This window comes from Arthrobacter sp. MYb224, assembly GCF_002975455.1.
Lineage (GTDB): Bacteria > Actinomycetota > Actinomycetes > Actinomycetales > Micrococcaceae > Glutamicibacter.
Map to the genome: position 1 here is coordinate 286912 of NZ_PCPU01000005.1, position 57671 is coordinate 344582.

Annotated in this window: 50 protein-coding genes and 1 tRNA gene (2 of these 51 only partly in view); 16 read left to right on the forward strand and 35 right to left on the reverse strand. The window is 61.9% G+C overall.

The features are described 5' to 3' along the window. Window positions 1–1329 carry the 3' portion of a dolichyl-phosphate-mannose--protein mannosyltransferase gene (locus CQ017_RS11915; RefSeq protein ID WP_105553890.1) on the forward strand. Its footprint begins 282 nt before the window's first position, so the window shows 1329 of its 1611 coding nt (coding positions 283–1611); its start codon lies beyond the left edge, outside the window; it ends in the stop codon at window positions 1327–1329. A gap of 71 nt (window positions 1330–1400) precedes the next feature. After that, window positions 1401–3242: a long-chain fatty acid--CoA ligase gene (locus CQ017_RS11920; RefSeq protein WP_105553891.1), complete on the forward strand. Its 1842-nt coding sequence runs from the start codon at window positions 1401–1403 to the stop codon at window positions 3240–3242. An 88-nt stretch (window positions 3243–3330) separates the two neighbouring features. Here CQ017_RS11920 and CQ017_RS11925 read toward each other — a convergent pair whose 3' ends face one another. After that, the gene (locus CQ017_RS11925) at window positions 3331–4878 is read right to left on the reverse strand and encodes a TIGR01906 family membrane protein (protein ID WP_105553892.1); all 1548 of its coding nucleotides are present in this window, start codon (window positions 4876–4878) and stop codon (window positions 3331–3333) included. A gap of 264 nt (window positions 4879–5142) precedes the next feature. Continuing rightward, window positions 5143–5511, reverse strand: coding sequence for a DUF3499 domain-containing protein (locus CQ017_RS11930; protein ID WP_096287677.1), 369 nt, complete (start codon window positions 5509–5511; stop codon window positions 5143–5145). 89 nt (window positions 5512–5600) lie between these two features. On the opposite strand from CQ017_RS11930, the gene CQ017_RS11935 reads away from it, so the two are divergent. Next, complete coding sequence (locus CQ017_RS11935) at window positions 5601–6059, forward strand: metallopeptidase family protein (protein WP_105553893.1); 459 nt, start codon at window positions 5601–5603, stop codon at window positions 6057–6059. A 5-nt stretch (window positions 6060–6064) separates the two neighbouring features. Here CQ017_RS11935 and CQ017_RS11940 read toward each other — a convergent pair whose 3' ends face one another. From CQ017_RS11940 to CQ017_RS18500, 3 genes are read right to left on the reverse strand one after another with little or no spacing between them, the layout of a single operon-like run. After that, entirely contained in the window at window positions 6065–8392 is a 2328-nt protein-coding gene (locus CQ017_RS11940) for a DUF5719 family protein (protein WP_105553894.1), read from the reverse strand. Then, window positions 8392–11961 (reverse strand): glycosyltransferase, encoded by a 3570-nt coding sequence (locus CQ017_RS11945; protein ID WP_105553895.1) that lies wholly within the window; start codon window positions 11959–11961, stop codon window positions 8392–8394. The genes CQ017_RS11940 and CQ017_RS11945 overlap by 1 nt, the downstream gene beginning before the upstream one ends. Further along, complete coding sequence (locus CQ017_RS18500; RefSeq protein ID WP_105553936.1) at window positions 11865–12386, reverse strand: WhiB family transcriptional regulator; 522 nt, start codon at window positions 12384–12386, stop codon at window positions 11865–11867. Before CQ017_RS18500 ends, CQ017_RS11945 begins: the two co-directional genes overlap by 97 nt. A 282-nt stretch (window positions 12387–12668) precedes the next feature. On the opposite strand from CQ017_RS18500, the gene CQ017_RS11955 reads away from it, so the two are divergent. Next, window positions 12669–13397, forward strand: a complete 729-nt coding sequence (locus CQ017_RS11955; RefSeq protein ID WP_105553896.1) for a TIGR03089 family protein — start codon at window positions 12669–12671, stop codon at window positions 13395–13397. Here CQ017_RS11955 and CQ017_RS11960 read toward each other — a convergent pair. Beyond that, window positions 13394–13951: a GtrA family protein gene (locus CQ017_RS11960; protein WP_105553897.1), complete on the reverse strand. Its 558-nt coding sequence runs from the start codon at window positions 13949–13951 to the stop codon at window positions 13394–13396. The genes CQ017_RS11955 and CQ017_RS11960 overlap by 4 nt on opposite strands. Window positions 13952–14191: 240 nt before the next feature. On the opposite strand from CQ017_RS11960, the gene CQ017_RS11965 reads away from it, so the two are divergent. The 4 genes from CQ017_RS11965 (at window position 14192) to manA (ending at window position 18875) form a co-directional block, all read left to right on the forward strand. Continuing rightward, the gene (locus CQ017_RS11965) at window positions 14192–15352 is read left to right on the forward strand and encodes a 5-(carboxyamino)imidazole ribonucleotide synthase (RefSeq protein ID WP_105553898.1); all 1161 of its coding nucleotides are present in this window, start codon (window positions 14192–14194) and stop codon (window positions 15350–15352) included. A gap of 55 nt (window positions 15353–15407) precedes the next feature. Further along, entirely contained in the window at window positions 15408–15941 is a 534-nt protein-coding gene (gene purE / locus CQ017_RS11970) for a 5-(carboxyamino)imidazole ribonucleotide mutase (RefSeq protein WP_105553899.1), read from the forward strand. A gap of 113 nt (window positions 15942–16054) precedes the next feature. After that, on the forward strand, window positions 16055–17581 hold the full coding sequence (locus tag CQ017_RS11975; RefSeq protein ID WP_258133611.1) for an LCP family protein: 1527 nt from the start codon (window positions 16055–16057) through the stop codon (window positions 17579–17581). Between the two features lie 85 nt (window positions 17582–17666). Then, window positions 17667–18875, forward strand: a complete 1209-nt coding sequence (manA, locus tag CQ017_RS11980; protein WP_181150547.1) for a mannose-6-phosphate isomerase, class I — start codon at window positions 17667–17669, stop codon at window positions 18873–18875. A gap of 77 nt (window positions 18876–18952) precedes the next feature. Here the strand turns inward: manA and glpX are convergent, their stop codons facing one another. Then, a complete protein-coding gene (glpX, locus tag CQ017_RS11985; protein WP_096287697.1) occupies window positions 18953–19987 on the reverse strand; it encodes a class II fructose-bisphosphatase in 1035 nt (344 codons plus the stop codon). A gap of 154 nt (window positions 19988–20141) precedes the next feature. On the opposite strand from glpX, the gene CQ017_RS11990 reads away from it, so the two are divergent. From CQ017_RS11990 to CQ017_RS12000, 3 genes are all read left to right on the forward strand, one after another. Next, window positions 20142–20789: a DUF4245 domain-containing protein gene (locus CQ017_RS11990; protein ID WP_096287699.1), complete on the forward strand. Its 648-nt coding sequence runs from the start codon at window positions 20142–20144 to the stop codon at window positions 20787–20789. A gap of 63 nt (window positions 20790–20852) precedes the next feature. Further along, window positions 20853–21482: a carbonic anhydrase gene (locus CQ017_RS11995; RefSeq protein ID WP_096287701.1), complete on the forward strand. Its 630-nt coding sequence runs from the start codon at window positions 20853–20855 to the stop codon at window positions 21480–21482. Between the two features lie 140 nt (window positions 21483–21622). Continuing rightward, window positions 21623–23035 (forward strand): class II fumarate hydratase, encoded by a 1413-nt coding sequence (locus CQ017_RS12000; RefSeq protein WP_105553937.1) that lies wholly within the window; start codon window positions 21623–21625, stop codon window positions 23033–23035. A gap of 99 nt (window positions 23036–23134) precedes the next feature. On the opposite strand, the gene CQ017_RS12005 is transcribed toward CQ017_RS12000, so the two are convergent. Beyond that, window positions 23135–23701, reverse strand: coding sequence for a GNAT family N-acetyltransferase (locus tag CQ017_RS12005; RefSeq protein ID WP_096287705.1), 567 nt, complete (start codon window positions 23699–23701; stop codon window positions 23135–23137). A 113-nt stretch (window positions 23702–23814) separates the two neighbouring features. On the opposite strand from CQ017_RS12005, the gene CQ017_RS12010 reads away from it, so the two are divergent. Then, window positions 23815–24474 carry a TetR/AcrR family transcriptional regulator gene (locus CQ017_RS12010; RefSeq protein ID WP_255248489.1) on the forward strand — a complete coding sequence of 220 codons (660 nt, stop codon included), beginning with the start codon at window positions 23815–23817 and terminating at the stop codon, window positions 24472–24474. 49 nt (window positions 24475–24523) lie between these two features. Continuing rightward, entirely contained in the window at window positions 24524–26221 is a 1698-nt protein-coding gene (locus CQ017_RS12015; RefSeq protein WP_105553902.1) for an MDR family MFS transporter, read from the forward strand. 172 nt (window positions 26222–26393) lie between these two features. Here CQ017_RS12015 and CQ017_RS12020 read toward each other — a convergent pair whose 3' ends face one another. Both CQ017_RS12020 and CQ017_RS12025 read right to left on the reverse strand, forming a co-directional pair. Beyond that, the gene (locus CQ017_RS12020) at window positions 26394–26861 is read right to left on the reverse strand and encodes an NUDIX domain-containing protein (protein ID WP_105553903.1); all 468 of its coding nucleotides are present in this window, start codon (window positions 26859–26861) and stop codon (window positions 26394–26396) included. 4 nt (window positions 26862–26865) lie between these two features. Further along, window positions 26866–27360, reverse strand: a complete 495-nt coding sequence (locus CQ017_RS12025) for a prepilin peptidase (protein ID WP_176484236.1) — start codon at window positions 27358–27360, stop codon at window positions 26866–26868. Between the two features lie 84 nt (window positions 27361–27444). Between CQ017_RS12025 and CQ017_RS12030 the strand changes: the two genes are divergently transcribed. Continuing rightward, complete coding sequence (locus CQ017_RS12030) at window positions 27445–28239, forward strand: hypothetical protein (RefSeq protein WP_096287715.1); 795 nt, start codon at window positions 27445–27447, stop codon at window positions 28237–28239. Here the strand turns inward: CQ017_RS12030 and CQ017_RS12035 are convergent. From CQ017_RS12035 to mca, 5 genes are all read right to left on the reverse strand, one after another. Beyond that, window positions 28236–29549, reverse strand: coding sequence for a PhoH family protein (locus CQ017_RS12035; protein ID WP_105553906.1), 1314 nt, complete (start codon window positions 29547–29549; stop codon window positions 28236–28238). The two genes, CQ017_RS12030 and CQ017_RS12035, sit on opposite strands and share 4 nt — an antisense overlap. A gap of 257 nt (window positions 29550–29806) precedes the next feature. Further along, window positions 29807–30568, reverse strand: coding sequence for an isoprenyl transferase (locus CQ017_RS12040; protein WP_096287719.1), 762 nt, complete (start codon window positions 30566–30568; stop codon window positions 29807–29809). Between the two features lie 98 nt (window positions 30569–30666). Further along, entirely contained in the window at window positions 30667–32775 is a 2109-nt protein-coding gene (locus tag CQ017_RS12045; protein ID WP_181148605.1) for a thioredoxin domain-containing protein, read from the reverse strand. A 182-nt stretch (window positions 32776–32957) separates the two neighbouring features. Beyond that, complete coding sequence (locus CQ017_RS12050; RefSeq protein WP_096287723.1) at window positions 32958–33239, reverse strand: hypothetical protein; 282 nt, start codon at window positions 33237–33239, stop codon at window positions 32958–32960. 43 nt (window positions 33240–33282) lie between these two features. After that, window positions 33283–34149, reverse strand: a complete 867-nt coding sequence (gene mca / locus CQ017_RS12055; RefSeq protein WP_096287807.1) for a mycothiol conjugate amidase Mca — start codon at window positions 34147–34149, stop codon at window positions 33283–33285. A 208-nt stretch (window positions 34150–34357) separates the two neighbouring features. On the opposite strand from mca, the gene CQ017_RS12060 reads away from it, so the two are divergent. Beyond that, entirely contained in the window at window positions 34358–34777 is a 420-nt protein-coding gene (locus CQ017_RS12060; RefSeq protein ID WP_096287725.1) for a DUF4307 domain-containing protein, read from the forward strand. 291 nt (window positions 34778–35068) lie between these two features. After that, window positions 35069–35563 carry a transcription elongation factor GreA gene (greA, locus tag CQ017_RS12065; RefSeq protein WP_096287727.1) on the forward strand — a complete coding sequence of 165 codons (495 nt, stop codon included), beginning with the start codon at window positions 35069–35071 and terminating at the stop codon, window positions 35561–35563. Window positions 35564–35641: 78 nt separating this feature from the next. Here greA and ilvA read toward each other — a convergent pair whose 3' ends face one another. From ilvA to CQ017_RS12165, 20 genes are all read right to left on the reverse strand, one after another. Further along, window positions 35642–36913 carry a threonine ammonia-lyase gene (gene ilvA / locus CQ017_RS12070; protein ID WP_096287729.1) on the reverse strand — a complete coding sequence of 424 codons (1272 nt, stop codon included), beginning with the start codon at window positions 36911–36913 and terminating at the stop codon, window positions 35642–35644. Continuing rightward, window positions 36914–38104 carry an AI-2E family transporter gene (locus tag CQ017_RS12075; protein ID WP_258133612.1) on the reverse strand — a complete coding sequence of 397 codons (1191 nt, stop codon included), beginning with the start codon at window positions 38102–38104 and terminating at the stop codon, window positions 36914–36916. It lies immediately after the preceding gene. A gap of 209 nt (window positions 38105–38313) precedes the next feature. Beyond that, window positions 38314–39135: a Bax inhibitor-1/YccA family protein gene (locus tag CQ017_RS12080; protein ID WP_096287733.1), complete on the reverse strand. Its 822-nt coding sequence runs from the start codon at window positions 39133–39135 to the stop codon at window positions 38314–38316. A 789-nt stretch (window positions 39136–39924) separates the two neighbouring features. Continuing rightward, a tRNA-Leu gene (locus CQ017_RS12085) sits at window positions 39925–40006 on the reverse strand. A 119-nt stretch (window positions 40007–40125) separates the two neighbouring features. After that, complete coding sequence (locus CQ017_RS12090; RefSeq protein ID WP_105553909.1) at window positions 40126–41508, reverse strand: NAD(P)/FAD-dependent oxidoreductase; 1383 nt, start codon at window positions 41506–41508, stop codon at window positions 40126–40128. A 252-nt stretch (window positions 41509–41760) separates the two neighbouring features. After that, window positions 41761–43290, reverse strand: a complete 1530-nt coding sequence (locus CQ017_RS12095) for a S8 family serine peptidase (protein ID WP_258133613.1) — start codon at window positions 43288–43290, stop codon at window positions 41761–41763. Between the two features lie 60 nt (window positions 43291–43350). Next, on the reverse strand, window positions 43351–44277 hold the full coding sequence (locus CQ017_RS12100) for a Ppx/GppA phosphatase family protein (RefSeq protein ID WP_105553911.1): 927 nt from the start codon (window positions 44275–44277) through the stop codon (window positions 43351–43353). Then, window positions 44274–44966 carry a DUF501 domain-containing protein gene (locus CQ017_RS12105; protein ID WP_105553912.1) on the reverse strand — a complete coding sequence of 231 codons (693 nt, stop codon included), beginning with the start codon at window positions 44964–44966 and terminating at the stop codon, window positions 44274–44276. The genes CQ017_RS12100 and CQ017_RS12105 overlap by 4 nt, the downstream gene beginning before the upstream one ends. 56 nt (window positions 44967–45022) lie before the next feature. Continuing rightward, entirely contained in the window at window positions 45023–45856 is an 834-nt protein-coding gene (locus CQ017_RS12110) for a septum formation initiator family protein (protein ID WP_105553913.1), read from the reverse strand. A 101-nt stretch (window positions 45857–45957) separates the two neighbouring features. Continuing rightward, window positions 45958–47238 (reverse strand): phosphopyruvate hydratase, encoded by a 1281-nt coding sequence (gene eno, locus CQ017_RS12115; RefSeq protein ID WP_105553914.1) that lies wholly within the window; start codon window positions 47236–47238, stop codon window positions 45958–45960. A 108-nt stretch (window positions 47239–47346) separates the two neighbouring features. Continuing rightward, window positions 47347–48015 (reverse strand): MazG nucleotide pyrophosphohydrolase domain-containing protein, encoded by a 669-nt coding sequence (locus CQ017_RS12120; protein WP_105553915.1) that lies wholly within the window; start codon window positions 48013–48015, stop codon window positions 47347–47349. Window positions 48016–48028: 13 nt separating this feature from the next. After that, window positions 48029–48580, reverse strand: a complete 552-nt coding sequence (locus CQ017_RS12125) for a pyridoxamine 5'-phosphate oxidase family protein (RefSeq protein ID WP_096287809.1) — start codon at window positions 48578–48580, stop codon at window positions 48029–48031. A 112-nt stretch (window positions 48581–48692) separates the two neighbouring features. Next, window positions 48693–49874, reverse strand: a complete 1182-nt coding sequence (locus tag CQ017_RS12130) for an adenosine deaminase (RefSeq protein WP_374954812.1) — start codon at window positions 49872–49874, stop codon at window positions 48693–48695. A gap of 102 nt (window positions 49875–49976) precedes the next feature. After that, window positions 49977–50651, reverse strand: a complete 675-nt coding sequence (locus CQ017_RS12135) for a DedA family protein (protein WP_105553917.1) — start codon at window positions 50649–50651, stop codon at window positions 49977–49979. Window positions 50652–50956: 305 nt separating this feature from the next. Next, entirely contained in the window at window positions 50957–52270 is a 1314-nt protein-coding gene (locus CQ017_RS12140) for a thymidine phosphorylase (RefSeq protein WP_096287753.1), read from the reverse strand. A 60-nt stretch (window positions 52271–52330) separates the two neighbouring features. Further along, window positions 52331–52741 carry a cytidine deaminase gene (locus tag CQ017_RS12145; protein WP_096287755.1) on the reverse strand — a complete coding sequence of 137 codons (411 nt, stop codon included), beginning with the start codon at window positions 52739–52741 and terminating at the stop codon, window positions 52331–52333. A gap of 8 nt (window positions 52742–52749) precedes the next feature. Next, a complete protein-coding gene (locus tag CQ017_RS12150) occupies window positions 52750–54021 on the reverse strand; it encodes an ABC transporter permease (RefSeq protein ID WP_096287811.1) in 1272 nt (423 codons plus the stop codon). A gap of 5 nt (window positions 54022–54026) precedes the next feature. After that, complete coding sequence (locus CQ017_RS12155; RefSeq protein ID WP_374954995.1) at window positions 54027–55259, reverse strand: ABC transporter permease; 1233 nt, start codon at window positions 55257–55259, stop codon at window positions 54027–54029. Further along, window positions 55256–56890, reverse strand: coding sequence for an ABC transporter ATP-binding protein (locus tag CQ017_RS12160; RefSeq protein ID WP_105553918.1), 1635 nt, complete (start codon window positions 56888–56890; stop codon window positions 55256–55258). Before CQ017_RS12160 ends, CQ017_RS12155 begins: the two co-directional genes overlap by 4 nt. 123 nt (window positions 56891–57013) lie before the next feature. Continuing rightward, on the reverse strand, window positions 57014–57671 hold the 3' portion of the coding sequence (locus CQ017_RS12165) for a BMP family protein (protein WP_105553919.1). 431 nt of this gene lie beyond the right edge of the window; 658 of the gene's 1089 nt are visible here — the last part of the coding sequence; its start codon lies off the right edge, out of view; its stop codon occupies window positions 57014–57016.

Below are 57671 nucleotides of genomic sequence, written 5' to 3' on the forward strand. Positions count from 1 at the left end.
GACCAATTCGTTGCCGGCGATCCGCAGCTGAAGGATACCGCCTCCTTCGTGGTGCACCCGCCACTGGGCAAATGGCTCATCGCCTTCGGCATGATGCTCTTTGGCGAATTCGACGGTTTTGGCTGGCGTTTTGCTACAGCTCTGTTCGGTACGCTCGCGGTTCTGCTGACAACACTGTGCGCCCGCCTGCTCTTCGGCTCGCATCTGCTGGCGGGTATCGCCGGCCTTTTGATCGCCATCGACGGACATTCAATCGTCATGTCGCGCACCGCGTTGCTGGATATCTTCTTGATGTTCTTCGTCTTGGCCGCCTTCTATGCGCTGCTCAAGGATCGGATCCACGGACGAACTCAGCTCGCCAGAAAACTTTCGGTGCCCGCCGGAAACAGACCCAACGAGTTCCTGCTCATCTTCGGCCCCGTGCTCTGGTGGCGCCCCTGGCGGCTCATCGCAGCGGTCATGCTCGGCTGCGCGGTTGGCATCAAATGGTCCGCGTTGACCTTCGTTGCGGTGTTCTGCCTGATGGCGGTGCTCTGGGACTTCGGCGCACGGCGCACCGTTGGAATTCAGCGGTGGCAGTCGGCCGCGTTCGTACGCGACGGCATCTACTCGTTTTTCACCATGATTCCGGTGGTGTTCCTGACCTACCTTGCCACGTGGACCGGCTGGCTCAGCACCGCCGGCGGACGCTATCGGCAATGGGCCCTAGAGAATCCCGGCGAGGGGGTCTCCTGGCTGCCCGAGACCTTGCGCAGCCTGTGGCACTATCACCAGGCCAGCTACAACTTCCATACCGGGCTGGATTCGGAACACGGCTGGGCTTCGTCCCCGTGGACCTGGCTCTTCTCCGGGCGCCCGGTACTGATGTACTTCGAAGGCTACGACAACGGGCAGAACGGTTGCACGATAGATCGCTGCACCGAAGTGATCATGGATATGCCTAACCCGGTGATGTGGTGGGCCTGCACGTTGAGCATGATCTTGCTGGTGTTCTGGTGGCTTGGCGCGCGCGATTGGCGTGCCGGAGCGCTGCTTTCAAGCGTTGCCGCGGGGTTCCTTCCTTGGCTGATGTACCCCGAGCGCACCATGTTCTTCTTCTACACGCTGCCCTTGGTCCCGTTCATGGTTCTCGCATTGACCTATATGATTGGCAGGTTCATCCCCCGCGAACCACGCTCCGATGTGGCCTACCGGTCAAGGGTTGTTGTCGTGGCCCTCTTCATAGCGCTGCTCCTTGTGGTCTCGGCATTTTTCTGGTCCGTATGGTCCGGAGAACTGACCTCGGATGCGTACTATCGCATGCACGTGTGGATCCCTAGCTGGGGATAAGCTCCCGTGCGCAGGGTCCCGCTGCACCGTGAGTTGCGCCACCTGACCTCGAACGATTTCAAAGGATTTCCATGCACGAACTGCACGTCGAGCTCCTGCACGACCTCGACCCCCAGGTAAACGCAACCACCCTGCTGCTGGACCGGGTGGCTTCCTCGCCAAACGACACCTTGTTCATGGTCCAACGCCCCTCCGGGTGGCGAGACGTCAGCGCCCAGGGTTTCCTACGTGATGTGAAGCGACTAGCCTCCCGGCTGATCCACGACGGATCGCAACCCGGCGACCGGGTCGCCATCGTCTCGCGTACCCGCTATGAGTGGGCGCTGGCCGAAGAGGCCATCTGGTTCGCCGGCGGAATTTCAATACCTATCTATGAGACGTCAAGTCCCTTCCAAATCGAATGGATCTTGCGCGATTCCGGCGCACGGGTCGTCTTCGCCGAGGACCACGAGTTACGCGCCAACGTTCGCCGGGCCGCGGCCCAGCTCGGAGAATCCGTCACCATCCACCTTTTTGAAGGATCGCATACCTCGGATCCGGAAGCGATTCCCGCTGCAGGCCTGCAGCAGATTCTGGTCGACGATGCACAGATCGCCGAACGAGAAATCCACGACGCCTGCGCGAGCCTGAGCTTGGAAACCACGGCCACCCTGGTCTACACCTCGGGAACTACCGGGCGGCCTAAGGGTTGCAATATCACCCATGCGAATTTCGCCTTGGTCGCCTACAACCTCGCCGAGCACATGGCCGAGGTGCTGGGTGAACGCCGCCGCACGTTGATGTTCCTGCCATTGGCACACGTCCTAGCCCGTGCGGTCCAGCAAGTCTGCATTCACGGTGGCGCAATCATTGCTCATAGCAATTCGACGGCAACATTGATGGAGGACCTGAACGCCGTCAAGCCGGGGTTTCTGCTAGCCGTCCCCCGCGTTTTTGAAAAGATCCGCGCCACGGCACTGAATAGGGCCGAGCAGTCCGGCAAGGCCGGCCTGTTCCACAGCGCCGAGCTGACCGCCATTGAGATCTCCAAGATCCGGGATGCGAAATCCCGTGGTGAAAAAGTGCGGATGCCGCTGTCATTACGAGCCCGCCACCTATTTTTCGATAAGCTGCTTTATCCCAAACTCCGCGCGGTCTTCGGTGGACAGTGCGGTTACGCGATCTCCGGGGCCAGCGCCCTTAACCAGGATCTGGCGCATTTCTTCCGCGGCGCCGGAATCCAGCTGGTCGAAGGATACGGACTTACCGAAACCACTGCACCTGCGACGGTGAATCAGGCTCATAGCAACCGAGTGGGGACCGTGGGCCGCCCGCTTCCGGGCACCAGCGTCAGGATCGCTGATGACGGCGAAATCCTGATCAAAGGCATCGGTGTATTCGCCGGGTACCACCACAACAACGAAGCCAGTGCCGGGGCATTCACCGAAGACGGATACTTCAAATCCGGAGATACCGGGCGCCTTGATGAGGCCGGTTATCTATGGGTCACCGGGCGCAAGAAGGAACTGATCGTCACCGCCGGGGGCAAGAACGTCTCCCCCGGTCCATTGGAGGAGATGGTCCGGGCCGGCCGGATAGTGGATCAATGCGTAGTGGTCGGTGAGAACAAACCGTTTGTCGCGGCTCTGGTCACGCTAGACGCCGAAGAACTAACGTTGTGGTCCAAGGCCCACGATTTGGGCCAGCTGTCACTCGGCGAGGCGGCCCTGCACGACAAGGTACGCTCCGAGGTGCAAAGTTATATTGACGCCGCAAACCACACTGTTTCTCAGGCAGAATCGATTCGCAAATTTGTGGTTCTTCCCGCCGAGTTCACCGAGGCTTCCGGACATTTGACCAGCTCGCTAAAGCTTAAACGCCAGCAAGTCCTAGATGATTTTGTCTCCGAAACCCAAGAGCTATACCGTCGCTGACTGGCCATGGAACAGTAAAACCTCGGGATCCGTACTGCCCGGTTCCCGAGGTTTATCTGTTCCAGGGCGTTTTGCCCCGCGTAGTTACTTAGCTATTCAAGCCGTAAACTCGCGCTTCTTGGCGTAGGCGTGAGCTTTCGCGGCGGCGCCCGGTTGGCCAGCAGGCAATGAGCGCAACAAGCACGGTGACGACCACCAACACCCCGATGGCAAGCGCAGAATCGACCCAGAACTGCTCGGGGTATAGACGGATCAGGGTGTCGCTGAGGTTGAAAGTCCAGGTGCCTTCGGCGAAGAACAACTGGTGGAAACCGGAGAAGAACGTGTTCCACCCGGTAATGGCGATGACCGCGATTCCGGCAATGAGCACCAGGGTCAAGATTGCCCCGGAGAAGAGCGCTCGGCGCACTCCGCCGGAGTAACGGTTGGCCAGGTAGGCGATGAAAATTATGGCCAATACCGCTAGCACTGCCCCGATGACATAGCCCAAACCAATCAGGTTTTTCACGTCAAGCATGTGCTGCACCTCTTGGGCGGTGAACATACTGGAGCCAGTTGGAAGTTTCAATCCAGATAAAAATTCCGGGCCAGCGAAGTTATTCAGGTAGTCCACCCCGTAGCTGCCATAGGTCAGGCGCTCCGGATCGGTGAAGCCGAACTGGTCGCTGGGGAACCCTGGCCGGGCGTAGGCCAGTGCCAAGAACGCTGGGGTGGCGACCAGACGAATCGCGGCGATCAGCGTCAGTACCGGGAAGATAAGTGCAAGCAGCACCTGTGCGGTGCGGGCCAGCGGCGGCTTGGAATTTAGTGCACGTTCGCGGGCCACACGGCGTTTAACCGCTGCCTCGGATGGCTCCGATTCCGGGGCGTAGCTTCCAAAGACACGCGAACGCGCCTGGGCCACTGCGGCGGATGTAGTCTCCGGGTTGTCTTTATTTGGCGCAGCGCTGACCGGCGGCACCGTCTGTTTGGTTTCGTTGAGCGGCGCATCGGTATTGGCGGGTGCCTCGGCTTTCGTGGAGGCCTTCGGCTGCTGCTGTTCCGCGTCGAGTTCATGCGGAAGTTTAATCGCTCGAATGATGTCCTCTACCGGCTCGTCCGCTTTCGGCTTGGCTGCACTCGTAGCTGGCTTGCTCACTGCTGGCTTTGCTGCTGCTGACTTGGCTGCGGCCGGCTTGGCTGCAGTCGGCTTAGCTGCGGCCGCCGGCTTAGTCGCCACCGGTTTGGCCGGCGCAGGATTCGCAACGGGTTTGGTAGCTGCAGGTTTGGTAGCTGCAGGTTTGGCCGTCGCAGACTTCGTGGCCGGCTGCGCCGTGGTTGGATTCGCAGCAGGCTTGGCATCTGAAGTTCCAGGAGCCGCCGGCTTCGCCTCGGCAGGCTTGGACGCTGCTGCTTTGGCCCCTGAGGGGTTCAGGAACGCTGCCTTCGCAGCGGCCGCCGCCTTTGCAGCACGAGCGTCCTGCTGCGCTTTGGCTTGTTTCTTATGCTCTTCAAGGCGTGCCGATAATTCTTCGGCTCGCTGGCTGAGCGTGGCCTTGGTGACCGACTCGTTCGATTCAGCATTGGTGGCCGCGATGGGCATGTCCGGGCCTTCTGGGCCCTTACCACCGGGGGTGTTCTTCGCCGCCTCAGCCATGAGGAGTCCTCCTGCAAATCGCGCGATCTCTGACCATCATAAATAGACGAAACCTGCACAACAGGCCCCGCGGTTTCAGCTTATCCAGCCGATCGCGCCAATCCGCGCATTACCACACCTAAATTAGGACCGTGGTGCGGGAAACGGCAAGGCCAGTCATTCCCATCCGATTAGTAGAAATGCGAAACTGACGGCGGCGGCGCGGCCTACGGTGTAGCGGGAGGTCAGACCCCACGCGAAGCTAAATAAACTCGGTGGTAATTCTTAGATTTCTTCGGCCTCCGGCGGAAGCACTGCCAGCCGTGGACGAGAATCGAAACGGGTGCCGCGCACCTCGCGGGGTGCAGGTGTTTCGACCGAGTGCTTGGGTTTGCGTTCTTCGCGCACGGCATTCATCAGCGCATGCAATTCATCTTCGTTTTCAATGACCTCGGGCAGGGCGCCGCGCAGCAGGTTCCACCCACTGGGCACCGTGAGCCGGTTGGCGTGCCGGGCGCACAGGTCATAGCAATGCGGCTCGGGGTACTGCGCCAATGGGCCGAGCACGGCGGTCGAATCGGCGTAGTTGTAGGTGAGGGTTGCGCGGGCCGATTCACGGCACGCGGGGCGAGAGCAAAGACGAAGACTTTCCACGGCTTCAAGTCTACTCTTGCTAGCCGTCCTAGCCCGGTAATCTGGCCCGAACGGCCACGTTCGCTCGCGCAAACGTTTACTGTGGAGCCATGGAGCATAATCCCCAGACACCACAGCAGCGCTCGCGCCGCAACCGTCATGGACGCGGACGGCGTGGCCCGTTGATGCCAATGCACCTGCCCGCCTTCCGCACACGACCGGAACGCTTTGACGACGCGGTGATGGCCAGCGCCCAGCGACTAGGCGAACGCTGGGGCCAAAAACTCGCGATCATCGATTTTCGCATCGTCCCGGTACCTGGAGACAAGGTCATGACGCAGGCCGCAGCCGCCGGAGACCGCATGCCGCTGTCCTCTGCGCGACCGGCAACGGCTAAGCGCCGTGCCCGGATTTCCATTTACCGGCTGCCATTGGAACAAGCTAGTCATAGCCACACGGAATTAGTCGACCTCGTACACCAGTGTGTGGTGCACGAGGTCGCTAACTTGTGGATGCTTTCGCCCCACGAAGTTGATCCCGAATATTTTCCGGAGAACCCGGATTATTAGTCCTGCTAGCCGCCGACGTTGACGACGATACCGTCACGTCCAACATTGGCTTGAGGCATTGCAGCCCAGGCCAGTGAACGATCCGACCCGAAGATCAACTGGCCAATGTAGGCGTTTGCATCTGCGGAGAAGATCACGGCTTGGGCGTCTTCGGTGATTTCCTTCGGTTTAAACACCACGTTCTGCCCGGTCTTCACCTCAAGTTTGGTCGGCTTTGAAAGCTTCCCATCTTTGTCGACCACAACAGCTTCGACTGAGGCATCGGCGGATGGCGCGGCAATGCTGAATTCACCGGTGCCGTTCGCTGAAATAGGTGCAACCTGCTTTCCCGCCAACGGCATGGAGCTGGCGGCCCAGGCGTTGTCCGAGGAATCCTTGGGATCCGCGCCGCGCACCATCCGCACGCTGCTGGTCACCGGAGCATCAGCTTCCACGACCACGGAGTACGCGCCCGCCTCTAGACCGTTGAGGTCGATGACGCTAGTTGCGTCGGAGGCTACCGCGAGGTTCGAGCCAAGATCCGCCTTGACTTCGCCCTCTGCACCCAAGATCTTCACCTTGAAACCTGCACCCTGCGCACCTGTGGCCGAAACGTGAAGCTGCGGCACCAGTTTCTTGTCATCTTTGCTTAGTTCGTTTCGGTCATTCTTGTTGCCGAGCCAAACGCCCGGAATCACCTGCGTATTGGCTGCCGAAGCATTTGCAGCCACCAGGTCTACCCCGGAAGGCGTCAGGCCGCGCAACGCGGCCTGTTGGACCGAAGCGGTGATCTTTCCGCCGAGGCTGGTGATTTCGGCGGACACCGAATCCAAATTCTGGGCGTACCCGCCAAGCACCAAGGCCCGCGAGGTTCCCGGCGCAAGCACGATGTTCTGCAGCGTGGAGGTGTCGATCAGACCCTCCGGGCCGCGCAGATCGATGGAGACCTGGGCGGTGGTGTGGGTCGGGTTCGACAGGTGAAGCACGCTGGTCGCACCGGTATTCGTCAGCAGCCCGGTGAAGCGCCAGTTGGAGGCTGGCGCCTGGCAGGTCGCCGCGGCCAGTCCCGCGAGGTCGCCATCCTTGGCCAAGAAACTGCGCATGGCGCTTCCCCAGGACGGTAGTTCACCCAAGGGTTGCAGGGAGAAGACTTGCGTCTTGTCTCGGCCGTTGGTGGTGTTTACCTTTCCAACCCGACCGGTCAGCCCCTCGTCATCGGCACCCAGAGACTGCGCCGCTTCAGCATCCGGAATGCGTTCGCTGAGCTGGGCCGGATCTGAGCTGCCCAGGTCCCGGAGCGTGGCACCGGGAATTCGCTTGCCCAAGTCTGAGACCAGGGCTGTGCGAATATTGCTTGAGATTTGTTTTGCACCGGCGGCGAACTGTGGATCGGTACCGTCCACGCCCTTGAGAAGTTGCGGAGTTCCGGCACAGACCGACTGGGCGTCGCCGGCCGGAAGACTGGTCACCGCCGCGGGGAGCGCCGTATTGGACGGTTGTGGTGCAAGCACCGAAGCCGCGGCGACCACGCCACCGGCGGCAATGATGGCCACTAGGCTGAGCAGCACGGCGCCCGCACGACGACGCACCGGAGCAGTTTCCTGGTCCTTACGTGCTGCCTTATTCGCGTCGTCTAGTTTGCGGCGGCGTCGGCTCGCAGTCGGATCTGCGGGCACCGAAGCCTCGCTAGTTTCCGCGGCGCTTAGGATTGCCGGCTGCGCCAGGGCTGCAGCCATTTTCTCTTCCTTGGCTTCAGGATCAGCCTTGGCTTCCGGCTCAGTCTGACGCTTCGGTTCTGGCTTGGCTTGCGGCTGGGCCTTGGCCCGGTCCTTGGCTTCCGCCTTTGCGGTGGCTTTGGCCTCGGCAGCTGCTTTCGCGTCGGCTTTTGCAGTAGCCTTCGCCGCTGCCTTGGCCTCAGCCTTGGCTTCCTTCTCGGCTTTAGCCTCGGCGCGCAATTCAGACTTGCTCTTTGTTTGCCGCGCGTTTACGGCAGGTTCGGCAGCCGGAGTGGATTCCGGCTTCGCCGCAGCCACCGGTTGCGGTGCGGGCTTGGCCGGTTCGTCTGAGGGGCCGATTTCCGCTGTGGCCGGTTTAGCGGCGGGCTTATCGCTGCCGCCCGGGGAGGGGCTTTCGGCTACCGCTGATCCTTGATCCTTAGGTGGTTCCGCAGCATGCGCGGGGTGCCCGGCCTGCTCATTTTTTGCGTCATCCGCGGCGAGCTTGTCGCTGCCGTCTGGGGAGGCGTTATCGGCTACCGCTGATCTTTGATCCTTACGTGGTTCCGCAGCGTGCGCGGGGTGTCCGGCATGCTCGTTTTTTGCGTCATCCGAAGCGGGATTCTTCTCATCACTCACTACTTTTTCTCCTGCTCGGTGTCGGTGTCCGAAATACGGTCACCGAGCTTCGGGGCCAGGGTGTCACGGATCTCGTGCGTCCGTTCGCGAGCCTCCCGACGGCTCAACGGTGTTGAGCTCGTCGCGGGTTCCGCTTCGAAGGCTGGTTCTGCCTGCTCGCTGGCTACGTCGACTTCCCCGTCGGCCGATTCCTCGGCGGCGCGGAAACGATATTCGCTATTTCGGTAGCTTGCGAGGCGACGGGTACTGGGTACCGGGATCGCCAGCAATACCGCGATGAGCAACACGACGCCACCGAGGATCAGCGTAGGCAATGCCAAGGGTTCGAAGTGGGTCAGCGTCAGCTTGCCGCCTTCGGCCGGCACCTCATAGGCCTGCGCCCAGCGGGCATCCGAATCCCGGGGGTACGCTACCGCGCGCAACGGCGCGCCATCGATACTGGCACGCAGCTTTGGATCCTGCGCGGTCGCCAATACAAGCGTGCGCGATGCATCGGCTGCGGGTATTTCAAGATCCTGGATACGCCCGCGATTGGTGGGCAGTACCTGAACCCGGTCCGACTTGTCGATCAAGCGTGCAAATCCTGCGCCCGCATTCGGCGTGGAGCTTTCATAGTTGACGCGCCACAGCCATCCGTTGTCGGTTTGCCCCACGGCGGCCAAGCCGGTCGCGGCATCCAGCACACGCACGGTGGCCGAGACGGATTCGCCGGTCTCGTTGAGCACTACAAACCCAACACCCAGATCCCGCAAGGCTTCGCGGGAGTCGAGAGCGGATTCAGATAAAAGCATTGCCACGGCTTCGCGCTGCACGTTGCCCGTGGCCGAAGCCTCGTTTCGTGCGGGGTTCAGCAGCGATCCGCTCAGTTGCGCCACCTGCGAGGGACGGCTGATGGCGTCGAGTGTTTCGCCGGACCCGGTGAGCAGCTGGCTGTCGATCTCGCCCGAAGCCCGCGGGGTGAGCACCAAGGTGCGCTCTGCGGATTCCGAGCGGCCGGCGTCCGCCGCGGTGGCCGGAATCGTCCGTTCCTGCGAGGGAGACACCCGCTGAGCGGCGTTCAGCGCGGTCAAGGTGCCATCTGGATTCTGCGAATTCAGCTGCGCACCGAGTGCCACCGAACCGGCGGCCAATACGCTAACCACGCTCAGCGCTGCCATCAGGCTCAAGACTGCCCGATTCGCCGGATGGCGAAGTGGGCGTGGCTGCTCCTCATGGCGCAAGGCTGCCAGCGCGTTGGCGGCTGCGGCAAGCATGGCGAAGACCGCGAAGGAAACAAACGGCGCGGTGTACGCGCTGACCGTCGTGGACGAGTCCAGGGAGACCGAAATGAAACCGATCCCCCAGCCGGCCACCAAGGACAAGGCTGCGGCCCAGACGAGTTTGCGCGAATTCCGCCGCATGGTGGGGTCCAGGCTAAAGGATGACCCGAGTGCGCCCAATACCGCCAAGATCGCCACAGGCGCGCCCACCAGAGCCGCAGCGACCAAAGCCCACGGTCCGGCAGGCAGGATTCCCCAACCAAGCGGGGCGAGCATTGCGTCAAAGGCCTCGGGGAAGCCCAAAAGCATCTGCCACAGCGGGGCCGGGTTGAATGCCAGCGGTGCACCAGGTTCGGTAAACAACAGTCGTGGGTTGCCCAGTGCCTCGAAAAGCAAGGGCAGGTTCCACACCACGGCCGGCAGCGGAACCCACCACAGCGTGCGCGCCCGGCGCGGAGCCGAAAGCGCCAACACGTAGATCAGCACCACAAGTGCCAAGAAGAAAGGCATTGAACCGGTAGAAATTACCCACAGGATCAGTGCCGCGCAGGCCGAAGCAGTCCAGGCGGAAGTCTTTTTGGTTTGCTCGCTTGTTGCCGGCTTGCCCTCCGGGCGCACATGCGCGTTAAGCGCACGAAGCATGGCCAGGAAGAACAACGGCAGCAGGACGTGAATCAGTACCGAGCCCACCCGGCCGCTGGCCAGGGCCGAAATCAGGGCAGGCTGCAAGGCCCAGATCACGGCGGCGAAGAAACGTACCGCGCGCGAACGGCTCACTACGCCCACGCCCCACCAGGCGGTGAGCGCCGCCAACGGCATGGCCGCCAGGAACAAGACAACCGAAGCCTGGTTCGCGTGGTTGAAGCTCAGCACCGAAAGCAGCCAGTACATGATGTCCGTGTTATCTGGAGCGGCGCTGAAGCCGGTGCCCGCGTTCTGCCACCACGAGGTGGCATTGGCACCGATCTCATTGAGCGTGCGCGACAGCGGACGCATGGAACCGCCGCTCAGGGCGTTGGCACCGATCAGCGAACGCCAGGCGATCAGCGAGGCCGCGGTCGTGATGAGCAATGCGAGAATCAGTGACAGCACCGCGGTGGTCCGCGGCGGCCGAGCAATTCGGACAAAGTCCGAGAAGTTCTCTCCGCTTGGCTCCACCATGCCCTCGGCGCCGGAGCCATCTCCGTAAACCTGCGAGTCGTCCGCACCGCTTGACAGGTTTCGCCGGTACTCGCGCACGGCGCTATTCGAAGTCATCAGCTTGCGCACCTGGCCACGTGGCACCTTGCGGATTTGCTTGGTCCCGCGGCGCGAGGAAGCCAGCTTCACCGGCGAGAACAAGCCCCGCAAGGTCGAGCCCAAATGGCTGAACCCATGGCCCGGATCCTTGGCTAGAAGAGCCAAAAGGAAGTGCCCGATGCCGCCCAAAAGCAGGCCTAGCCAAAGAAATGGGAGCCCCAAGGTCGGTGCGAACTTCAGCCGCTGAAAGACCTCAGCGCGGCGTGCTTCGCCCGGTCCAGCCAGCGAGTCGACCACATCGACCTGATGGTAGACCTTCGCGGAGGGAACGACCACCACACGGTGCCCAGCCAGGCGGTTGCGCCAGCATAGATCCACGTCGTCGCCGCGGCCTGGCAGCGCCGGGTCGAAACCACCTAATTCTTCAAAGACGTCGCGGCGGATAAACATTCCGGCCGAGGATACGGCAAAGTAGTCGCTTCGCCCGTCGTACTGTCCCTGGTCGACTTCGTCGATATCGATCATCGTCAGGCGCTGCGCCTTGCGGTCCACGCTGAGCCCGACTTCGGCCAAGCGGCGAGGATTGTCGATGTCCAGGATCTTGCAGCCTGCAATGGTCACGGATTCGGAGGCTTCGACCGTACGCGTCAGTTGTTCTAGCGCGTCGGGAGCCGGCATCGAATCGTCGTGGATGATCCACAGCCACTCGTCGCGATCTGCACGAGCTTCGGGCAGGGAATCAACCGCTTCTTGAACCGAAAGTCCCAACGACCCCGCAGGGGCCGAGAGCAGGGTCGCATTGGAAGGAAGATTTGCTTTTAATACCTGGCGTGAAGCGTCTTGGGATGACGCATCGACCCCGAGGTACCGTTCAATCGGCCGGGACTGGTTTCGCAGTGCGGCTAAAGTTCGGGGTAAAAAGTCAGCGCCATCGTGCGCGGCAACGATGGCGGTGACATGAATTGGCGGTCGAATTAGATTGCTCGTTTCCGTAGTCGGCGGCGTTCGCGCTCGGAGAGCCCTCCCCAGATGCCGAAGCGCTCGTCGTTGCTCAGCGCGTATTCCAAACATTCTGAACGTACAACACAGGCACCGCAGACACGCTTAGCGTCGCGGGTCGAACCGCCCTTTTCTGGGAAAAATGCTTCGGGGTCGGTCTGCGCGCACAAAGCGCGGGCCTGCCAACCGAGCTCGCCTTCGTCGACTTCGCCACCGACGCCGAGCCAAACGGCCTTGATGCTTTCGCGAACCTGTTCGTCTTCATCCAGCTCCGGAGCCCACGACCCTGCGGTCGATCCGCCTTCGGTTTCCGCTGGCGCATGCTCCCGTAGGAAGTCTTCTGCGGCGTTCTCCAGATCTGCGGCAACCGCAACACGTGCGGATTCACCAGCCTGTGGATCGACAAACCAGTCCGATGGTGCACCCTCAACCCCGTATTGGGCGGACGCTACAGCCGATGTCGAAAAATCGGAGTACCCCTGCTCCAGCTTCGTCATGTTGATGTTGACCTTTCGATTGGTTTGAGAAGATCGAGCCATCCGTGCTCCCGATCCATACGTCTCTATTTATTCCATCGAAATAGTGAAACGATGGACGAGCCGAACTCACCATCTAATTACAGCCGTGTAACTCGGTCATAGTCAAGCGGGGAGGATATTCTATGGAGAGTTCTCAGGAAACTCTCGGCACAACACGCCGCGAAAGACACCAATGAATCCGGCGAGTCGCAACTTCCGCGAATTGTCGGTAAATTCTCAGTAAATTATTTAAGGTGGAAAATGCCGTTCAACTCCGCTAAGGGAGCCTTTGCCGAAGGTCTGCTAGCACCGCGCCGGGCCTCGGCCACACCATGGCTCACCTGGTACTCGACTTCCGGCGAAAGAATCGAGCTGTCGGGCAAGGTCTTTGACAATTGGGTCGCTAAGAGCGCAAACCTTCTGGGCGAGATTTTCGACCTCGACGAAGAATCGATAGTGGTCTTGGACCTCAGCGCGCACTGGAAATCCCTGGTCCTGGCGCTTGCTTCCCTGCATCACGGAGCCACCTTGGTTTCCGCCGAACATGGCCAGGCGGCCGAGGCGCAACTTTGGATCACCAGCAACCCAACAGATGAGCGCATTCCCGGCGCTGCGGAAATCTTGGCGGTCAACCCCGCAGCCATGGCGCTGTCTTTCGGCGCCGATCTAGGCCCGGTGGCCGAAGACTACAACGCCAATGTGCGCACCTATGGGGACCAGTTCTACCCCTCGGCGGTATCCGGCTCACGAATCAGCCTCATCACCGCCGGCGGCCAAGAGCTGTCTAGCGCAGAATTATTTGCCGCCGAAGCACCGGCCCGCGGCACCATCTTGGTGCGCGCAGATATCCCGGTTCTTGACCTGCTGCCTTACGCGGTGGCGCAGTGGAAGGCCGGCGATACGATCGTATTGGTCGATGAAACCATGGAGGTGAGCGACCGGCTTCGCGAGGGAGAGAAAATCAGCCACGATTACCTACTCGCTGATTAGCTCTTCCCAGTGGGGATGGTGCCGGTGTCCGGGGAAACGGCCTGGGTGCCGGCAGCCTTCTCGTGATGGGCCAAAAGCTCATGGTCGTGGGCAAACTTTTCTTCCTGATCCATCTCGGCGCCGAAGACCCAGAAACGGTATGCGAAGAAACGGAAGATGGTGCCCAGCACCAAGCCAACAACGGAGCCGGCAATAAATACGCTGGTCGGGTCGGTCAGGTTCAAAACGTACTTGGTGAACCAAACACAGGCGGCGGCGATGCCCAGCCCGATGGCGTTCATAATCAGGAACATCACCAGTTCGCGAGCGACATTTGCCTGGCGGCGGTGGCGGAAGGTCCAGAAGCGATTGGCCACCCACGAAAACAAGGTCGCGACGATGCCGGCGATGATCTTGGCTTTAACCTGCGAATCGCTCATCGGTCCATGCAACAACCACACATAGATTCCGGAGTCGATGATGAACGCAATTCCACCGACAACGCCGAACTTCGCCACTTCGCGCCAGAGCAGCGAAATGAGTCCAGCTAGTTTTCGTGAGATGCGCTCGAACATTTTCCTCCAGACGTATCGTCGCTCTTGCTGACCCAATTTCGAATCAGCAAGACCTAGAGATCGTCAGAATCCCGGGAAGTGCAGTTCCCTCGGTTATCGGTTTAGTGTTGCCCCGAATACGCAATGGCATGAGGGCACATCTGCCTATTTTATCCGCATTTCCTGACAATTCCCCGGATTTGGTGAGTAATCAGTCACCGCGAGGACGGGAAGCCGGAACTATTTCGATAACCTAGAGGGGTGAGCTTCCCTAAAATTGGTGTGATTGGCGGCGGGCAACTAGCCCGAATGATGGCCCCAGAGGCCCTGAACCTCGGATTTGAACTGCATGTTCTCGCCGAAGGTCCGGACGTATCGGCGGCACGTTGCGTGCCCGATGCGCCCATTGGCGACTACAAGGACTTGGCGACCCTGCGCGCCTTCGCCCAGGGTAAAGACGTGGTGACCTTCGACCACGAGCATGTTCCCAATGAGTTCCTCACCACACTCATTAATGAGGGGATCAATGTCCAGCCGCGACCAGAGGCCCTGATCCACGCGCAAGACAAGCTGGTGATGCGTGCTGCGATTGAGAAGCTCGGACTTCCAAACCCGGCGTGGGCCAAAGTGGAAAACGTAGCCGAGCTGATTGCCTTCGGTGAGCGGACCGGGTGGCCGATCGTGCTCAAAACCCCTCGCGGCGGCTACGACGGCAAGGGCGTACGCATGTTGGAGAACGCCGAACAGGCGCGTGAAGCCGAAGCCTGGTTCGCCAACGGCGCCCTGCTGGCCGAAGACAAGGTGGATTTCACCCGTGAGCTCTCGGCCATGGTCGCGCGCACTCCTTCCGGCGAGACGAAAGCCTGGCCGGTAGTCCACACCATCCAGGTTGACGGCGTCTGCGACGAAGTGATTGCACCGGCCCAAGACATCTCGGCGGAAACCGCGGCTACCGCCTCAAACGCTGCCATGCGGATCGCCGAAGAGTTTGGCGTCACCGGCGTCATGGCAGCTGAGCTTTTCGAAACTCCGGGACAGGGTGCCGGTTTCGTCATCAACGAACTTGCCATGCGCCCGCATAACACCGGGCACTGGACCATGAACGGTTCGGTCACCAGTCAGTTCGAGCAGCACCTTCGTGCAGTCTTGGACTTGCCGCTGGGTGAAACCCGCGAACTTGGGTTGACCGTGATGAAAAATTTCCTCGGCGGAGCCAACCAGGATCTGTTCTCCGCATTCCAGGCCGCCTTGGCCGCCGCGCCGGATGTCAAGGTACACGCCTACGGAAAATCGGTGCGTCCCGGACGCAAGATCGGACACGTTAATGTGGTGGCCGAGGATGGCCAACGCGTAGAAGAACTACGTGAACGCGCCGACCGGGTCGCGAGCTTAATCCGTGATGGCATCACCCCGACCGCCTAGGCTTTCAGCAAGGCTCGCTCATTTTGGGCCACGATCTTCAAGGACATAGATTCTAATGACTGAAACAGCACCACTTGTCGGACTCGTCATGGGTTCGGACTCCGACTGGCCGGTTATGCGGCTGGCCGCCGAGGCGCTTACCGAATTCGGTATCCCCTTCGAAGCTGACGTCGTTTCGGCGCACCGTATGCCCACCGAAATGATCGAGTACGGCCAGCGCGCCCACACCCGTGGCCTGCGCGTTATCATCGCCGGCGCCGGTGGCGCCGCGCATCTGCCGGGCATGCTCGCCTCGGTGACGCCGCTGCCGGTGGTGGGTGTTCCGGTACCATTAGCCAAGCTCGATGGAATGGATTCCCTCTTGTCGATCGTGCAGATGCCTGCCGGCGTGCCAGTGGCTACCGTCTCCATTGGCGGTGCCCGCAATGCCGGCCTGTTAGCTGTGCGTATGCTGGCATCGGGAACCGATGAGCTTGCCAAGTCGTTACAGGTTAAGTTGCTAGCCTTCGCAGATTCGTTGCGCGAATCTGCGTATGCCAAGGGCGCTGCGTTGCGTGCCGAGGTAGCAAACGAGAACTTCTCTTCCTAAGGAAAGTCACAAAGTACATGGGTTCTGCCAGCCACCGCGCTCCAAGTCCGCTCAGGAACCCGGAGACGATTTCGTCTCCGGCCCGGAGCAAACGCGCCCTAATACTGGTCGTCTTGACCATTATTTTCCCGGGTAGCGCTCAGCTGATTGCGGGTAACCGCAAGCTGGGACGCATCGCGGTCACGATCACCATGCTCTGCTGGGCCGCGCTCATTGGGCTCGCAGCCATCTACTTCATTGACCGTTCGATCATCCTGGGTTGGGTTGCGCACCCGAACTTCCAGTTGTTCTTGATCATCGTGCTCTCGGTGCTGGCCGTCGGCTGGCTGATCATGTTCCTGAATACACTGTTCATCATCCGGCCCCGAATGCTGGCACCGGGAATGCGCGCAATCGTCTCCATTTTCACGTTGGCTGCGGTCATCGCGACCAGCGGCATCTTCGTCTATGGTGCCTCGATCCTGAACACCGGACGCGAGACCATCGTCAAGGTCTTCGATGCGGGTCCTGCTTTTGACCCGGTGGATGGCCGCTACAACATCGCGGTTTTCGGCGCCGATTCCGGCTCGAACCGAGATGGCGTGCGTACCGACTCCATCGCGCTGCTTTCGGTGGATGCCAAAACCGGCAAGTCACTGATGATCTCGGTGCCGCGTAACTTCCAGAATGCCCGCTTCGCCGAGGGTTCGCCCATGGCTGAGGTCTACCCCGACGGGTACAGCTGCGGGGACGAGTGCCTGTTCAATGCGATCTACCGCGACGCGGTAGATAACCACGCGGATCGATTCCCGGATTCGGTGAAGAACGTCGGTGCGCAGGCCGCCATGGATGCCTTGACCGGGACCACCGGGCTCGAGGTCCAGGGCTATGTCATGGTCGACATGGCCGGCTTCGAAAACTTCGTTGACGCTCTCGGTGGCGTCACCATCGACTCTGGCGGCTGGGTCCCCTACAACGGCAAGAAGTGGGAAGGCTCGCTGGTCAATACCCATTGGTTCGCCCCGGGCGAACAAACCTTCAACGGCAAGGACGCGCTCTGGTTCGCTCGTTCGCGTGACTTCACCGATGACTACCACCGCATCAAGCGGCAGCAGTGCCTGCAGCAGGCAATCATCAAGCAGTTCACCCCGCAGACCATTCTGAGCAACTTCAGCAGCATCATGCAGGCAGGCGAGCAGCTGGTCGAGACGAACATTCCCGCCAGCCAGCTCAGCTCCTTCGTGTCGGTGGCGGACAAGGTATCGGGCACGCCGTTCAGCCGCTTGACCCTGGGCGCGCCGGACTTCGAGCGTTCGTTCTCCACCTATCCTGACTTCGGCAAGATCGATGATCGCATCACCAAGATCATCGAAAAGCAGAACGCTCCGGAGAAGCCCAAGGAATCGAAGAAATCCAAGGAGCCTGCCAAGTCCAAGGACACCACCGAGGCCGGAGGTTCAGCCGAACCATCCGAAAGCGCCGAGGAAGAATCCACCAGCATCAACGACGCTCCGAAGCTGTCCAACGGTGAACAAGAAACCTTCACGCAGCGCGACGGCAGCCCGATCGACGAGCAGTATCTGGTGGAACTTGAGATGATCGGCCAAACGACCCGCCTGGCGCAGATCGCTGCAAACAACGACGAATGCTCGGTGCCTTAACCAGCATTCAAGGTTTCGCCCACGGTTTAGACCCCCCGACCGTTTTGAAACCACTATCGTTTGTGAAAATTGAAGGGTGCAAAACGTGTTTGAGTTGAAAAATTCCATTCGGGACTATCACTGGGGTTCGAAGCAGGATATTACCGAGTTGCTGGGTCAGCCGGCACGGCTCAGCCCACAGGCCGAGCTGTGGCTCGGCGCCCACCCCGGATGCCCGAGCGTGCTCGTCGACTCCGGCCGGCCACTGCACGAGGCAATTGCGGCCGATCCGGTGAATATGCTCGGCGAGCAGGTCAATGAACGCTATGGCCGTCTGCCCTTCTTGTTTAAGGTGCTCTCCGCCGCTCAGCCCCTATCGATCCAGGTGCACCCGACCCTGGAGCAGGCGCGGGAACGTTTCGCCAAGGAAGATGCCGCCGGTGTCCCCCGTGATGCGGCAGAACGCAACTACAAGGACGACAACCACAAGCCCGAGATGCTCTATGCGCTCACCGATTTCGTGGCGCTCTCCGGATTTCGCGTGCCCGAGGAGATCATCGCGGATTTGCGCCTCTTCCTGCCCCGGCTATCCACCACGGAGACGGCCCTGGCCGCAGACCTGATTGCGGCTTTGCAGTCCGCCGACCCGCTGGCACGGGCGCTGAATCTCGTGCTCACCTCGGGCACCGGTATCAGCGATCTGGTGCTCACGCTCTGCGGGACCATTACCGCGGACCCGGTCCTGCAGGAAAATGTGCAGTTCGCCGAGCTGGTGCGGATCAACGAGATCTATCCTGCGGACCCCGGGGTCCTCGTCGCCTTGCTGCTGAATCTGGTGTTCTTGAAGCCCGGCGAAGCGATTAGCCTGGGTGCCGGAAACGTCCACGCCTACCTGCGCGGGCTTGGCATCGAGGTGATGGCCAACTCGGACAACGTGCTGCGCGGCGGGCTGACCAGCAAGCATATCGATGTTCCGGAACTGCTCGAGGTGACCATCGCCGAGTCCTCCGCGGCACCGCTCTTGCAGGGCACTGCGGTTTCGGAGCACTCCCAGCTCTTCCAGCCGGCCTTCGACGAATTCCAGCTCCAGGTGGTGGACACCGCGGCGCCGCAGATTCGCACCGAGCTGCAATTGCACGGCGCCGCGCTGGTGCTGTGCACGGCAGGTGAGTTCAGCCTGGAAACCTCATCCCAGACCCTCCAGGTCTCCCGTGGCGGGTCGGTGTTCATTGCCGCCCATGAGTTGCCGGTGACCGCGGTATCCGCGTCCCCGGGCGCGGCCACGCTCTTTGCCGCCAGCGCACAGGGCAAATAGCGCCAACTAGCCCATAAACGAGTCGAGCCGCAGATCGCCCTTTCGGGAAATCTGCGGCTCGACTCGTTTAATGATTTTTAGCGGGTGTAGGCTTCCCACTTGTCCTGCTGGTGCTCACCATCGACGAAACGGATGGTGCCGGATTTGGCACGCGTCACGATCGACTGGGTGTGGATGCGCCCGTTCTTGTAGCGGACGCCGCGCAGCAGGTCGCCATCGGTGATGCCGGTGGCTGCGAAGTAGCAGTTATCGCTAGTAACCAGGTCGTTGGTGGTCAGCACGCGGCCCAGCTCGTGGCCCGCGTCGATGGCCTTCTGCTTCTCATCGTCATCGGTTGGCCACAAGCGGCCCTGGATCACGCCGCCCATGGCCTTGATGGCGCATGCGGTGACGATGCCCTCTGGAGTGCCGCCGATACCCATCAGCGCGTCCACGCCGGTGCCCTCGCGAGTGGCCGCGATGGCGCCGGCGACGTCGCCGTCCATCAGCAGCTTGGTGCGGGCGCCAGCGGCACGGATCTCCTCGATCAGCCCGGCATGACGTGGGCGGTCGAGCAGGGTCACGGTGATCTGGCTGATCTTCTTGCCCTTGGCCTTGGCGATCAGGTGCAGATTCTGCTTCACCGGCAAACGCAGGTCAACGAGGTCCGCGGCTTCCGGGCCGGTCACCAGCTTCTCCATGTAGAACACTGCCGAAGGGTCGAACATCGAGCCTCGGTCGGCCACGGCCAGCACGGACAGGGCGTTGTTCAGGCCCAGGGCGGTCAGGCGAGTGCCGTCGATCGGGTCTACCGCGACGTCGCATTCGGCTCCCGAGCCGTTGCCGACCTGTTCACCGTTGAAAAGCATCGGGGCTTCATCTTTTTCGCCTTCGCCGATGACTACCACGCCGTTGAAGTTCACGGAGGAGAGCAGGCCGCGCATGGCGTCCACTGCGGCGCCGTCGGCTGCGTTCTTGTCACCGAAGCCAACCCAAGGGGATGAAGCAATGGCTGCCGCTTCCGTGGCACGCACCAGCTCCAAGGCAAGGTTGCGGTCCGGCTCCGAGTCGGTTACCGACAGTCGGGGAGAAAGGTGGGCATAATTGTTGTTTTCGGTCACGAAAGATCCCATCACTGAGTCGTAGTCATTGCGCCTATGCAAACAACTCCATCATATCCCCATCGATTTTCAGCATGTAATTCATGTCGTGCACGCCGGAGCGCAGACAACGTGTGTTTGGGCACCTCGGTTCGATTTGCACAGGAACATCGGGGAGAATGGACTCGTGCAGCCAGAGAACACTCCCCAGAATGACGCCCAGACCGGCGCGCAGCCGGTCCGCCGCGACCTGAACGACCCCAAAGCAACCTTTGAGGATCTTCCGTTCACCCCGGTACTCACCGAGAAGCAGTCGAAGCGCGCCAACCAGACATTCAAGGGCATGGTCCTGTCCATTGGCTTCACCGTCGCGGTGCTCATTCCGTTGCTGCTGCTGAACCCTGGCACCAAGGAAGAAAATTTCCAGCACGCGGTTGACCTGCAAAAGGTGGCTAGCGACGCTTCCGGCATTGCAGAATTCGAGGTATTCGCCCCGCAGGTTTCCGGCGAGGATTACGCGAATTTCGCCCGCTGGAAGAGCAACCAGGTGCAAGACATCTCTTACTGGGAGTTCGGACTGGTGATGAGCGAAACGAACTTTGTCTACGTTCGCCAGACTGCCGACGCGAATCCCACATGGATTGCGCTGGTCACCGATAATGCTGCCCCCACCGACGAACGCATAGTCGACGGCTCGAAGTGGGAGGTCCGAGTTAAGGACGAGACCACCTACATGATTTCGGAACGCGAAGCGTCCACGCTGATCGTCTCCAGCGACACCGGCGAAGAAGAAATTATGGCAATTGTGCAGGCGGCCGAGGCGCAGATCTCGTAATTTTCGCTTCACCGTGGACATCAGTGCGACCTAACTCTGGACCTCAAGCGTAGAATTTCAGTTATGGATTCTGAACACAGCCAGACACCGTTGACCCCTCAAGAAGCTTGGAAAAAGCTCACCGAAGGCAACAGTCGATTCATCCAAGGCGCCACAGAGCACCCCAATCAGGACGGTGCTCGACGTCAGTCCCTCGTGACGGGACAAGAACCTTTCGCCGTCATTTTCGGTTGCTCCGACTCCCGCCTTGCTGCGGAGATCATTTTTGATGTGGGACTGGGCGACGTCTTCGTGGTGCGCACCGCCGGCCACGTGCTGGACCCGGCAAGCCTCGGCTCGCTGGAATTCGCCGTGGACATCCTCAACATCCCGCTGATCGTGATTCTCGGACATGACAGCTGCGGTGCCGTGACCAGCGCGATCAAGGCCAAGGAATCGGGCATTATGCCCAAGGGCTTCGTGCGCGACCTGGTCGAACACATCATCCCATCGGTCTTCGCCGCCGAAAGCGCCAACATTACCGATGTCAACGGCACCGTCGTCGAGCACGTCAAGCAGACCACCGCCAGGTTGGTTGATCTGTCGAGCATCATCGAAACCGCGATCGCCGAAGGACGTACCGCAGTGGCCGGCGTTGCCTACAAGCTAGCCGAAGGCGAAGCGCAGCTGGTCTCCAATATGGGCCTGAAATAATCGAAGTGACCCGCGGATTTTCCGCGGGTCGCTGCATTTAATCCCGAGCTTATTCCCGGTTTTCGTTAACCTCACTGATGACTGTGATCTTTGAGGCAGATCCCTGTTCCGGCACTCGTTCCAGGCGTATGGTGAGCCTCATGAGCAACAGCGAAGAATTCCGAATTGAACATGACACCATGGGCGAGGTCCGAGTCCCGGCCCAGGCCCTGTACCGTGCCCAGACCCAGCGTGCTGTAGAGAACTTCCCGATCTCGGGCAAGACGCTGGAGTCTGCCCACATCAAGGCGCTCGCGCAGGTCAAGAAGGCCGCCGCACGCGCCAATGAAGCCTTGCACGTGCTGGACTCCGAACGCGCAAACGCCATCGTAGCGGCCGCTGACCAGGTGGCCACCGGAAAATTTGATGCCCACTTCCCGATCGACGTCTTCCAGACCGGTTCCGGCACCAGCTCGAATATGAATACCAACGAGGTCCTGGCCGAATTGGCGACACGTGCGCTGAAGGAGTCGGGAAGCGAAACGGAAGTCCACCCGAACGACCACGTCAACGCCTCGCAGTCTTCCAATGACGTCTTCCCCACTTCGGTGCACGTAGCGGCCACCAACGCGCTGCTCAACGACCTGCTCCCGGCCCTGGCAACGCTTGCCACTTCGCTGGAGGCAAAGAAGTCCGAGTTCAAGGACGTGGTGAAGTCCGGACGCACCCACCTGATGGACGCCACCCCGGTCACCCTGGGCCAGGAATTCGGCGGATACGCGGCACAGATCCGCTACGGCATCGAACGCGTCGAGGCTGCCCTGCCGCGCGTGGCCGAGGTCCCGCTAGGCGGCACCGCGGTGGGTACCGGCATCAACACCCCGGACGGCTTCCCGCAGCGCGTCCTGGAATTCCTGCGTGAAGATACCGGCCTGCCGATCACCGAGGCGCGCAACCACTTCGAGGCCCAAGCGAACCGCGATGGCCTGGTCGAGGGTTCCGCCGCATTGCGCACCATCGCGATCTCGATCATCAAGATCGCCAACGACCTGCGTTGGATGGGTTCGGGCCCGAACACCGGCTTGGGCGAGATCGCTATTCCTGATCTGCAGCCCGGCTCCTCGATCATGCCCGGGAAGGTCAACCCGGTGATCTCCGAGGCAGCCATTCAGGTTGCAGCCCAGGTCATCGGCAATGACACCGCGATCGCTTGGGCCGGCACCAACGGCGCCTTCGAGCTCAACGTCGGCATCCCGGTGATGGCTTCGAACCTGCTTGAATCCATTCGCTTGCTGGCCAACGTCTCGACGGTGATGGCCGAGAAGATGATCGATGGGATTACCGCGAATGTGGAACGTGCGCGTTTCCTCGCCGAGGCTTCCCCCTCGATCGTGACTCCGCTGAACAAGCTCATCGGCTACGAAAATGCTGCGAAGATCGCCAAGAAAGCGGTCGCCGAGGGCCTGACGGTCCGCGAAGCAACCGTTGCGCTGGGTTTTGTGGAGCGTGGCGAAGTCACCGAAGCACAGCTTGATGAGTTGCTGGATGTTTCCACGATGACGGGCAAATACTAGGAGCGAAGGCCAGCCCCTTCGTGGCGATCCAGGTCCTGACGCGGGCGGCCACCGGAGATTCCCGGTGGCCGCCCGCGTGCATTCGCCGGGGCAGTGAGCTTAGAGCTTGATCCAATAACGGCGTTGCGGCTCCTGAAGCCCGAACGGTTCGGCGATCTCGGCTACCGGGCAGACACGTTCCAGCACCCCGCCGCAGGCCTCGATGGTTCGCGCCGAAGCGATATTCGAGTCGGCACAGGTAAGCAGCACCTCTTCGAGGCCACGTTGGCGAGAAATCTCGAGCATTTCGGCGAGCGCCCGCTTGGCCAGGCCGGCTCCGCGTGCACTGGGGCGCAGCCCGTAGCCGATATGCCCTCCGACCTGTTTGAGGGATTCGTTGATCAATGCGTGGCGCAGGCTGACCGCACCGAGGTATTCGCCCTCGCGTTCCAGCCAGAGAGTGCTCTGGTTGACGAAGCCTTGCGGCGGGAGGATTGAGTCGTCGCTGAGGTCCTTGAGCAGCCGTACCCAGCTGGCAAAATCCTCGGGCTTCTCCAAATCCCACCCGAACCTTTCGGCAAAGAATACCGAGGCTCCCTGCTGGTCCTCGCCGTTCCATTCCCGGTTGCTCGCGAGCCATGATTCGTGAAGATGCGTGCTCGGTTCGAGCAGCTGTAGCAAAGTCATAGGGCCGATCCTAGTGGTTTCTGGCCGTCCCCCGCCATTGCCGGCAGATGCCGTCCTGTGTTCCCGATTACTTAAGTTGCACTGCCTGCACCTTGAGTGCAAAACTGCATCTTGTGAATAAAAGTGCAACGAACGATTCCGAACCGGCTGCAGCACCTGCCGGGCTCAGCGCACGCATGCAAAAAACGCGCCTTTCGATCACCCAGCACGCACGTGAGCTCACCGCCGAATACGGCTTTGCCGGTTTCACCGTGGATCAGCTCTGCGCGGCGGTGGGCATTTCGCGCCGCACTTTTTTCAACTACTTCGCCACAAAGATCGACGCGGTCTTCGGGCACGTTGATGACGGGGTGCCGCACGGCGCAATGGATCGGTTTATGGCCGCCCGGCCGGCAGGAATCACCGGGATCTCCCCCACCCTGCAGGCGGATCTCGTCGCACTGATCATCGAACAGCTGAACCGCGACGAGCAGGCTATCCGCAGCACCCAGGGATTCTTCGCAGCCGTGCATCGCGAACCCGAATTGCTAGAACGCATGATGCAGGTGGGCCCCGAGCGGCAAGCCGAATTCATGAAGCTCATCGCCCAGCGCGAAGGTGTCGAGGCGGACCATCCGGGTCTCGCGCTGCTTGTTCATTCATTGCAGTTCGCCACGTTCAAAGCCATCGACCGTTTCCTCGAATCCGAGCGCGAACGAAGCCTGGCCGAAGAATTCCTCATAGTCATCGAGCTGGCTCGGGAATTGTATTGCCAGCCCTTAACGCGTTCCTAGACGGACGCCAGAACCACCAGCCACCCATAAATCTCGCAAGGACCCACGCATGTCAACGACCACCGAGTCCCGGAAAACCCCGGAACCGGCGCCGCTGCTCCTGACGCAACGGCGTATCTGGATCATCTTCTCCGCGCTGATCGCCGGAATGATGCTCTCCTCCCTCGACCAGACCATTGTTTCCACCGCCATGCCAACCATCGTGGGGCAGCTCGGCGGCGTCGAGCACCAGGCCTGGATCACCACCGCCTACCTGCTGGCCACCACCATCGTGATGCCGATCTACGGCAAATTCGGTGACGTGCTCGGCCGGCGCAACCTGTTTTTGATCGCCATCGCGCTGTTCACCCTGGCCTCGGTGGGTGCCGCGTTTGCCGGCACCTTCTGGATGTTCGTCTTCTTCCGCGCCATGCAGGGCCTGGGCGGCGGCGGGCTGATGATCCTCTCGCAGGCCATCATCGCGGATATCGTCCCGGCCTCCGAGCGCGGCAAGTACATGGGCCCGCTGGGCGCCATCTTCGGCATCTCGGCCGTCGCCGGTCCCCTGCTTGGTGGATTCTTCGTAGATCATCTGACCTGGCAGTGGGCCTTCTACATCAACATCCCGATCGGGATCGCCGCGTTCCTGATCGCCTGGTTCGCGCTGACCATCCCGAACAAGAAATCCACCAAGAAGATCGACGTCTTGGGCGTGCTGCTGCTCTCGGCCGCCACCACCTGCCTGATCTTCTTCACCGACTTCGGCGGCTCGAAGAACCATGGCTGGGCAGCCCTGGAAACCTGGGGTTGGGGCCTTGGCATGCTGGCAGCCGCCGTGCTGTTCGTGGTCGTCGAAGCCCGTGCGGAAGACCCGATCATTCCGCTCTCGCTGTTCAAGAACCGGATCTTCATCAACGCCACCGCCATCGGATTCACCCTGGGCCTGGGCATGTTCGCGGCGATTGCCTTCGTTCCGACCTTCCTGCAGATGTCCTCTGGCACCTCCGCCGCGGTCTCGGGGCTGCTCATGGTCCCGATGATGATCGGCATGATGGGTACCAGCATCTTCTCGGGTATCGCGATCACGAAGTCCGGCAGGTACAAGGGCTACCCGATCGCCGGTGCGCTGGTCACCGCGCTGGCGATGCTCGCGTTCACCTCGCTGAGCGCCAGCACCCCGTTGTGGCTGATCTGCGTGTACCTGTTCGTCTTCGGCGCGGGCCTTGGCCTGATCATGCAGGTTGTTGTGCTTGTGGTGCAAAATGCGGTGGACCCGATCATGGTCGGCACCGCCACCTCGACGAACAACTACTTCCGCGAGGTCGGTGCCTCGTTGGGCGTGGCGATCTTCGGTGCCATGTTCACCAACCGGCTCTCCGAGAAGCTCACCGAGGTGTTCACCGCTGCCGGGGCAAGCGCCACGGACGCCGGCAATGCGACGGCGACTCTGGATCCGCAGACCCTGGCCAAGCTGCCGGAGCAAATGCGCGATGGGATCGTGACCGCCTACGCCGATTCGCTGGCCCCGGTGTTCTGGTACCTGATCCCGTTCATCCTCATCGCCTTCGTCTTGGCCTTGCTGCTCAAGCAGGTTCCGCTCTCGGACACCGCTGGCATGGTGGCACGTGGCGAGGCGATTGGTGGCGAGGAAGCCAAGCTACTTGAAGATGCAGAACGACAAGCAAGGTTGGTGAATCAGCCTCCGCAAGGTGAGTCGGAGCAGGATGCAGCTACCGGCCCGAAAAGCGACGAACGCCCTACGGTGTAGCTAGCCTCGTGCTAGGCGCCGCCCCGCGCCCGCGATTCCTTTCCCCAGCCTGCTGGGAGATGAGGAATCGCTCGTGCGGGGCGTTGTCGTTTTCCAAAGTCTTCTTGTTTACCAAGCGAAGGGCAGGCAAACGACTTATGCGCTTCCGGGGAATCGCAAACTACACCGTGCTCTAGGCGGCGAAATACCCTCCGGGGCGCGGATTCAGCGCCCAGTCGATGGCCCGCTCGTGCAGCGGCGGCAGCCTCGGGCGGTCATCGAGTTCGAAGTAGCCGACTTCCACGTTTTCATCATCATTTATTTCCGCAGTGCCGCCCAGATGCCTCGCCCGGAAGACCACATCAAGATACTGGGCGTGGTCCCCGTTCGGATAGGTCGCCGGCGCGGTGACACCGATGCCCAGCAGGTGGGTCAGCTCGCAGTCGATGCCGGTCTCTTCGTGGACCTCGCGCACCGCGGTGTGCGAGGCTTCTTCGCCGGGATCGATAATTCCTGCCGGCAGGGTCCACAGCCCGTTATCTGCCCGGCGAACCAGCAAGACCTTAGTTCCGTCCAGCACGACGACCTTCACCCCGCTGAGCCAGAGCATCTCATGGCCGATATGGGTACGCAGTTCGGTGATGAATTCCGGAGTTGCCATGGGCCTATCGTGTCATAAGCAGGGCCAGGGCCGCACCGAGGATCATGAACGGGCCGAAGGCCACCGCCGACTTGGCAGTGAGCTTCCGCGCGATAATTCCCGCCAGCACCACCAGGCTGGCGAGCACAAAGGCAAATACGCTGCCCACGAATAACGCGGGCAGCGAGAAGTAGCCGAGGTTCAAGCCGAGCACCGCAGCCAACTTCACGTCGCCCATGCCCATTGACCCGCGCGAGACCAGCGCGAGCACCAAGTAGGCCCCGCCCAGAATGACGGCGCCGAGCAGCGCCCAGAGCAAAGGCATGTAGGCTGCCCGCACCGCGCTGAGCCCCAGCAAGAGCAGCGCACTGGCCGCGGCCCAACGCAGCAGCCAGCGGTTCGGCAACCGGTGGCTTTTCACATCGGCCACCGCCAGCGACACCCCGAAGCCCAGAAAGCAGGCGCAGAACAGCATGAGCAGCAACGCCGCACCCACCGATTCCTGCCAAATACCGATCATGGTTAGAGCATAAGCGGGCAGGGACTTGGACTCTAGTGGTGCTTGTGGGGTTGTGAATAACTTGAGCGCTTCTACACTTGAATTATGACCCAGCCAGCAGCACCGCAGTTGTTCCCCGAACATCCGGCACCCGATTCCGCGGCGCGCCGGCGCTTCCGTGCACTGGCCCGCTCGGCTCCCTGGCTGAGCACCTCGCTGCGGCTGGAACTCGATGTCCCGCCGGCCTTCGCCCAGCACTCGCTATCGGGCACGCTGGGCATGATCCTGCGCGGCCGTGAGGCTATCGCCATCAGCGACGAATCCGATACCTTGCGCTACCAGCGCGAATTGTTCACCGCGGACCGGGGCCGCGACTACGTGGCCGCGACCGAGTCCTCCTGGAAGCTTCCGGCCTCGCTCACCTATCCGGTCTACACCAATGACCACCTGATCGCCCGGCGGCCGGACATCGACGGCTACCAGGACCTCTTGCCCTTGGATTTCTTGGCGAGCATGCTCGACCCCTTTGAGCTGGCCGGTACCGAGCCGGCATCATTGGACCTCGCCTTCGAACATCCCACATACATCCACGAGCTGGCTCCCACACGCAGCGAGCACGGTCGCGCGCAACTCTCCGCGGTGCTCACCGCAGGCCACAGCTACCAGCCCAGTAGCGACTCATTTACCTTGGTCCCAGCCGGAACTGCTGCGCTGCTTGTCTTGGATTTGGATACCGGAATCTGCGTCGAGCGCCGGCTGCTGGATGGGAGCGAACCGCCGCTGCGCATCGCGGTGTTGGCGAAGAACGAGTACTACATCGACTCGCTGTTCACCGTAGCCACACCCACCATGACTGATGTGCGCGCACACATCCCGTGGACGGTGCGCGCACAGCGCTAGACCAGCGGCCCCTCGAGCATCTCGGTGACCAGCGCCGCGATCGCCGAGCGCTCCGAACGCATCAGCGTCACGTGCCCGAAGAGCGCATGCCCCTTGAGCTGCTCGACCACCGCGGCGACACCGTCATGGCGTCCCACGTGAAGGTTGTCGCGCTGGGCCACGTCGTGGGTGAGCACCACCTTCGAGTTCTGTCCGATACGCGAGAGCACCGTAAGCAGCACGTTGCGCTCCAAGGACTGCGCCTCGTCCACGATCACAAAGGAGTCATGCAGCGAACGCCCGCGGATGTGGGTCAGCGGCAAGACTTCGAGCATTCCCCGCTCGAGAACCTCGTCGATCACGTTCTTGGACACGATGGAGCCCAGGGTATCGAAGACCGCCTGAGCCCACGGTCCCATCTTCTCTCCCTCGGAGCCCGGCAGATAGCCAAGTTCCTGGCCGCCCACCGCATAGAGCGGTCGAAACACGGTGATCTTGCGGTGTTCCCGGCGTTCGAGCACCGCTTCCATCCCCGCGCACAAGGCCAGCGCGGACTTGCCGGTGCCTGCGCTGCCGCCCATCGAAACGATTCCGACATTCGGATCCATCAACAAATCCAGGGCGATGCGTTGTTCGGCGCTGCGCCCATGCAGCCCGAAGGCCTGCTGGTCCCCGCGCACCAGCTTGACCGTGTCGGCCGAGACCTTGCGGGCCAGCGCGCTGCCGCGCGGCGAGGTAATCACGTAGCCGGTGTTCACCGGAGAATTTTTCGCCTCTGGAAGATCGGTGAGCCGCTCGGTGTCGTAGAGCCTTGCCATCTTCGATTCATCGAGCTCCAGTGATTCCACCCCGCTCCATTCCGAGGAAGCGATCAGCTCGTTGCGGTACACCTCGGCGTGGATGCCGATGGCCGAAGCCTTGATGCGCATCGGCAGGTCCTTGGTCACCAAGGCCACGTCCTGGCCTTGGTCGAGCAGGTGCTTGGCTACCGCCAGGATGCGGGTGTCGTTGTCTCCCGAGCGCATCCCCAAGGGAAGCACCTCGGAGGCGATGTTGTTCAGCTCGATGCGCAAGGTACCTCCGGCATCGGAAACCGGAACCGCATCCGCCAAGCCGCCATGGCTGGCGATCAGCTCGTCGAGCAGGCGCAACGCTTGGCGGGCAAAAAAGCCCAGGTCAGGGTCCTTGCGCTTGTGTTCCAGCTCGGTAATGACTGTCAACGGGATCACCACATGGTGTTCCTCGAAGTGGAACATCGCTTTCGGGTCCGACAGCAACACCGAGGTGTCGATGACGTAAGTTCGGACAACCGAGTCGGTAGTTCGGGTCATAGCAGCGCACCCATTCTCGAATCCGGCGTGGGGGAATCTCCCCACGCTTCAGTGGGAAGTTCCGCCACCGGATGCCAAGGGTGACCCACGAATTGCTCCGGGGAAACGCCGCATCTGGTCATCTAGTGAGGAACCTTTCGGTCAGCCGGGACTGTGTCATCCCGCCATATTCTCACCATAGACCGCAAAGGGCTCCAGTAGGTTAAGCGCAAGTATCATTTTTTTGAACGCTAGATACTTGGCATTTCACTGGGCTATTAAGCGCCGAACCGGCGCTGGCGGTCTGCGAAGTCGCGTAGCGCGCGGAGGAAATCGACGCGCCTGAAGTCCGGCCACAACGCTTCGCAGAAATAAAACTCGGAGTAGGCACTCTGCCAGGTCAAGAATCCGCTGAGCCGTTGTTCACCGCTGGTGCGTATCACCAGGTCGGGATCCGGCTGCCCCTTGGTGTACAGGTATGACTCCAGCTCATCGATGCATAGCGACTCGCTTACCGATTCCAGCGAACGTCCGTGCTCCGCTGCATCGTGCAGCAATGACTTGATCGCGTCGATAATTTCCCGCCGGCCGCCGTAGCCGATAGCGACATTCACGTGCACCCCGGTGCGGTGTGCCGTGATCGTTTCCAGGGCCGATAGCTTCGTGGCAAGTTCTTCGGGCAACAGATCCAGCGCACCGACTTGCTGCACCTTGACCTGGTTGGTCTCCCCCAGCCGATCCAGGGTGTTGCCGATGACCTTGAGCAGGTCGCGCAGTTCGCTGGGTTCGCGGTTCAGATTGTCGGTGGAGAGCATGTAGAGGGTGACGACCTTGATTCCCAGGTCCTCGCACCATTCAAGGAATTCAAGGATCTTGTCTGCTCCGGCCTGATGGCCGGCAAGGGTCGGGCTTCCGGCAAGCTTTGCCCACCGGCGATTACCGTCAACCATCACCCCAATGTGGTGCGGAAGCTTGTCACTGGGCAACGACTTCGCTAGGCGCCGTTCGTAGAAACGGTACACCAGAGAGGGAAATCGCACCTGGTTCCTCGCTTTCGCACACAATCAAAGAATTCTTCTAACTAAATCTATCGTGTTTCGCCGCGTGCCCGGTGCATCCAACCGGGCCGGCTCAAGGGTTATTGACCACGCAGCATCCGCAAGAATGCGTCTACTCCGGTCACCGGAAGGTTGCACAATTGGAGCCTGCAGGGCTGGATTTGCAGGCTCTGCACGTCCTTGGACGCTTCGCCGGCGCTCCTGGCTTCGATCCCCAGTCCCCTGCAAAGCGCCCGTAATCTCACGCGTTCCGCGTTGCTGCCTCCGGTGAAATTCACATAATGCACCGTCGCGTCGAGCACCGCTTGCACCTCTAGCGCGGTTGCCACCTGGGTGGGCGCTTCGCCGGCGAGCGCCGAAGCGTGCGCGCTGAGCTTGCCTGCCTGCTCAAGCCGGTCGGCGCCCAGCGCATCGAAGCTCCCGTCCGCCATGCTCTGCAGCGCCTGGCGCGCCATGGCCTTGGCGTAGAGCGCCCCGGCGGCGGGGATGGCATCATCGAGTACCGTGACCGGTGCGATATTTGCGCGCTGCTTGCTCAGCCGTGCATCTAGGCTGACGGTATCTCTTGGGATCCCGGTTTCGGGATCGAGGAAGCTCGCAGCACGCTCAAGCAGCACCCCGGCGCGCTCTTGCCATGTGGCACGCTTTGGGCTTTGGCCCAGCGCCAGAAACCCCAGGGCGAGGGCAGCATAGTCCTGCAAGGTCCCCTCGTTGCCGGCCGCCGGCTGACCGGCGAAGCTGACTCGGGCAAGGGTCCTAGTCTGCGCGTCCCAGTGAACCTCCCAGAGCGTGGTCGCCACCTGCTCGGCAAGTTCTCCGAGCCACGGGTCGGCGAGCAGTTCGCCCGCCTCCGCGAGGGCCTCGATCGCCAGCCCGTTCCATCCGGCAATGATTTTCTCATCTCGCCCCGGACGTTCGCGAGCGGCCCGCAGGATGCGCAGCTGCTCCTTGAAGGCCTCCCAGATCTCGACCTGGTCGTTTGCCGGCGCCTCGGTCAACGACAGGTGGAAGTAGCCGGGATCTTCGGCCACCGCCGCGAGCCGCACCAGACCCGCAGGCAGTTCCACTCCCGCCCGGCGCAGCGCCTCGGCGCATTCTTCCCGGGTGAAGGTGTAGGCCGCACCCTCGACACTTTTTCCGGCACGCATTGAATCCGCATCCAACGAGGCGGCCAACGCACGATGCGCTTCGCCTTCCGCTCCGGTCAGCAGCTCGGCGGACAAGAATTGCGCGGTATCCAGCGCCGCCTGCCGGGACAGCTGCGCAAGCTGCGCTGCACGTACCGACTCCGCGGTGTCCTGTGCCGCCAACTCTTCGGCAAAGACCGCGGTGCGCGCACACAGGGAGAGCAAACCCGCATTGTCGTAGAGCATTTTTTCAAAGTGCGGGACCGCCCAGTGCTCATCCACGCAGTAGCGGGCGAACCCGCCAGCCAGATGATCGCGCAGACCGCCAAGCAGCATCGCCTCGATGGTAGTCGCCAGCGCATTGAACCCTTCAGCGCTGCGCTCGGGGTTCAGCATCACCGTGCGCCACAGGGTTTTTAGCGCCCAGCTCGGTGGGAACTTGGGCGCCGGGGTGAATCCACCTTCGGGTTTGGTCGCGGTAATCCAATGCGTGCTCGCGACCGCAAGCGCCTCGGCTACCGGAGAGGTGCTCGGCAGGGTCAATAATGCCCCTTGCCGGGAGCCAAGTTCGGCCAGATGGTTGGCGAGCATATCGGCCTGTTCTTCCAGCCCTTCGCGGCGTTCCTCCCAGGCCTGATGCACCGCGTCGAGCAGCTGGGTGAAGGATGGAATCTTCCCCCGGGGTTCGCGGGGGTAGTAGGTGCCGGCGTGGAATGCCCTCCCGTCGGGCAGGGTGAAGATCGTCATGGGCCAGCCGCCGGAACCCGTCAAGGCTTGAGTGGCCATCATATAGGTGTCATCCACCAACGGGTGTTCCTCGCGGTCCACCTTGATCGCGACAAATCGGTCATTCAATTTTCCAGCAATCCCAGGGTCATCAAAGGATTCGTGGCTCATCACGTGGCACCAGTGGCAGGCCGCATAGCCGATGGAGAGCATTACCGGAACATCCCGCAGCCGGGCCTGCTCAAAAGCCTCATCACCGTAGGGCCACCAGTCAACGAGCTGGTGCGAGTGCTGACGCAGGTAGGCAGAGGAGCTTGTGGCGATTCGTTGTCCCATAGCGCCATTCTGCCCCATGAGGATTAGAGCTCACCTGCAAACGTGGCCAAAGGCAAAATCGGTTTGCTAGGCCACACTGCGTTCCCGCATGTCCCGCCCGATCAGAAACGGAAAGCCTCGTGCCGGGCGCACCAAAAATTTGGCGCACACGGCACGAGGCCTTGATCCAACTGCCGTGAAGCTTAGCTGTCCTCGGAAGTTTTCGGATCTACCGGATCGGTAGATTCTTGGCGTGGCTGGTTCTCGCCCTTGAGCATCAGCTCATTCTGCTTAGCCTCGGCTTCCGAGGCGTAGCGCACGCGGCGTACACGGCGCACCATGTCGCGAATGAGGAAGATTACTGCCAGTGCCAGAAACGCGGTGAACACGAACCCGAGGAACCCCGGGCCATAACTGTTCTCGTCCAAGTTTTCGTTCTGCACTTTAGTGCTCGCAACCAGCATGGTCGCGTAGATCGCATTCACGGTGTGGGGACAACTCTTTTCTGGGACTGGTTGGTACTTAGCTCTATCTTAGTCCGGCAAACAGATCTGTTTCGGGCAACTCGGTGGCAACCTTCGAGGAGATCAGCGTGTAGTCCTCCCACGGCCATGACTCGGCATAGATGTGCTCGGGGACCGCGAAGAAGAAACCTTCCGGGTCAATCTGGGTTCGGTGCGCTAGCAACGCCTGATCGCGCAGTGTGAAGTAGTCTGCGCAGTGCACCTGGGTGGTGGTCGTATGTGGCGAAACCCACTTGAACATTTCGTTCTCTTCGTCGTTTTCCCACATGGCAACACGTTCGGTGTACGGAGATTCGTAGCCAGCTTCCAGCATTGCGTAGTGCAAGGTGCGGAAGCGGTCAGAGGAGAACGCACGGTCGAAGTAGAGCTTGTCCACTTCCCAGGGTTCGCCGAGCTCGGGGTACATCTCAGGGTTTCCGGCTTGTTCGAACGCGAAGGTGGCGACCTTGTGGCTTTGGATGTGGTCCGGGTGCGGGTATCCGCCATTCTCGTCGTAGGTGGTAATCACGTGCGGACGGAATTCGCGGATCAGCTTGATGACACCAGCTGCCGCGATTTCCACCGGCTGCAGTGCGAACGCGCCGAAAGGCAGTTCCGGCAACGGCTCGCCCTCGGGCAGGCCCGAGTCGACGTATCCTAGCCAGCGGTGTTTGACCCCGAGTACCGCGGCGGCTTCAGCCATCTCCGTGCGGCGCACGCCGGGCAGGTCACGATGCGCGTGGGCCAGTTCCCCGACCGCAGCGTTGAGAATGTCACCGCGTTCACCGCCGGTGCAGCTGACGACCATGACCTCGGCGCCGGCTTCAACATAGGCGGCCATGGTGGCAGCCCCCTTTGAAGACTCGTCGTCCGGGTGGGCATGAATTGCCATGAGACGCAGCCCCTGGGACGGCGCTAACTTCTTCACGTCGTGAATCTCCACGTAAAATCTTCCTTCTGCACTGTGAACAGGCCGGTATGCCGTCATGGCATACCATCAATGACAACTCTCACGTAGACCCGAGTTATTCCCTGAACCGCCTGCCGGTAGACTAAGAGATACCTCATAGATAGCGGCAGAGAGTGGTACAGGGTAAGCGATGTCTGATCCAAGCTTAACGGCTCGATACAACAACCCCAAGAAACGCCCGCTGTCCAAGCGCACCCGCTTCCTGCTCATCGGTGGCGCGCTGACCGTCGGCGTCGCCGGTGCGGCGTATATCGGATTCGCAAACTTCAGTGCCATAACCGCGCAGGACATCGAGTTTTCGGTTGCCTCGCCAGCTCAGGCGACCGCGGTGATCGAGGTCGAATACAATTCCAAGCACCGTGTGCAGTGCGATGTGAGAGCGCTGAACGAGTCCAAGGCTACCGTTGGCTTTACCAGCATCGCACTTGAATCCGCCGATCCGGGTCAGCTGACTACCCAGCGCATCACGGTGCCGCTGCGTACCGATAACCTGGCCGTCACCGCTGGGGTAGAGGCTTGCTACAAGGTCCCGAACGATTTCTCCGAGTAACAATTAGCTCGTTCTTCTTCCCTCAGAGCTGAATCTATTGGGATTATTTCCCAAACACGACTATTATCGTTGGAAAGTACGTTTAACCCCGCATCGGTTTGTGCGCCTAGTTGAAAAGCAACTGGGACAGGAGCCTAGCGGGGTCTTTGCTTGCATCCGCCGAAATTCGACAGATCGCCAATTCGTACCGAATCTGACTTCTTCAACGCCACCGCATGGTGGCGTTCGGCTTTGCCGTCCACCTCGGACGGTTAACAGAAGAAGTCCCTGACAGACCAAAGGAAGTACAACGTGAGCACCAACAGCAACGAACCTGTCGTGTGGCTGACTCAGGAGGCCTTCGACCGCCTTCAGAACGAACTGACCTTCCTCTCCGGCCCAGGCCGCACCGAAATCGTTGCCCGCATCGAGCAGGCACGTTCGGAGGGTGACCTCAAGGAGAACGGCGGCTACCACGCTGCTCGTGAGGAGCAAGGCAAGGCCGAGGCCCGCATCCTTTATCTCAAGGACCTTCTGCGCCGCGCCCACGTAGGCGAAGCGCCCGCAGATGACGGAGTGGTCGAACCAGGCATGCTGGTGGGTGCCACCATCGCTGGTGATGAGACCACTTTCCTGTTCGGTTCCCGTGAGGTTGCCGGCGACAGCGACCTTGAGGTGTACTCGGAGCAGTCCCCAATCGGCAAGGCAGTGCATGGCAAGAAGGTTGGCGACAAGCTGACCTACACCGCGCCCAACGGCCGCGATATCGCCGTGGAGATCATCTCCGCCACGCCATACGAGGGCTAGTCCCCCACGCATCAAAAGCAGCTGGCCTGACACTTGAAAAAGTGTCAGGCCAGCTGCTTTTCATCTGTAATTTCGAAATTAGGCTACCGAGCCGCCAGCGCTGTTCGTGATGTGCGGGTCGAAGCCCTCGGCACGCAGATTATCCAGCACATGCTCGGAATGCTTATGGCCCTTGGTTTCCAAATCGATGGTGATCGCTACATCGCCCATGGACAGCGAGCCGCCGATGCGCGTGTGGTCCAGACGAGTCACATTTGCATCCGATTCGGCGATGACCCGCGAGATGGTCGCCAACGCACCTGGACGGTCCGGCAGCATGATGCGCACGGTCAGGAAACGACCGGCTGCGTTTAGACCACGCTGGATCACCTTGAGCATCAGCAGCGGATCGATATTTCCGCCCGAGAGGATCACCACGGTAGTCGCCGGGTCAATTCCATGGGCTTTCAAACGGTCCTCCAGCAGGGCCGCGACGCCTACGGCACCAGCCGGCTCCACAACCAGCTTGTTGCGCTCCAGCAGCACTACCAGCGCCTGCGCCAGCGCATCTTCGGAGACCGTCACCACGTCATCAACGAGTTCCTTGATGATGGCAAACGGCAACTGGCCCGGCTTGCCCACCGCGATGCCATCAGCGATGGTGTGCACCGTGTCCAAGGGCACCAGTGCATCCGCGGCCAGCGACGGAGGGTACGCGGCGGCATTTTCTGCCTGCACGCCGATCACCTTGATGTCGCGGCCCAGCTGACGAGCTTTCTCCTTCAATGCAATGGCCACGCCTGCCAGCAGGCCGCCGCCGCCCACGCCCATCAGCACGGTCTCCACTTCCGGAAGCTGCTCCAGGATTTCCAGGCCAATAGTTCCTTGGCCGGCAATGATGTCGGGGTGGTCGAAGGGGTGCACAAACACCGCACCGGTTTCATCGGCAAAACGCTGCGCCTCGGCCAGCGCCTGATCGACGGTGTCTCCATGCAGCACCACTTGCGCGCCGTGGTCTTGGGTGGCCGCAAGCTTCGGCAGCGCCACCCCGCGCGGCATGTAGATGCGTGCTTTAATTCCTAGATGCGCCGCCGCTTGGGCCACACCCTGCGCATGGTTGCCTGCCGAAGCGGCCACCACTCCGCGGGCCTTCTCTTCGGCGCTGAGCTTTGACATGCGCACATAGGCGCCACGGACCTTGAAGGAACCCGCGCGTTGCAGGTTCTCGCACTTCAAGAACACCTCGGCGCCTGCATGCAAGGAAAGTACCCGAGAGTGTTCGATCGGGGTGCGGGCGATCACCGGTTCGAGCACCTGTGCTGCGTGTTCGATATCCGCCAAGGTGACAGGTAGTTCTGGCTTGCTGCTCATCTATTCCTCATTTGCGAAGTTCTCGGTGCGCCGGCTCACCGGCGGTTGTTCGGGGGAAGTTTCGGTGGGCTGCTCTGGAGGGGCGTGAGGATCCTCGCCAACCCCATATTGTTCGCGGACGAACGGGTCATCGTCCCATCCGCGCCGAGCTAGGTATTTCACCACCGAATTCAATACGGCCATGATCGGTACGGCGAACAGCGCTCCGGGGATGCCAGCCACCATGGCTCCGCCGGCGACTGCGAGCACCACTGCCAGCGGATGCAGGCTCACCGCCTTGCCCATGATCAGCGGTTGCAGGATGTTCGATTCGGCCTGCTGAACCAGCAACACCACGCCAAGCATGATCAGCGCGTTGATCCAACCGTTGGCGACCAGCGCCAGGAGCACCGCCAATGCGCCGGTAACCAGCGCGCCGATGATCGGGATGAAGGAGCCAACGAAGACGATCACGCCCAGTGGCATCGCTAGCGGAACGCCCAGGAAGAACGCGCCAAAGCCAATGCCCACCGCGTCAATGAAAGCCACCAGCAGCTGCACGCGCACGTAGCGCACCAGAGAGAACCAGCCGCGGCTCATCGCGCCGTCCATGGCGGGACGGGCGCGAAGAGGCAGCAGGTTGATCAGGAACAGGCCGATCTTCCGTCCATCGAGGAGCAGGAAGATCAGCGTGAACAGGGCCAGCAGGACTCCGGTGACGATCTGGCCGAGCGCCGAACCCCAGCTGATCGCTTCGCTCAAGATATTCGTGGCGTTCGAGCGTAGCTGGCCTAACGCGTCATCGATGACGTTTTGCAGGTCGTCATTGGTTAGCTGCAGGGGGCCATTAAAAAGCCAATCCTGGACCTGTTCCAGCCCTGCGATCGACTGGTTCCACAGTGCTGCGAACCCGGCGGAAAGGCGCTGGCCAGCCATCGATAATCCGCTCACCACCAACGCGAGGAAGCCAAGCACGGTGAATCCCACGGCCAATCCGCGCGGCACCGCCAACTTACGATTCAGCACGTTGACGATAGGGGAAAGCAGACCGCTGATCAGTGCGGCGATCATCACCGGGATCAGCAGCAAAGACAGCTGCGACAGGAGCCAGACAATCGCGCCTACGGCGGCGGCCACCACGAGGAAACGCCAGGACCACCAGGCCGCTAGCCGCACCCCATAGGGCATGTCATCCGCATCATGGAAATCCACGTTCGCTGAGCGTGGAGTCGGTCCCGGGCTGGTTTTAGCTGGTAGCACCACTCGGAACCGGCGCAGTCGCGACAGCCGGTTACTCTTCATTTCTCTAAGTTACCGTGAGTTCCGCGCCGCACCGGGATCCATGTCGGTATTGTGACACAAAAAACAGAACCAGTGCCCGTATTGGGCACTGGTTCTCAAAATCTATTCCAATATGGTTATTACTCTTCGCGCAGAATAGCCAGAATGCGCAGAATCTCGGTGTAGAGCCAGACCAGGGTCATGGTCAGGCCGAAGGCACCGCGCCAAGCCATGATGGCCGGGGCGCCCTGGCGGGAAAGCTCCTCGATCATGGTGAAGTCGGAAACAAGCGCGTAGGTCGCAAGCAGGACCGCAACGACACCGATGATGACGCCGAGCATACCGCTGCGCATGCCGAACATGCCGTCAACCGTACCGGTCATCATCATGACCATATTGACCAGCGAGAAGACCACCATGCCGATCATCGCGATCATGAACATCTTGTTCAGCTTCGGGCTCATCCGGTACTTGCCCGAGCGGTACAGCGCCAAGGTCACGCCGGCGACGCAGAAGGTCGCGACGACCGCCTGGATTGCGACACCCGGGTATAGCCCGTTCAGGAACTGCGACAAGCCGCCGAGGAACAAGCCCTGGGCTACTGCGTACAAAAGAATGAGTGCCGGCGATGGCTTCTTCTTGAACACGTTGACCAGGCCCAGCACGAAACCGACCAGCGCGCCTGGCAACATCAGGATTGGCACAGCCCAGCCCGCTGCGGCGCCAAGCACAACAAGTCCCAAGGTAAGGATGGTCTTGTTGATGGTGTCACCGACCGTCATGCGACCGGTGTCGTGGCTAGTGGCCGATGGCTGCTGGTACATGCCCTGCAACTGGTCGGCGCTGAGGTTGCCGGATTCGTGGAATCCGACCGGACTGCCTGCATTGGAGCCAGTGCCCCAGTTTGCAGACTGGTTCTTGGAACCGAAGATCGGGTTACCGCTCAACCTGAATTCCCCCATAAGTCGTTTGTTCAAGCACAAGCCCATCGCCTGTGTCCTGCTACCGATCTTATTTGGGTTTGCTGTGAATCGGCTCAGCCATAGGGATGATATCGATATATTTAGCCTGAATTATGCCTAGAGCGTGTGCATCTTCCGCTTCGCTTCATGGTTAGGCCGCTAGCCACGTTAATTGCGAGCGACAGAACTTCAATCCCATCCCCTTTGACCCCGGCAGCATGGGGGAATTTTTGCATGCAGCGTCGCAATGCAGAGCCAGAGGGAATCGCCTCGTGGAGATGGCCTCCTGCAAGTGGCGGCCCCGCCGATAGCAATGGCCTTGTGTGGTTTCAGTACCGTCCGATGCGGAAAACTAGGCCGTCCTGGCTTGCTTCCGCGCGATTCATGAGCTCTTAATGTGATCCATTTTTCTGCATTAGCAATGGCGCGGCGAATTCCAACGTGTTTTTTCGAGGGCTGGGCTACGGGGAAATTGAATCCTGGCGTTCGCCAATACCCGGCATGCTCGACGTCGCCATAGCAACCCGGGGCCGGGACGTACAGTCGTTGGAACGCGTTGCTTGGGGCCTCATGAGCCAATCCAAGTGGCAGAATCCAACTCTGGAATTTGTTCCTGAGCTCCGCGGAACCAGGACGCTTCAGCGTCGTCTGTACTCGGTCGGTGGCCGAAGGACTGATGTAGATCCGCTTTGCCAGAATCGACAAGTCAACTGCAAAGCACCAGTATTCAAGCAAAGCAAAGGCCGCTACTTCCCCGTGTTTACAGGTAAGTAGCGGCCCTTTCACAGGTGCCCCCAGTGGGACTCGAACCCACAAGCCTTTCGGCAGCTGATTTTAAGTCAGCCGTGTATGCCAATTCCACCATGAGGGCAAGACTCTAAAATCTTACGCGATCAGATCGTAAAATCTGAAATTCCCGCATCGATCAGTGCCACAGGGGCCAGAAGTAGCTTCCGGCCCCTGTGGCGGTCATTCGTCGATCAAAACAGCTTACTTCGCTGAAGTAGCCTTCTTGGGATTAGCCGATTCTTCGAAGGCCACGCGAGGGGTCTCCAAGTTGTTCAGCTGCACCGCGTCGCGCGAGAAGAACCAAGCAACCATCCAGTCGCCCAGGACGCGGAACTTGCGCTCGAAGGTTGGCATGGCCATACCGTGGTATCCGCGGTGTGCCATCCAAGCTGGCCAGCCCTTGAGTTTCAGGCCAACTACCTTGGCGACGCCCTTGTTCTGGCCGAAGCCTGCAACTGCGCCGAGGTTCTTGTGCTTGTATTCCTTGATGGTGCCTACGCCGTAGCGCGATGCATACAGGTTCTTCGCCAGCAGCTTGGCCTGGCGCACTGCGTGCTGTGCGTTCGGCACGCAGGTGCCATCCGGCAGACCGCCGGTGACGTCCTTCACGGCCGAGATATCGCCGGCAGCCCAGGCGCCGTCCAACGGGTTGCCGTTCTCATCCTTGATCCGCAGATCGGTGCGGGTCTCGATGCGGCCGCGCTGTTCGATTGGGAAATCGGTGGAGCGCACCATCGGGTTCGCCATGACACCGGCGCACCAGATCAAGGTGTCTGTGCCGAATTCGCCGGCTGGGGACTTGTCTGCCATATTGATCAGCTGCAGGTTTCCGTCGGTGGCATCTGCCAGCGAGGTGTTCAGCAGGACCTCGATACCGCGGCTGCGTAAGTGGTCAACAACCCACAAGGCCTGCTCTTCGGTAACTTCCGGCATGATGCGGCCCATCGCCTCAACGAGAACAAAGCGGACTTCCTTCTCATCGACGCGGTCGTTGAGCTTGACCAGGTGACGAGCCATGTCTTCAAGTTCGGCAATGGTTTCGATGCCAGCGAAGCCGCCACCAACCACAACGAAGGTCAGCGCGCGCTTGCGTGCAACCGGATCGGTCATATTCGCTGCGGACTCTATGCGTTCGGCAACCTTGTTGCGCAGGGCTACCGCTTCTTCGATGGTCTTCAGTCCGATGCCTGCATCGCCCAGTCCCGGAATCGGGAAGGTGCGGGTGATGGCGCCAGCGGACATCACGATATCGGTGTATTCCAGTTCGAATTCTTCACCGCTGACCGGTGCGACAACAGCCTTCTTGCTAGCGTGGTCAATGCTCAGCACACGGCCGTTAACCAGCTCGGAGTGCTTCAGGTGCGCACGGTGGGAGACCACTGCGTGGCGTGGTTCGATATTGCCACCTGCAACTTCTGGCAGGAATGGCTGGTAAGTCATGTATGGGTTCGGGTCTACGACGGTGACGATGCCACCGTGGTCCTTGACCTTCTTCTGCAACTTCATCGCGACGTAAAGGCCAACATAGCCACCGCCAACGACAAGAATGCGCGGACGCTTCTGGGAGCTTTCGATGATCGACATACTCTTGATTCTACGCGGAATATCGGAGTTAGTGAAAACATTCACTAACTTTCTCTGTTGCCTTCGTCTCTACGCCCGCACAAGTTCCTGCCGCGGCGGAGCGCACCGGGAGAATTCCGCGCTTTCCAGCTGAAAACCTACCCTGGAAACGGTCATCGGACACCGGGCGCCTACCGCCACGGGTTAACCCGAACTGGCGGTGAGCCAAAGGAGTTCTATCTCCTTTGGCTCACCGCCAGCAACAAGTTTCGGCTACTTATCGTCTTCCGGGATTTCGTCGAATAGATCGCGCCCATCGCCCGACTTGCCGACCTGCAATTTACTCAGGGCCGCGAGCTCGGCTTCACGGATTTTCTTTTGCCGTCGGGCACGAATTCCTACCTGCGCTCCCCCGCCGAGGAGTACCAGCACCAGCAGGATTCCACCGCCGAGCACAATCACCGGCTGCAGTGCCGGGGCCGAGTCATCGAGAAGGATCGGTTCGGGAGCCGCTACGGGATCCAGCGTCGACTTCTCCATGGAGACCCCTGGATCCGGCGCCTCGGTCTTTTCATCTGAATTTCGGCGATGGATCCGAATCCACTCGGTAATGGTGTTCATTGGATTAGTCTCGGCCACCGGCACATTTGCGGTCAGCGCCGCGTGCGCATCGATAATGCCGTAACCGTACAGATTGTCCACACCGGCCGCGCCGGTGTCCTTGGCGGTCTGCAGGATTCGGTTGATCACCTGTGGCGCTTTCATCTCCGGATGCTCGGCGCGAATCAGCGCGGCCACGCCGGCGACCAGCGGCGCAGCGCCCGAGGTACCGGACCAGCGGGCGTATCCGCCGCCGGGCAGGCCTCCGACGAGCTGTTCGGCGGGAGCGGCGACACCGATGGAGATACCCTCGGTGGAGGAATCCTTCGAAGCCTTGCCCGACTCATCGACCCCGGCGACCGTCAGCACGCCGGGGATCGTTGCCGGGGCACCGACCTGGCTCATCCCGCCCGAACGGTTGCCCGCGGCGGCCACGATGACCACATCCTTGTCCTCCGCGTACTTGAACGCGTCATCCCAGCTTTCGGGCCACGCCGGCGAGGTGGAGCCAAGGGACATGTTGATCACCTTCGCGCCGGAATCAACTGCCCAGCGCACCGCCTTGGGGATCTGCTCCTCGACGGGAATGCCCGAAGGGTTTTCCCCGCCCATCCACAAGGACACCGAAAGCAGATCGGCTTCCGGAGCGACGCCGAGCACTCCGTCATTGCCCGCACGCAGGGGCGGCACCTTCTCGTATTCGGGTTCCTCGGGGACTTCTACCGGCTCTTCGTCGTCCGCTTTGTCTTCATTTTTTTCTTCGGCGTTCTTCTTCGCGCGTTCCCACGCGGCCTTCAGCCGTTCGTTCTCGGACTTGATCCGCTCAATTTCTTGCTTATTGTTGCCGCGCCCGCCCAGCAAGGTGGCCACCAGGGTTCCGTGCTCGCTCATCACACCGATCGGCCTATCGCCCTTAGGCCCGCCGGAACCAGACATGTCCGCCCCGCCGGCGATCGCGCCCTTCAGATCAGGGTGGCTGGTATCGATGCCGGTATCGATGATAGCGACCTTGACGCCTTTGCCCTTGGTGACCTTGTGCGCCTCGGTAATGCCCTGGGCCGCCAACCAGTATTCGCTGCTGCGGATATCGTCCGCATGGGCCGGAGCGGCGCCAAGCACCGTAGCCCCGGCCAGTAGCGCCGCCAACACGGCAGCCAACAAGGTACGCGCCGCGACGGGCTTGCCGGTAGTCAAGTGACCCACGATCATCTCCTCGCAAGGGGCTCCGGCATGCCGGGCCAGTAGGGCTAGAACTGCAGTTGGCTAGTTACGCGCGGCCGAGGCCGTGATTCCATCGAGAATATCGTGCTCCGAGGCGATCAACGTCATCGGACGGTTTTGGCTGGTTCGTTCGAGGTAACCCAGAATGCGTTCCACGATCAACGCGCCGGCCTGAATCACATCCACGCGTCCCGGATGTATGAAGCCCAACGCTTCGCGTTCCGCACGGCTATAGGAGAGCATTTCACCGGTGGCTCGGCGCATCTGCGGGAAAGAAAGCTGGGCGCCGTGGATGGCTGCCGAATCATAGGCGCTCAACTTCAGCGCCTGCGCGGTGAGGGTGGTAAAGGTACCGGCCACCACGATCACCGTATCCACCTGGGACACATCGACTCGGCCGTCCAGCGTGGCCAGCGTGTCATCGATGAACTCGATCGCCCCGTCGCGGTCGGCAAAGCGTTCGGTCACCCGCACGCAACCCATATCCAGCGAGGCCGCGGCCAGCGGTCCGGAATCGTCGCCGAGGACAAATTCGGTGGAACCGCCGCCAAGATCAATGACCAGCAGCTGGCCGTCCTTGGCGTGGCGCACCGAGGCCGCGCCGGTAAAGGACAGGCTCGCTTCTTCATCTCCGGTGATCACCTCGGGGCTCACGCCCAGGATGCCGGTGACGGTGGACAGGAAGACCTCGCGGTTCGAGGCATCACGCGCCGCGCTGGTCGCCGCAAAACGGATCTGCTGGACTGAATGCTCATCGCACAATGCCTTGTACTCGCGCACCGCGGCGAAGGTACGTTCCAAAGCTTCGGGAGCGAACCCGCCGGTGGCGTCCACGTCCTGGCCCAGCCGAACCACGCGCATGGTGCGCACGACGTCACGCAGCTGCACGCCGTCGGACTCAACGGTGGCATCCGCAATCAGCAGGCGGATGGAGTTCGTCCCGCAGTCGATTCCCGCTACGCGCATCAGGCTTGATCCGCTTCGGTGGCTTCGCGCTCGGCACGCTTGCGTGCGCGCTCGGCGCGTTTCACCGCCGGGTCAACCCGCTCTTGGGTCTTCACATGGCGCGATCGATCCAGGCTCGGAGCCTCGCCGGTGGTATCCCAGGCGCCTTCGCAGAAGCATTTGTCCTTGGTCCACCATTCCGCGATCCCCGCGATGGCCTCGTCACCCAGCGGGTTCACGCCCTCGCCGGCCGCCAGCGAATGCCCCACGAGCACATGCAGGCACTTCACCCGGCTCGGCATGCCGCCGGCCGAGACGCCGTCGATCTCCGGGACCGCCCCGGTGCCCGAACGCTCGCCGATCGCCTCGCGGTTCGCCAGATAGGACTCGTGCGCCGACACATAGTCGGCGGCCAGCTGCGAATCCTCGCCCAAGCGATCGTTCATGGCGCCCATCAGCCCGGCGGCTTCCAGCCGGGACACCGCGGCGGTGATGACCGGATGCGCCAGGTAGTAGGTGGTCGGGAAGGGGATGCCGCTGGAAAGCCGCGGGGCGGTGGTCGCCACCAGCGGATTGCCGCACACGCAGCGTGCACCGATCTCCACCACATCGCGTACCGGACGGTTCAGCTGGCGGCTGAGCGTATCCAGGTCCTGCTCGCTGGGAACACGTCCGGCGGCATCGAGGGCTTCGCGGATTGGCTTATCAGTCAAGTTATCGTCTTTTCGCGTCGTGTGGTTCGTCCCTGGTGCAGGGAGCCGGTAAGTTATCAGTCGGTCGCCGAGCGATGCACCGAATCGAGCAGCGCATCAACCCATGGAAGATCGGCGCGCACCTCATAGGTGCTGCCATTGCTTGTTTGGACTTCTTCCTCAGCTGGAAGTTCGCCCACCACCTTGTACAGCTTTTCGCCCGGCATCACCAAGTTTATCCGTTCGCGGGCCTGCTGCTTGATATACAGCGGGTCGTCCCAACGTGCGATCTCGGCCTTCAGATCGTCGCGCTGCTGCTCCTTCGCGCTGATCGAGGCACGCAGTTCGTTGATTTCGGTCATTTGGGTGCGGTAGAAGTTCACCGTGGGCACCAGCATCACGGCGAAGAACGCGAGCACTACCAGCAGTGCGGCCACGCGTCCGGAGAAGCGATGGGCCGCCACCGGTTCGCCGGCTGGCGGCTGGCTGTGGGCCTCGGCCTTCTCCCCCGGCTTGCGGCGGACTGCGGCGGAGAACTTCACCCGGTCATCGCGGCGGCGTTCGCTCTGCTTCTCCTTGGCACGTTCGCGCAGCGGCGCCTTCGGTTTCCCCGCGGCGGGCTTGGCTGGCCGCGGCGCCGCGGGCGCGCCAGAAGAACCGGTGCCAGCTGTTTTGCGTTCCGGGGATGGAGCCGTCCGCGCCCTGCGCGCCGCCGGAGCATTCCTTTTCGCGCTGGGTACCACGTGCAACGCGTCGGTGGCTGGCTCCGCCTGGTGGGCCCCACTGGTTTCACTGCGCGCGCCGGCTTCCGGTGCTTCGTCTATTTCGCTACGCTCACCGGAGTCAGCTTCCGGTTTCCCGGTGCTTGCTGGGGTGTTTCGTCGCGGCATGCGCGGTGGTCGCTGCGCCATACTCCCCCATTCAAACTCGTACTTCCAACGGTATCTCCATTAAATAACGATAAGCCCGTCGGTATCCAACTACCGACGAGCTTATTCGTTTTATCTGAAGATTAGCTGTTGAAACGCGGGAACGCACTGGTTCCTGCGTAAACTGCTGCCTCGCCCAGGTCCTCTTCGATGCGCAGCAGCTGGTTGTACTTTGCTACGCGCTCGCTTCGGGCCGGGGCACCGGTCTTGATCTGGCCGGCGTTGGTGGCCACGCAGATCTCGGCGATGGTGACATCTTCGGTCTCGCCCGAACGGTGCGAGGTGATGGTGGTGTAGCCGGCACGCTGGGCCATCGAGATGGCGTCCAGGGTCTCGGTGAGGGTGCCGATCTGGTTCACCTTGACCAGCAGCGAGTTCGCCGTATTGGTCTTGATGCCCTGAGCCAGGCGTTCCGGGTTGGTGACGAAGAGGTCATCGCCGACCAGCTGCACCTTGTCGCCGATGTTGTCGGTCAGGGTCTTCCACCCTTCCCAGTCGTTCTCATCCAGCGGATCCTCGATGGATACCAGCGGGAAGTCGGCAACCAGCGAGGCGTAGTAATCGCTCATCTGCTGTGCGCTGCGCGCTTCGCCTTCGAACTGGTAGGCGCCGTTCTCGTAGAACTCCGAGGAGGCCACGTCCAGCGCCAGGGCAATGTCCTTGCCCGGGGTGTAGCCGGCGCGCTTGATGGCTTCGGTGATCAGTTCCAGTGCGGCGCGGTTGCTTGGCAGGTTCGGCGCGAAGCCGCCCTCGTCGCCCAGCCCGGTGGACAGCTTCTTTTCCTGCAGTACCGACTTGAGGTTGTGGTAGACCTCGACGCCCCAGCGCAGGCCTTCGGAGAAGGTATCGGCGCCCAGCGGAGCGATCATGAATTCCTGGATGTCCACATCGGAGTCGGCGTGCGAGCCGCCGTTGAGGATGTTCATCAATGGCACCGGCAGCACGTGGGCGTTTGGGCCGCCCAGGTACTTGAACAGTGGCAGGTTGGCGCTGGCGGCCGCGGCGTTGGCCACGGCCAGGGAAACGCCCAAGATGGCGTTGGCGCCGAGCTTCGACTTGTTGGCGGTGCCGTCCAACTCGATCATCGCCTGGTCGATGGAGCGCTGGTCTGTGGCGTCCAGGCCCTCCAACTCATCGGCGATCTCTTCGATTACCGACCCAACGGCGCCCAAGACGCCCTTGCCGAGGTAGCGCTTCTTGTCTCCGTCGCGACGTTCCGCGGCTTCGAACTGGCCGGTGGAAGCACCGGATGGAACCGCGGCGCGGCCATGGGCACCATCGGTAAGTAGGACCTCGACCTCAACGGTCGGATTTCCGCGGGAATCAAGAATTTCGCGCGCGTGAATGGCGTCAATCAATGCCATGAGTAAGGACTCCTTGTATAAAGGGGTTGTCTAAGGGCTGGTCGATCCAGCGGTCCGATCGACCGTTGGCACCATTGCCTGTTCCCTAGCCTAGCGCTTCACCCCTTGTTAGGGCGACGTTGTTTCGCGCTTCGTTCCAGCATAATTTTTCGCCAGCGCGTCGCGCAGCACCGTTTCGGCATCCAAGCCAAGCTCCTCGGCCCGCGCCGAGAGGGCCAGCAGTTCGGAACTAAGGCTCTGCGCGTCATGCACCCGCCCCCGGATTTCGCGGGTGGGCTCCGGCAGTTTCGCGGCCCCCGCACGCCGGTGCCGGTCCAGCAGCTTTTGCGCCAGCGCCAGCGAGGGAAGACCGGCGGGAAGCCCGGCATTCTTACGCCGCGGCGCCCCGGCGCGTTCGGACTGCTTGGCCGCATCCCAAATCCGGATGATCTCAGCGATGTCCGTGGTGATCACCGGTTCGAGCCCACCCTGGGCATCGAAGACATGCCGGTTGCGGCGTTGCAGCTTGTCGGCCAACGCCTTGGCCACCTCCTGCAGGCCGAAGTGCTCCCGTTCCTCGGCGATCCGCGCATGGAGCAGGATCTGGAAGAGCAAGTCCCCGAGCTCCTCGCACAATAGCTGCGCATCCTGCGCGCCAATCGCGTCGAGCACCTCATAGGATTCCTCGATCAGGTAGGTGCGCAGGGACTCATGGGTCAACGCGCCGGTCCAGGCGCAGCGCTCCCGCAAGGTCCCGACGATCCAGATCAGCCGGTCTAATTCGCTCTCGCTTTGCATGCCTACAAGCTAATCACATGGATGCGGGCAGCCCGGGCAGACCATCGATGCTCAGCGAATTCTTCTGCGTGCGGTACTCTTCCATGCCCGCGGCGCCTTTTTTCTCGGCCTGCAGGCGCAGCAGCTCCCGTTCCCCGGCGAGCTCCATCACCGGTACTCCCCAACCGCAGGAGTCGCTGATCCGGGTGAGCTGAACCGAAATCACCGCGCGGGTGCTTGGATGCTCCGGGTGCAAGGCAACAACCTTCTCGAAGATTTCCTCGCCCGGCAGGTGAACCGCCCCGCGCCCGTGCAGGCGCACGATGCGTGGCCGGTCGTCGAAGGAATTGAACATCAGGCACACCCGGGCGTTTTCCCGGATATGCGCGATGGTTTCCACCCCGCTGCCGGTGTAGTCCACCCAGGCCACCTGGTTCGGGCCCAGCACCGAAAAGGAGTCATGCCCGCGCGGGGAGATGTTCACATGCCCTTGGTCCGATAGCGGCGCGGTGGCCACGAACCACATCGGCTGCCGTTGAATCCAGGTCTTCAGGTTCTCGTCTATGCCCTCAAAGATTTTGCCCACAAATTCGAGCATAGTGCATCGATTTCGGCTCCCGCCACCCTGCCTCGGGCAGGGTTAAACGTCGCAAGGGCCACCGGTTCGGTGGCCCTTGCGCGAATGATTGCGTCGAGAACTAGATCTCTTCGTAATCCTCGTCGTCGTCCTCATCGTCGTCTTCGTCGAGCAGGTCGGCGTAGTAGTCGTTGATGTATTCGACCAGCAGTTCACGCATTTCCAGCGGCACGAAGGCCGCCTCGGCGGCGTTCAGCGTCAGATCCAGCAGGTCTTCGAGATCGTAGTCGAAGGCCTCGACCAGCAATTCGAATTCATCGGACAGGCCCGTGCCGCTCATCAGCCGGTTGTCCGGGGAGATGGTGACGTTGAACCCGGTCTGCACCAGCAGGTCGATCGGGTGGGATTCGATTCCCTCGCCGAATCCGGCGGTGGCGCCGGTCTGCAGGTTCGAGGACGGGCAGATTTCCAGCGGAATGCCGCGTTCGCGCACCCAGTTGGCTACCGGGCCCAAGGAAACCAGTCCGGTGTCCTGGTCCAGGGTTTCCCCGTCGTCGTCCACGCCGCCGAACTCGATTTCGATATCTTCCGCGACGCGTACGCCGTGGCCCAAGCGGGTGGCGCGGCCGACCAGGATTGCATCCTTGATCGAGTCCAGCCCGGCGGCCTCGCCTGCGTGCACGGTGGCGGGGAAGAGATTCTCGGCCAGCAGGTCGAAGGCGTCCTTCATGCGCGAAGGCGGGAACCCATCCTCGGGGCCGGCGATGTCGAATCCGACCACGCCCCGTCCGCGGTGGCGCAAGGCCAGCTGGGCGATCTCCAGGCCGCGGTCTGCTTGGCGCATGGCGGAGAGCAGCTGGCCAACCTGAATCGGGTGGCCCTCGTTGTTCAGCGTCTCGCAGGCCTGATCCAGCCCTTCCTGCACGGCGTCGACGACGTCGTCCAGGCTCAGCCCCTCGCGCAGGTGCTGCTCGGGTGCGTAGCGCACCTCGCCGTAGATCACGCCGTCGGCCGCGAGGTCTTCGACGAATTCGCGAGCCACGCGGATCAGCGCATCGCGGGTCTGCATTACGGCCAGGGTGTGGTCAAAGGTTTCCAGGTAGCGTGGCAGCGAACCGGAGTCGGCCGATTCACGGAACCATTCACCCAAGGCTTCGGCGTCGGTGGCCGGCAGCTCGTGGCCGACCTCCGCTGCCAAGTCGATGATGGTTTGCGGGCGCAAGCCACCGTCAAGGTGGTCATGCAGCGAAACTTTGGGCAGATCCCGGAAGTCGAACTCGGGATCATAGGCAAGATGAATCATTTCTTCAGTCACAGGTCGAGCCTAGTCGCAATTCCTCCGCACAGATAGTTCTGCTGGGTAAAGATCTGCGAGCCGCTATGTGACCATCGTCAAGCCGGCGGGTTAACCCTGTTCGCGCTCGGGCGGGACCAGCTCCAGCGCCCCGGAGGTTTCGGCCGCTGCGCCGTTCTGCGTGCGCCGCTTGTACCGGGCAAACACCCGATTGACCAACAGGTCGATGAGGTAGCCCAGCAGCACCGCGAGCACCACCGAGACGATGATTCCCAGCAGTTTGTTATGCGCCAGCCAATTGCCCGCCAACGCTCCGATGCCCACCGAATAGGCGCCCCAGGTGACGCAGCCGATGATGTCGAAGAGGGTAAAGCGGCGGTGGCTGAAGCCCGTGGCGCCCGCCGTCAAATTCACCGCGACGCGGCCCACGGGGATATAGCGTGCGGTGAAAATCAGCAGCGCCCCTGAGGTCTGGAGCTTGCGCGCGGAAAAATTCAGCACGCGTTGCGCCCGCTTTCCGCGCATCCACGCGAAGCCGCGCGCCCCGAGCTTGCGGCCGATCAGGAAGGTGATCTGGTCCCCCACGATGGCCCCGGAAATGCCAAGCACTGCAATCAATACCAGGTTGGGCGACCCGGTGTTCACGCCCACGGCGGCCAGCGAGACCAGGAAGGACTCGGAGGGCACGATCGGAAAAAACGCATCGATCATGCAGAACAGAAACAACAGCGGCAGCACCCACCATGCGCTTGCTGCCTGCGTGATCGCCTCGTTGACCAGTTCCATTAATCTCTGCTTCTTCCCCCGGGCTTGCGCCTGACGCGCCGTGATTACATTCTCACTCGAGAACTCGCACCGATGCATCCGACCGTCGTCGCATAATGAATTTTATCCATCCACACCCACGGGTGGAGACATCTGTCCAACGATTGAACACCGCCTTCCGGTTCCCGGGAGTTTGCCGGGAGCTAGAGCCGCGCGCGGAGCAGCGGTTCACGACCACCGCGAAAAACGACAGCGGCACCCGACCACGGCGTGGGTCAGGTGCCGCTTCGCGCTGCAGGGATTCCGGCGCGCTCGCGGAAGTTCGGCTACTTCGCGGCAATCCGATCGAAGATCAGGCGGGTGTCCGCCCGGTCGGTATCCGAACCGATCAGGATCGACTTTTCCACCAGTTCGATGGCGCGCGGCAGCTTCTGCGGGGTATCGGTCAGCAGCGTCGCGATCGGCTGCCCGCGGCGCACCAAGGCGCCGGGCTTCACATGCAAGCGCACACCGGCACCTGCCTGCACCGAATCCTCCTTGCGGGCACGCCCCGCGCCCAGGAACCACGCCGCCAAGCCGATATCCATCGCGTCGAGCTTCAGCAGCGCGCCCTCGGCCGGCGCGTAGACGGTATGCGATTCGGTGGCCACCGGAAGCTTCGCGTCCGGGTCGCCGCCCTGGGCGATGATCATCTGCCGCCAGCGGTCCATCGCCTGGCCGTTGCCCAGCGCGGCGCGCACGTCAACGCCCTTGATCCCGGCACCGGCGAGCATCTCGGTGGCCAAGGCCACGGTCAGCTCGACCACGTCCTCCGGCCCGCCGCCGGCGAGCACCTCAACGGATTCCTCGACCTCGATCGCATTGCCGGCGGTCAACCCGAGCGGGGTGTCCATATTCGTCAGCAAGGCGACGGTATTCACCCCGGAATCGGTGCCCAGGTAGACCATGGTTTCGGCGAGCTCGCGGGCCATCGCCTCGTCCTTCATGAAGGCGCCGGAACCGACCTTCACATCCAGGATCAGCGTGCCGGTGCCTTCGGCGATCTTCTTGCTCATAATCGAGGAGGCGATCAGCGGCAGCGAGTCCACGGTGGCGGTCACATCCCGCAGCGCGTACAGCTTCTTATCCGCCGGGGCCAGCCCGGTGCCCGCGGCGCAGATCACCGCGCCGGCACCCGAAAGCTGGGCGAACATCTCCTCGTTGGTCAATGCCGCACGCCACCCCGGAATGGCTTCGAGCTTATCCAGGGTGCCTCCGGTGTGGCCCAGGCCGCGGCCGGAGAGCTGCGGGACGGCCACCCCGAAGCTGGCGACCAGCGGTGCCAGCGGCAGCGTGATCTTATCCCCCACCCCGCCGGTGGAGTGCTTGTCGGTGGTGGCCAGCCTCTTGCCGTTGGCATCGGTCAACCCGGAGAAGTCCATGCGTTCGCCCGAGTTGATCATCGCGTGGGTCCAGCGCGAAATTTCCGAACGGTTCATGCCGCGGAAGAAGATTGCCATATTCAGCGCGGACATCTGCTCTTCGGCGATGGCGCCGCGGGTGTACGCCTCGATGGTCCAGTCGATCATCTCGCCGCTGAGTTCCCCGCCATCGCGTTTGGTGCGGATGATATCGACGGCACTAAATTTTTCGGCAGCCATAATCTGGTTCCTTACTCGTCAATTTCTCGGAGGTGACTTCGCTACGCAAAAGCGCGCGGGTCACAAGGCAATATCGTTCGGGCCAAAGGCGTAGGGCAGCAGCTGTTCCATGGTGAGGATGCCGGTATCGGTTTTGATCAGCATGTCGGCACCCCGGTGCTCGAAGAGCAGTTGGCGGCAGCGCCCGCAGGGGGTGATCAGTTCGACCTTGCCCGCCTCCAGCTGGCCGAAACAGACAAAGTACGCCAGCTGGCCGCCGCCGGTGGCGAACATTTCGCCGACCATGGCGCACTCGGCGCACAGGGTCACCCCGTAGGCGGCGTTTTCGATATTGCACCCCGAGACGATTCGCCCATCGGTGGTTTGCGCCGCGGCGCCCACCCGGAACTTCGAGTAGGGTGCATAGGCCGTGGACAGCGCCGCCGCGGCCGCAGCTTCGAGCTGCGACCACGGCGCGGTGTTGTTTTCCATGGGGATTGTCATTCCTTCACATACGGTTCGCCGACGGCCGCCGGGCCACGCGAGCGGCCCACCAGTCCGGCGACGGCGAAGATCGTGACCAGATACGGCATCATCGCCATGAACTGGCTTGGCACCGGTGTGCCGATAATCGTCAAGATCACCTGCAGGTTATCCGCGAAGCCGAAGAGCAGCGCGGCGGCGAAGGCTCCGATCGGGTTCCAGCGTCCGAAGATCACCGCGGCCAGCGCGATGAAGCCGCGGCCGCCGGAAATCTCCTTGGTGAAGGAATCGATCGCCACCAGGGTGAAGAACGAGCCGCCGATGCCGGCGACGATGCCGCCGAGGGTGACGTTCCAGAAGCGGGTGGCGTTGACCTTGATGCCCAGGGTGTCCGCGGCCTTCGGGTGTTCGCCCACCGCACGCACGCGCAGCCCCCAACGGGTTTTGAACAGGCCGAACCAGACCAGGAAGACCGCCACGTACATCAGGTAGCCGATCAGCGACTGCTTGAACAGGATCGGGCCGATCACCGGGATGGCGCTCAACCCGGGGATCGCGATGATCGGCAGGTGGGCCGGCGAGTTGAACAGTTCCGGATCTTCCTGCATCACCGTGGTGAAGAGGAACCCGGTGATGCCCGAGACCAGCACGTTGAGCACCACGCCGACGATGATCTGGTTGACCAGGTACTTGATTGCGAAGACCGCGAGCACCAGGGAAACCAGCGCGCCGGCGATGCCCGCGGCGATCAGCCCGGCGAAGGCGTTTTTGGTCACCGAGGCGACGATCGCCGCGGTGAACGCGCCACCGAGCAGCTGGCCCTCGATGGCGATGTTGACCACGCCGGCACGTTCGCAGAGCACTCCGGAGAGCGAACCGAAGACCAGCGGCACCGCGAGCACCACCGCGCCGGCCAGCAGGCTGGCCAGCGAAATGCTGTTGATATTCGCCCCGGAGACCACCCAGATCAGGAAGCCCAGGACGAAGAGCACCGCGGCGATCACCACCGCCCAGGTCGGCAGGGCCTGCCCCTTGGCGCGCAGCCTCCAGGAATAGGCCGCCAGGGCCACCAGCAGCACCCCGAAGACGATATTCGTGGCCATGCCCGGGAAGACCAGGTCCGGAATCGTGAACGCGTCGGTGGCGGTGCTCAGCGAGAAGTGCGCCGCCTGGCTGCTGCCTAGGAAGCCGAAGCTGATCAGCGTGATCAGTGCGATGACGCTGAGCACGATTGGGGTTTTCTTGCTCGGCAACAGCGTGATCGACGGTTGCAGGCCTTGAGTCGTCATGGTGGTCACTTGGCACCTGCCTTGGTGGTTTCGGCGACGCGCGCGCGTCGCTTGGGGTTCATGCCGAAGATCGATTTCACCAGCGGCGGAGCGGCGATGAACAGCACGATCAGCGACTGCACCACGAGCACGATGTCGATTGGGGTGCCGGTGGAGATCTGCATATTGACCGCACCGGCGCGGAAGGCGCCGAACAGCAGTCCGGCGAAGAAGGTCCCCCACGGGGTGGAGCGGCCCAGCAGCGCCACGGTGATCGCGTCGAAGCCGAGCGAGCCGGCCACACCGGCGGTGAGCACCTTCTCGGTGCCGGCCACCTGGGCGACGCCGGCGGCACCGGCCAGCGCGCCGGCGAAGGCCATCGCCAGCATGGTGGTCCGTGCGACGTTCACCCCGGCGGTCCGTGCGGCCTGCGGGTTATGCCCTACCGCGCGGAATTCGAAGCCGAGGGTGGAGCGCTTGAGCATCCAGGCCACCAGCACCGTCAGCCCGATCGCCATGACGAACCCCAGGTGCAACCGGGAACCGGGCATCGCCGGGAAGGTCGCGTTGGCGTCGAGGATCGGGGAGATCGGGTTCGTCTCGCCGGGACGGCGGAAGGCGGTGGTGTTCATCAAGAAGTCCAGCAGGTACAGCGCCACGTAGTTGAACATGATCGTCAAGATCACCTCGTGCGCGCCGGTGCGGGCCTTGAGCAGGCCCACCAACCCGCCCCACAGCGCGCCGCCGAGCAGCCCGAAGATGATCACCAGCAGCAGGTGCAGCACCAGCGGCAGGTGCCAGGCGAACCCGACATAGCCGGCCATCGTGGCCCCGATGATGATCTGCCCCTGGGCACCGATGTTGAACATGCCCGCGCGGAAGGCCAGGGCAACGCCCAGGCCAGCGCAGATCAGCGGGGTGGAGACCGTCAGGGTCTCCAGGAACGGGGAGAAGCCCCGTGCGGAGTTGTAGATGGAGCCGTTGAACAGCGCCACGTAGCTTTCGGTTCCCGCGCGCCACAGCTGGGAGAAGAAATCGCTGGGTCGGGCGAAGATGTAGCTGGAGGTCTCGATGACCTTCTTGTCGGTGACCGCTACCAGCAGGCCGCCGATGACCAGGGCGACGATCACGCCGAGCAGCGAGACGATGCCCGGGCCCTGGGTGATCTTGCGGAAGAGCTCGTTGTTCGCCCGCCCGCCATCGGGCTGCGCTGCCGGCTTCTCGGCGGTCGGCATCTCGCCGATGGGGTTCTCGCTCACTGCGCTTCTCCTTCCGCTGCGTTGCTTTCGCCCGGCGCTGCTTGGCCGGGCTGCTTGGTTTCCACCGGCACCGGGGTCGCCTCGACGGGTTCGGCATCCGCCTTCACGTGCCCGGCCTGGCTGGTCGCATCCTCCTGGGAGACTCCGGCCATCATCAGGCCGAGCACCTCGCGGGAGGTGTCCCCCGGCACGATGCCGTTGATCTTGCCCTTGTAGAGCACCGCGATCCGGTCCGCCAGCTCCATCACCTCGTCCAGCTCGGTGGATACGATCAGCACCGGGGTGCCCTTGTCGCGTTCGGCGACGATGCGCCGGTGCAGGAACTCGATGGAGCCCACATCCACGCCGCGGGTGGGCTGCGAGGCGATGAACAGCTTCAAATCGCGGCTCAGCTCGCGGGCCATCACCACCTTCTGCTGGTTGCCGCCCGAAAGGCTGGACGCCGGGTTCAGCGGGTTGTCGGTGCGCACGTCGAAGTCGGCGATCTGCTTGGTCGCGTTCTTCTTCATCGCCTCCAGATTCATCGAAATCCCCTTGCCGAAGGGCTTTCGGTCGTACAGGTCCAGGATCAGGTTCTCTTCGATGGAGAACTGGGTGACCAGCCCGTGCACCGAGCGGTCCTCGGGGACAAATCCCACGCCAGAGCGCAGCACCGCCTTGACCGATTGGCCGACCAGTTCCTGCCCGTCGAGCTTGATCGATCCGGCATTCACCGGCTGGGTGCCGAGGATCGCCTCGGTCAGTTCGGTTTGCCCGTTGCCTTGCACCCCGGCCACGGCGAGGATCTCGCCCTTATGGATGTCGAAGGAGACCCGGTCCAAGGTGGTGGTGCCGGCCGGGTTGATGACGCTCAGCTCGCGCACCGCGAGACTGGCCTCCCCCGGGGTGCCCGCTTCCTTGTCCAGATTCAGCTGCACGGCGCGTCCGACCATCAGGTTGGCCAGCTCGGTGGTGGAGGTTTCGGGGGCGACCGAATCGACGACCAGGCCGCGGCGGACCACGGTGATCACATCGGAGACCGCGCGCACCTCGCGCAGCTTATGCGAGATGAACACGATCGAGGTGCCGTTGGCCTTGAGCTGGCGCATGATATCCAGCAGCTCGTCGGTTTCCTGCGGGGTCAGCACCGCGGTTGGCTCATCGAGGATGAGCACCTTCGCCTCGCGGACCAGCGCCTTGATGATTTCCACGCGCTGCTGCACGCCGACGGGCAAATCCTCGACGACCGCGTCCGGGTCGACGTTGAACCCATAGCGATCGGAGATTTCGCGGACCTTCTTGCGCGTGACCTGCAGGTCCAGCACGCCGCCGGCCTTGGTGGCTTCGGCGCCCAGGGCGATGTTCTCGGCGACGGTGAACACCGGGATCAGCATGAAGTGCTGATGCACCATGCCGATGCCGGCGGCCATGGCATCGCCGGGGCCGGAGAATGCCACCGGCTTGTCGTCGAGCAGGATGTGCCCCTCGGTCGGTTGGTACAGACCGTAGAGCACGTTCATTAGCGTGGACTTTCCCGCGCCGTTCTCACCGAGCAAGCAGTGGATCTGGGCATCATCGACGACGAGGTCGATGTCTTTGTTGGCGTAGAAAGAACCGAAGGCTTTCGAGATTCCTCGTAGTTCGAGTTTCACGATTCCACCATCTTTGTTATTCGGTTGCTGGCAGGTGGGCAGGCATAGAGCGCGTCACCTGCACACCGCTCAGGCGGTGAGCGGTGACGCGCTCGGATGACTTATTCTGTGGTGCGCCAAACCCTACTTAGGGCTGGCAGCCGATTCAACCTTCAGCTCACCGGAGATAATCGAGGCCTTCAGGGCCTCGAGCTCTGCCTTGGTTTCGTCGGAAACCTTGGAGTCGAAGTCGTGGAATGGAGCCAGGGCAACGCCCTCGTTCTCCAGCGTTCCGACATATGGGGTCGAATCGAAGTTGTCTGCGGCATCGGCGACGATGACCTCTTCGACGGCCTTATCCATGGTCTTGACCACCGAGGTGAGCATGACGTCCTTGTAGTCCGGCGCGGTCACGTAGCCGTCGGAGTCAACCCAAACCAGCTTGACGTCCTTGCCGGCCTTGTTGGCGTCCTGCACCGCAGCGCCGGCGCCCTTGCCTACCGGACCTGCCACAGGCATGACCACGTCTGCACCGTTGTCGATGAAGTTCTTGGTCACCTGCTTGCCCTTGTCCTGCTTTTCGAAGTCGCCGGTGAACGTGCCGTCCTGCTTCTTCTTGTCCCAGCCCAGCAGCTTGACGTCCTCGCCCTTGTCTTCGTTGAACTTGTCAACGCCGTCGGCGAAGCCGTCCATGAAGATGGTGACGGTAGGAATCTTGACGCCGCCGAAGGTGGCAACGGTGCCGGTCTCCGAGGCGGCAGCTGCCGCATAGCCGGCCAGGTAGGCTGCCTGAGCCGTGTCA

What these genes read in the sequence shown, in the direction of transcription:
- CQ017_RS12030 (WP_096287715.1), top strand. Translation starts at nt 27,445, where the DNA reads ATGACCCAGCCAGCAGCACCGCAGTTGTTCCCCGAACATCCGGCACCC.
- ilvA (WP_096287729.1), bottom strand. Translation starts at nt 36,913, where the DNA reads ATGAGCAGCAAGCCAGAACTACCTGTCACCTTGGCGGATATCGAACAC.
- CQ017_RS12080 (WP_096287733.1), bottom strand. Translation starts at nt 39,135, where the DNA reads ATGGGGGAATTCAGGTTGAGCGGTAACCCGATCTTCGGTTCCAAGAAC.
- CQ017_RS12060 (WP_096287725.1), top strand. Translation starts at nt 34,358, where the DNA reads ATGTCTGATCCAAGCTTAACGGCTCGATACAACAACCCCAAGAAACGC.
- CQ017_RS12135 (WP_105553917.1), bottom strand. Translation starts at nt 50,651, where the DNA reads ATGGAACTGGTCAACGAGGCGATCACGCAGGCAGCAAGCGCATGGTGG.
- CQ017_RS12000 (WP_105553937.1), top strand. Translation starts at nt 21,623, where the DNA reads ATGAGCAACAGCGAAGAATTCCGAATTGAACATGACACCATGGGCGAG.
- CQ017_RS12020 (WP_105553903.1), bottom strand. Translation starts at nt 26,861, where the DNA reads ATGGCAACTCCGGAATTCATCACCGAACTGCGTACCCATATCGGCCAT.
- CQ017_RS12005 (WP_096287705.1), bottom strand. Translation starts at nt 23,701, where the DNA reads ATGACTTTGCTACAGCTGCTCGAACCGAGCACGCATCTTCACGAATCA.
- CQ017_RS12090 (WP_105553909.1), bottom strand. Translation starts at nt 41,508, where the DNA reads ATGTCGATCATCGAAAGCTCCCAGAAGCGTCCGCGCATTCTTGTCGTT.
- CQ017_RS12150 (WP_096287811.1), bottom strand. Translation starts at nt 54,021, where the DNA reads ATGACGACTCAAGGCCTGCAACCGTCGATCACGCTGTTGCCGAGCAAG.
- CQ017_RS12045 (WP_181148605.1), bottom strand. Translation starts at nt 32,775, where the DNA reads ATGGGACAACGAATCGCCACAAGCTCCTCTGCCTACCTGCGTCAGCAC.
- CQ017_RS11920 (WP_105553891.1), top strand. Translation starts at nt 1,401, where the DNA reads ATGCACGAACTGCACGTCGAGCTCCTGCACGACCTCGACCCCCAGGTA.
- CQ017_RS12145 (WP_096287755.1), bottom strand. Translation starts at nt 52,741, where the DNA reads ATGGAAAACAACACCGCGCCGTGGTCGCAGCTCGAAGCTGCGGCCGCG.
- CQ017_RS11945 (WP_105553895.1), bottom strand. Translation starts at nt 11,961, where the DNA reads ATGTTTGGAATACGCGCTGAGCAACGACGAGCGCTTCGGCATCTGGGG.
- CQ017_RS11960 (WP_105553897.1), bottom strand. Translation starts at nt 13,951, where the DNA reads ATGTTCGAGCGCATCTCACGAAAACTAGCTGGACTCATTTCGCTGCTC.
- eno (WP_105553914.1), bottom strand. Translation starts at nt 47,238, where the DNA reads ATGGCATTGATTGACGCCATTCACGCGCGCGAAATTCTTGATTCCCGC.
- CQ017_RS11925 (WP_105553892.1), bottom strand. Translation starts at nt 4,878, where the DNA reads ATGGCTGAGGCGGCGAAGAACACCCCCGGTGGTAAGGGCCCAGAAGGC.
- CQ017_RS18500 (WP_105553936.1), bottom strand. Translation starts at nt 12,386, where the DNA reads ATGACGAAGCTGGAGCAGGGGTACTCCGATTTTTCGACATCGGCTGTA.
- glpX (WP_096287697.1), bottom strand. Translation starts at nt 19,987, where the DNA reads ATGGGATCTTTCGTGACCGAAAACAACAATTATGCCCACCTTTCTCCC.
- CQ017_RS11995 (WP_096287701.1), top strand. Translation starts at nt 20,853, where the DNA reads ATGGATTCTGAACACAGCCAGACACCGTTGACCCCTCAAGAAGCTTGG.
- CQ017_RS12140 (WP_096287753.1), bottom strand. Translation starts at nt 52,270, where the DNA reads ATGGCTGCCGAAAAATTTAGTGCCGTCGATATCATCCGCACCAAACGC.
- purE (WP_105553899.1), top strand. Translation starts at nt 15,408, where the DNA reads ATGACTGAAACAGCACCACTTGTCGGACTCGTCATGGGTTCGGACTCC.
- CQ017_RS12130 (WP_374954812.1), bottom strand. Translation starts at nt 49,874, where the DNA reads ATGATTCATCTTGCCTATGATCCCGAGTTCGACTTCCGGGATCTGCCC.
- CQ017_RS12025 (WP_176484236.1), bottom strand. Translation starts at nt 27,360, where the DNA reads ATGATCGGTATTTGGCAGGAATCGGTGGGTGCGGCGTTGCTGCTCATG.
- CQ017_RS12110 (WP_105553913.1), bottom strand. Translation starts at nt 45,856, where the DNA reads ATGGCGCAGCGACCACCGCGCATGCCGCGACGAAACACCCCAGCAAGC.
- CQ017_RS11955 (WP_105553896.1), top strand. Translation starts at nt 12,669, where the DNA reads ATGCCGTTCAACTCCGCTAAGGGAGCCTTTGCCGAAGGTCTGCTAGCA.
- mca (WP_096287807.1), bottom strand. Translation starts at nt 34,149, where the DNA reads ATGGCAATTCATGCCCACCCGGACGACGAGTCTTCAAAGGGGGCTGCC.
- CQ017_RS12120 (WP_105553915.1), bottom strand. Translation starts at nt 48,015, where the DNA reads ATGCAAAGCGAGAGCGAATTAGACCGGCTGATCTGGATCGTCGGGACC.
- CQ017_RS11935 (WP_105553893.1), top strand. Translation starts at nt 5,601, where the DNA reads ATGGAGCATAATCCCCAGACACCACAGCAGCGCTCGCGCCGCAACCGT.
- CQ017_RS12035 (WP_105553906.1), bottom strand. Translation starts at nt 29,549, where the DNA reads ATGACCCGAACTACCGACTCGGTTGTCCGAACTTACGTCATCGACACC.
- CQ017_RS12015 (WP_105553902.1), top strand. Translation starts at nt 24,524, where the DNA reads ATGTCAACGACCACCGAGTCCCGGAAAACCCCGGAACCGGCGCCGCTG.